Raw genomic sequence first — 57,671 nt, 5'->3', positions numbered from 1 at the left:
GGCTGATAATTAATTCTTGGATGACCATTGTCTTGCGCTATTTTATAAAAGTCTGATTGAGATTGGTTACCTTGCAATAAATACTCCCAGTCTTGGTTTTCGTATGGTTGTAATTTTAATGAACTTTTATCATAAATCCAATCATTATTCTCATAATCTTGATTATATCCACCAGCTAAAATTAACTTATGAAATAACATTCCATCTAATGATGGAGAAACGTTTTCAAAAAACAAATTTTTGTAAGCGCAATATGTTCCAACAGATAACGTCTTGCCTTTAATTTGAAAAATCCCTAAATTACCACCTACATTATCTCTACGAACAGCATTAATTTTAGTGAAATTAGTTGCGATAGATGGGTAAACAGCAGCTGAATTATGAATGTTTTTTAGCACATTTTTATCTCTAAACATTACATATGCTAATGATAGCCATATACCAAAATCATTTACTTCTAATTTTTCATTTGTAAGATTTATTAATTTTATTGTCCATTTCAATTTATCCTTGAGAGATAAGTCATACGTGATTTTAACCTCAATTACATCCTTAAAACTATAAATAATGGCTATTTTTTGCCCTGTTTGTACAATTTTAGGTTTATATTGACTACTCTCAAATTGTATTTTATCTACCATAATACTAAATTGACCAAATAATTTATTTGACTCCTCATACTTGGCATCTTTTAAATAATCTTCGTCAATAACCCAGTTCATCTTGAATGGATCATTTTTAAACATCAATTTTTTTATTGAACCATTATCATCAAAATCTAAATATATATCTTTACTTTCTAACATTTTTTACTCCAATCTTTATTTTAGATTTGCTTAGCCAGTGTTTGGTAACGCTTACAAATAATTATATCATCGTTCCTTAAAATCTTATACATACGATATACAACCATTTGTTATAGTATTTAACACAAATTACAATTTCCTATGTAAATAATTACATTTAATCCACCATAATTATAAGCTCATCATCCATACTTTTCATTCTATAAGTTCTTGAACAAAAATAGTTTTTGTACTTTCTTGAATTTAAAAGTGATTATCTATCTAATTTCTCTAACTAATTTACAAAAAAAGTGTACTGCTTTCAATAAGCAATACACTTTTCGTAACAACTAATTGTTATTTCTTTTTACTTTTATCCATAACCTTATCTATTTTTTCAGCAACATCATCTTTAACATCTTCTAATTTTTCTTTAGCTTTCCCAAATAAATCTTCCGTTTTACCTTTAACTTCTTCTTGCTTATCATGTGTTACTTTACCTTTAGTTTCTGTTACTTTACCTTTAATTTGATCTTTTTTCGCATCTAATCTATCTTCTTTTGTCATAATGTTTCCTCCTTATATGTGTTATATCTAATTTTAATTATTAATCTTGTTAAAAAAACTAACTGAATACAAAGCACTGATACCTACAAGAGTATAGACAACTCTAGAAATAACAGACGCGGCACCTCCGAATAGAAAAGCAACAAGATCAAATCCAAAGATGCCTACTAATAACCAGTTCAAGCCACCAACAATCAATAATCCAAGCAGAATATTATTAAGTATTTTCATCATTTTTCCCTCCTATCTATTATTTAGTACACTCTAACCATATCATATCCACAAATATAATCAAATTATATGATTATAATAACCATTATTTAATTCATATGGTTAATTTTAATAAATATCGTTACTTCATTTATATTAAAATAAGGTATAATTAAATCAAGATTATTATTTTATGTCTTACGACACAACTCATACAAATAAGAGACACCAACTAATTAAGGAGAACATTTCATGATACTACCTAAATATTTATATTTACCCTTCAAATGGATTACAGCTTTAGCCTTGCTTGATATTGCATTTTTATTTGGTTTTAACATTTGGGGCGCAGTAGGGTCAATTCCCCTAGTCTTATTATTAGTTGTATTATGTATTCTTTGTTTAATACAACTAATATTACTATTTTTCTTCACAAATCATATTAAAGTTCAGTTAATCATTAGTAGTTTAACCATTATTTTAGATGTTGTACTTGGTATAACGTTGATTTCTGATTTTTCAGCACTCTGGTCTCTACTATTAGTAGCTATTATCTGTTCACTCATTTCAATCACATTATCCCAAAAAATTTTCATTATAGCACCATAATAATAGATCGCAAAAAAAAGAAGCTTACTACCTAACAACTGATAGATTCCAAATAGTTAAATTATTATCTAACTTTTCTGGAAGTCTTCAAATTGGGTATTTAAGCTTCTTTTTATATCTTTTATAATAAAAATTAAAATCATTAATAATTGTTTTCTTGTCTTTCAATATTTTCTTGATTCTTTTTAATAAATTCTTCTTCAATATCGTCCCAAGATAACTTTAAATCAACCAATCCAAATTTAATAAAAAGATGCCAAGCATGCTTGAAATCATCTAATTTATGACTAAATAAACTTTTTGAAATCATTAATTTTAGTGATAAAAAGACCTTATTCAAAGACATTGTCATGGGCTTTTTAGAAAATCCAGTCATTTCTTCATCACTGACCAATAATAAATAAGTCCACTTATTTTGATTAGCAATATTAAAGAAAAAACTCATTGCATCAACGTATTCCGAAAGTACTGTCTCTTCATGTGTTTTACCTGCTTCAGTTTTCTGCCCTCGATTATCTTTCCAAACCTTGAACCATTCAACTGTATTAGCTAGCTCTGATAATTCAACATCTAAACTTACATAAGCGTTAAATAGTCTTTCTTCAGGACTCCATCTGATTTTTTTATCCTGAATAACATCTCGATCAAATTTGCGTTCCATCTGAATCATATCTGTTAAATTCACTAAATTATCCTCCAAAAAATCTGCCCACTAATAACTAACGGACAGATTTCATTTTATTATTTAAAAATTAAAGGGTCTGATTTGATACCTAGTTCATTAATATTGTTTAAGTACCAATTTCTGATAAAGGTTTCATTTAATAAAATATCAAACCATGAAATTTCTTGAGCTGTATCCATAACTGAAATAACCCATTTTTCGTTATCATTTTCACCCATTTGTTGTTGATCATAAATAGTCATTTCAGAATTAGCTAATTTTAGAACAGCACTATTATTTGCACCTGCTTCAACCATTAACTCATTTTCTGACGCAAGCACAAATAATTCATCAATAACATCTCGTTTGAGTACATCTTCAGTTAACTCATATCTTGCTGGATTTCCAGAATCCAAAAGATTAAGATCCACACTGAATCCATAATCTTCTTTTAAATAAGTTGCGAAATCAATTAGCATCATTTCAAGATGTTTAATTGATTTGGTATCTAATTTTTCCAAATAACTAACAATTAAAACATTTGTAATAGCTGTACTATTGATACGAATCATTCTTTTTCGTAAATTTAAATAGAATAACGATTCGCCAGATTCTTGCGCAACATAATAAGCACCATCATTATCATCAATTTTAAATGAAAAACTATCAACTGAATTAATCCCTGGAATTTCATGAATTAATGCTTTTCTAGGTTCTGAAAAATGTAGAATAGCGATTTCGTTATCATGTAAGTCCATCAAGCGATTAAAGAAAAGTAAACAATAATCGGCAGCACTATATTTTTGTGGGAATGTTAAATAATCAGTATCAAGTTGATACCCCATTAAACTCATGGCGGCATTGATTAATTCAACCTTATCTTGTGTGTTCATTAAAATATCTAAAGTTTCAGTAAATTTAATACCATTATTTAAACTTAATTTAATTTGTTCATTAAAATCTACTAAACGAGATTTTGTAGAAACTAATTTTTTTTCTGCTTCAACCATTATTCAGTCACCTGTCCTTTTTGAGTAATCAAGTGAGATAAATAATTGTAATATAAAGCATCATTATATTGAGTGAATTTTTCAAAGTCACCGAACACACTAATCACACTTTGTTTTTCATAACCAATTAATGTATCTTCCTTGGCTAAACTTAAAACATCAGTTTCACTTAATTTAATATCTTGATAAGCACTGCTAGCCTTTTCATCCATCTCAGTTAATTCTGTTAATCGCTCTTTTAAAACGCGACGTTCCTCTCGAATACGTCCAGCATCCCAAGGACGCCCTTTTTCTTGAGAATTACGTTTCATTTCTTCACGAATTTTATCTTTCTCAGCATCGCGTTCATCTTGGGTATCAACTAATTTTTGGCGTTCTTTATTTTGAACCGAAATTTGGTTAATTTTATCTGTATTAACTCGCTTATTGGTTGTCTCTAATTCAAACGATTTGGCTAATTTTGCTAGTTCCTCTTCATCAAATTTAAATTCAACATTTAAAACATCTAAATAACCAAATTCTTTTCTGTCCCACCAATTACCAAAATGAATTTTAAATTTACCAACTTCCATTTCTTCAAAATAGAAAAATGGATACGTATCACGTAAATATGAAATAAGTTTCAAACTTAAATATTGTTGAATTTGTGGATAATCTTTAATGACCAATTCTTCTTGAACAGCCATTTCTGAAACACTTCTTTTCTTTAATAAAAGTCGTGCGTAACGTGACTGATTAATCAATTGATAAACCAAGCGATCATCTTGCTGTTTGATTGCCTCTCTTAGTTGATTCAAGTATTCAACTTTTTTAGAAAGTGCGCGTTCAATATTATTCGTTGCTTCACCATGATCTGATAAGCTAAATTGGTTGTCTTTTATCATGTCTTACCCCTTTATTTCATATTTAATTGTTACTTTCTTATATGTATTATCATTAAACTTTGCATAATCAAAAAAAACTAAAACAATTTTAATTGCTCTAGTTTTATTATCAATCATTTACTTAATCATTTCAAACCTTTATTACATTTTTTTAATAAAGTTCTAAATATTGATCTCTTTCCCATTCAGAAACTTCCTGACGATAAGCAGACCATTCTAATTGTTTGGCTTCAATAAAACTTGGGTATAGATGAGGTCCCATTGCCTTTTCCATAACATCATCTTTTTCCAATGCTTTAATCGCATTGTGCAATGTTGATGGTAAATCACCAATTTGATTGTCTTGACGTTCTTGACGATTCATCACGTAAATATTTCTATCAACAGATGCAGGTGGTACAACTTTATTTCTAAGACCATCAAGTCCTGCTTCTAAAATAGCAGCAATTACAAGATAAGGGTTAGCCGTTGCATCGACACTTCTTAATTCTAATCGTGTTGATAACCCACGAGCAATTGGAACACGAACTAATGGTGAACGGTTACGTCCAGACCAAGCAACATAAACGGGTGCTTCAAATCCAGGAACCAAACGTTTATATGAGTTAACTGTTGGATTAGTAACTGCTGTATAACCACGTGCATGTTGTAATAAACCACCAAGGAATTGATAAGCTGATTCAGACAATTGCATCTTGTCTTTTTCATCAAAGAAAGCATTCCCGTCTTTATGGAATAATGACATATTGATATGCATCCCTGAACCATTAATACCATTCAATGGTTTTGGCATAAATGTTGCGTGAAGGCCATGCTTTCTAGCAACTGTCTTAACGACTAATTTGAATGTTTGGATGTTATCGCAGGCCTGTAAAGCATCTGCGTATTTAAAATCAATTTCATGTTGACCAGGTGCTACTTCATGATGAGAAGCTTCAACATCAAAGCCCATGTTTTCAAGTTCTAACACGATATCTCGACGACAGTTTTCACCTAAATCAACTGGTGCTAAATCAAAATAGCTCCCTTTATCATTTAATTGTGTGGTTGGTTTACCTGTTACAGGATCCAATTTAAATAAGAAAAATTCTGGTTCAGGTCCAATGTTAAATTCAGTAAATCCTAAATCATTCATTTCTTTTAACACACGGATAAGGTTATTTCTTGGATCACCTTGGAAGGGTGTGCGGTCAGCGTTATAAACTTCACAAATGACACGCGCAATCTTGCCATGTTCATGTTCCCATGGGAAAATCATCCAAGTTGATAAATCTGGGTATAAGTACATATCACTTTCTTCGATTCGAACGAATCCATCGATTGAAGAACCATCGAACATTAATTTGTTTTCTAATAATTTGTCTAGTTGGCTAATCGGAACTTCCACGTTCTTAATAATCCCGAATAAATCTGTAAACATAAGTCTTAAAAATTTAACGTTCTCTTTTTTTGCCATTGAAACAATGTCATCTTTAGTGTATGCAGCTTTTGCCATTTTATCTCTCCTCAGTATTTATAATTTATAGAGGCTTGTTTGTGTTAAAAGAAGGGTCATCTGGATTTTTGAGTCCACTAACTGAAAGAAATTCATTCTGAAAAATACGTCTAACGTCGTTGTCTGTTAAAGGTTGCTTTAACAGATCACGTTGCTTTTTAGCTTGTACTTCCTTTTCAAAATAGATTTCTTTAATGCCAACCATATTCACGCCTTCATCTAAATAATCTTTAATTTCAAATAACTTATCAATATCATTCAGTGAGTACATTCGACGGTTACCATCATTTCTTTGGGGCATAATTAATTCCTGCTCCTCGTAGTAACGAATTTGACGAGCCGTTAAGTCCGTTAATTTCATTACCGTTCCAATTGGTAGAACTGACAATGATCTTCTGAGTTCCTTCTCTTTCATAAACAAGCCTCCTTTTTAATTACAACCTTATAGTAACAAGGAAATAAATTACTGTCAACGAACAATGTTAGATTTTATAACATAACTTATAACTAACGGTTTAATAAAATGTTTTATTAACAGCCGATGTAACAGCCAATTTAACATGAGCGTATGTTAATCCACCTTGAACGTATAAGGTATAAGGTTCTCTCAATGGACCATCAGCTGACAACTCGACACTCGCCCCTTCAACAAAAGTTCCCGCAGCCATAATCACTTTGTCTTCATACCCAGACATCGCACTTGGTTTAGGATCAACATAAGCATCTACCGGTGATTCATGTTGGATAGCTTGTGCAAATTTAACCATTGGTTCCGGTTTACCAAAATTAACAGTCTGAATTAAATCTGTTCTAGGTGCATCCCATTTTGGCGAAACATCTAAGCCCATTTTTTCAAGCAAAGCACTTGTGTAAATAGCGCCTTTAATCGCTTCACCAGTCACATGGGGCGATAAAAAGAAGCCTTGAATGAAATCTCTCATAACATCTAAAGTAGCCCCTTCTTCATTACCAGTCCCAGGTGTTGTTAAACGATACCCTGCTTTTTCAATTAAATCAGCACGTCCAACAATATAACCACCCGTTTTAGCTAAGCCACCACCTGCATTCTTAATTAAAGAACCAGACATAATATCAGCGCCAACTTCTGTCGGTTCAATGGTTTCAGAAAATTCACCATAACAGTTATCAATAAAAATAATGACATCTTTTGATATTTTACGAACTTCTTTGATCATTTCAGCAATTTCAGACACAACAAAACTATCTCTAGTTGCGTATCCACGAGAACGTTGAATAGCGACAACTTTGACTTTATCCGTTAATTTTTCTTGTAACCCATTAACATCTAGGTGATCATCGTCCGTCAATGGCACATAATCAAACCCAATACCATATTCCTTCATCGAACCGATACCTGTACCGGAAACACCAATAACTTCTTGAATCGTATCATATGGCATTCCTGTGATATACAATAAATCGTCCCCTGGTCGTAACATACCAAAGAGAGCCGTTGAAATCGAATGTGTACCAGAGACAATTTGAGGTCTCACCATGGCTGCTTCTGTTTTAAAAACATCTGCATAAATACGATCAAGTCCATCGCGACCAATATCATCATAACCATAGCCTGTTGATCCAGCAAAATAGGTTTCAGAAACATTGTTCTTCTTAAATGCTTCTAAAACTTTTTGCTGATTAAATAAAACTTGTTCATCAATTTCTTTTAATTTAGGTTCAATTTGGGCATCCGTTTCCGCCACAATTTCCACTAATTTTTCTGGTAAATGATCTGTCCATTTTTGCATATATCTATCTCCTCATTTTTTATACAAGTAACCACTCTGTTACTTGCTCTTCTATAATCTTTATTTGTTCTGGATGTTCAATTAAATCAAACCAATTAACCGTCATTTTATTTCTGAACCAAGTCAATTGACGTTTCGCATAACGTCTTGAATTTCGTTTAATTAATTCCGTTGCTTCATCAAGTGATTGTACCTGTTCAAAATAAGGGTACAGTTCCTTATAACCAATCCCCTTACCAGCTGGTAAGTCAGCAATTTTTTGATCAAAAAGCCACTTTGCTTCATCAATTAATCCTGATTCAATCATTAAATCAACTCGACGATTAATGCGCTCATACAATACAGCTCTATCTGTTGATAAGCCAATAATAAAAGGATCAAATTCACTGGTTTTCTGATCAGCTTGTGCAGAAAATAAATGATTTGATTTCTGAATGACTTCCAGTGCTCGAATCACTCTGAGCGTATTATTAGCCGGAATCTTCAACGCAGCTTCTGAATCTAAAATATTTAATTCTTGCCAAATTGCCTCAGAACCAACTTTTTCAGCATGTTCTTGTAACTCTTTTCTGAGACTCAAATCATCATCATTATTCGTACCTAATTGAAAATTATCAAGTAGCGCCTGTAAATAAAATCCAGTCCCACCAACAATTATTGGCAACTTTCCTCTAGATGCAATATCACCAATTGCTAAGCGACTTTCTTTTATGAAATCTGCAACGGAATAACGTTCATCAACATTTTTATGATTTAATAAATGATGTGGAACATCAGCCATTTCAGCTTTCGTCACTTTGGCCGTTCCAATATCTAAATGACGATAAACTTGCATGGAATCACCTGAAATAATTTCACCGTTCATTTTTTTAGCTAGTTTAATTGACAAATCTGTTTTACCAACCGCAGTTGGACCAACAATTAAGACTACTTTTTGTGTCATTTTTAATCTCCTTGGATGTTCTCTCGCACTGCTATTGCTTTTGCCGGATAATCCGTAAAGATAGCATCATATTTCTTTTTAAAACAATAGGTCATATCTTTAGTTGAGTTAACCGTCCATGGCCGAATAAGCAGCTTAGGCCAAAACAATCCATGTCGTTCGCGCAACCAAGTCACATCAGGATGTAAACTAGTGATTAAATGATGCTTAGCCAAACGTCGTGACTCTTTAATTTTAAATTGAAAAAGACTCGCAAATTCTGCATCGGGATTAATTTTTTCCATTCTACGAATAGAATTTGGATTAAAGCTCGAATACAGAAGATGAATATCTGACGGTAATTCTTGCATTTGTCTATTCACAAGTTCTTCAATGCCTTGATATTCAATATGATTCGTTTTTAACTCCAAATTAAAAGTGCCTTTAAAATTGTTCATCTTCAACAAATCAATCACTTCTTTTAAAGTTGGAATTTGTTCACCCTGATAGTCTGAACTAAATTTAATACCGGCATCTGCCTTTTTCAATTCAGCTAGTGTTAAATCCTTCACTTTACCCGTTAAATTGGTTGTTCTATCAACCTTTTCATCATGCATAATAACTAACTCATTATCTTTAGATAACTGAACATCGGTTTCAATGCCATCAGCCCCAGCGTCTATTGCAGCCTGAAAACTAATTAATGTATTTTCTGGCCTATTTCCCTTACTACCACGATGTGCAAAAACTTTTGTCTTCATTCGCAACTCACCCCTAACTTTCAAGAATTATTATATCATTAATTATAAATTGACAGTGCTTTTAGTAGCAATTTTGAGGCGAATAAGTCATAATAAAGAGGTCAAATGAATAAGGAGGTCTACATAATGAAAAACTTTTCAAAAGGATTCTTTGTTGGAACTGCTGCAACTGTAGGCGCATTAATTGGTAGCGTCTTTGCCTTTAAAAAAACCGTCATTGCACCACTTGAAGAAAAAGAACAAATGATTGAAGAAAACCGTAAACGCGCAACACGTAAGAGTCGTTCATCACATCATTCATAAATAAGTTAAATAAAAGCACTGAAGAATAAAAATTCTTCAGTGCTTTTATTTAACGTTTTTTAGTTCTGCCATCCCATTTTGAAAAACCTGCTTTCAAAATAGTAATATCTGTATATCCTTTTTTATGCAATTTATAAGCAGCTCGCGTACTAATCGATTTGCCTTGATCATATAAATAAAGAGGTAGATCTTTTCTTAACCCACCAACTGCTGTTTTAAATTGAGAATATGGAATATTTCTAGCGCCCATAATATGAGAAGCATCAAATTCACTTTTTTCACGTAAATCAATAACTTGCGCCTTACGCATACCTTCATTAAACACTTCATTTGTAACTAATTTAGCTGAGCGACGGCCCATGTACCAAAGGTAAAATTGATTACCTGCAAGTCCAACTAAAATAATAATCAAAATAATATTAATGACTACACTAACATTTATTGCTCCTAAGATCATGATATTTCTCCCCTCAATTATTATTTAATAAACTGACGAGCAAGTGAAGCAGCACCAATAACGCCAGCTTCATTTCCTAATTGTGCTAATTTTAATGATGTTGATGATCGAACTGTTGGGAATGAGAATTGTTTAAAGTATTTTGCAACTTGATCTAATAAGAAAGTACCAGCAGCAGAAACACCACCACCAATAACAATGTAAGCAGGGTTCAATATATTGCCTAAGTTACCACAAGCTAAACCAAGGTAGTATGATACTTTATCAACAACCATTTTACCTAAAACATCGTTCTCTTTAGCTAAATCAAAAACCAATTTTGATGTGATTTCTTGACCATCATCTAACATTTCTTTTAATTTTGATTGACCAGCAAATTCTTCAGCCATATCACGTGCAACACGCACAACACCTGTAGCTGAAGCGTATTGTTCTAAACATCCGCGTTTACCACAAGTACACATGTAGCCATTTGGTTCAACCGTAATATGACCCACTTCACCACCGGCACCTGCAACACCATGTAATAATTCACCGTTAGCGATGATACCACCACCAACACCCGTTCCAAGTGTAATGAAAGCAACTTCATCATCATTTTCACCAGCACCCTTCCAACGTTCACCTAAAGCGGCAACATTGGCATCATTATCAATGGCAAATTGAATCTTTGTACCTTCTTCAATTTCTGCTTGAACATTTTGTAATGTTTTCCAATTTAAATTGTAAGCACCAATAACAGTTCCGTTTGCACGGTCAACTGTACCAGGTGAACCCATTCCAATACCACTGAATTGATCAGCAGTCATATCAAACAATTGAATATGATGATTAATTGAATCAATAATATCTGGCACAATATGTGCGCCCTCATCAAGGACATTTGTCTCAATACTCCATTTTTGTTGAATCTCGCCATTTTCTGTTAAAATTGCGAATTTAACCGTTGTGCCACCTAAATCAACACCGATTAATTTTTTTTCAATTGTCATAATTAATTCCTCCACTTGTTCTCAATTATTTTGTTCTTCAATTCTGTGCTCATGGGCCAGGACGATTTTAGCTCTGGCATAGATTTTATCATCAATCACACCTGATCGATGTAAATTATCTAACTCTAACGCCATTAATTCAATATCCCACATTCGTTTACCAACATAGACGTACACGCCGAATTGTTTCAATAGTTGTTGGACATCGTATAAATTTTTCAATCAATAGTCACCGCCTTAAACTAGATACTATTGGAAATACCAATTTTAATCAGAATAAAATTGATGACAATAAAGATAATGAACGCAGCTATCCGTTTAACACGACTAATTTTGGCTAATCCTGCAGTACCCAAGGTTGTCGCAATTAGGAATCCAGATAGAATCCCCCCAATATGGGCAGCATTATCTGTACTCGTCGACATAAAGCCAAAAACAAGATTTAACATAATAAATAGTAAAAATTGCTGTGACATTTGTCTGAAATAAGCACTTTCTCTAAAGTTATCACCTAGCATTAAGAAAGCCCCAAACAAACCAAAGATGGCCCCACTGGCACCAGCAGAAATAGTCCCCGGACTAAAGACAAAACTTGCAATATTCCCAGCGATTCCCGCTAATAGATAAATACCTGTAAAACGCCAGTGACCAAATAATTCTTCAATTTGGATGCCAATAAAATACAAGGTGAACATGTTAAGAACAATATGTTCAAATCCAATATGCAAAAAGATAGGATTAAATAATCGCCACCACTCACCGTTCATAATGAGTGGGTTATATTTAGCACCAAATTCGATTAATACATTTGTATCTTGGCTACCCCCAGCAATTGTCATTGCAATAAAAACAATCGCCGATATGCTAATAAAGAAGTATGTCATAAATGGTGTGTGTTTATATTTTGCCAAATTCATGAAATAGCTCCTCATTTGTTTCAAATTTCTTTAAAATAACGTTTACAAGATTTTATTTCAACTAGTATAAAAGTTATTTAAAACAAAAAAACAACAGGAAAACTCCCGTTGTTATTTTGTTTCGCGATGTAAAGTAACTTTACGATCACGTGGGCAAAATTTATTAAGCTCAACACGATCTGGATTATTACGTTTGTTTTTGCTTGATAGGTATGTCCGTTCATGACATTCCGTACATTCTAATGTAATGTGTACACGCATGGTTGCAACCCTCCATATATTTCTTCATAATTTCATAAGACAATTAGTCTTTAACGTCTTATATAATATCATTATTAATAAGTAAACGCTAGTGTTTTTTTTTATTTGTTAAGGAAATTTACTTTACAGCAATAAAATCAGGTATTAAGTACTTATTTTGTTCAGATTATTTACTTGATTCCACAGTTTTCCAAAATGCTGAGTAAATTTTAAGTGCTGCCTGTGAGTTAATTGCACTACCTGTATTATTGACCATACCAGGGAAAACCAATGCAACAACGACTTTAGGATCATTTGAAGGCGCATATGAAGCCAAACTAAGTGCTTCAGTTTCAGTTGTACCATAGAATGTTTGGGCAGTACCCGTTTTAGCTGAAATAGATGGTGTTGCCGTACTCATTGTGCCACCCGTTCTCAACGGATTGGTTCCATGAACAACTTTATAAAGACCTGATTTAACAACATCAAATTCTGGTTTTGTTGCATTAACTGTACTTAAGACATTAGGTGTCATTTCAGTTTGGACAGAACCCAAAGAGCCATCAGCATTCGTTGAACGAATTGCTTTTACAATTTGTGGTTGTAATCTTGTCCCACCATTAGCCATTGTTGACATATATTGTGCTAATTGAATAGTAGTATACGAATCATAATTTCCGAAAGATAAATCAAGTGCTTTACCAATATTAGTTTGGTTAGCGACCCCTTCAAAACCAGTCGACTCACCGGGTAAATCGACACCCGTTTTAACGCCCAGTCCAAATTGATTAAAGTAACCACGCATTTTTGAGAAGATTGAATTAGACATATCTAGTGAAGACCCACTTGAATAATTGAATCCTCCTTCTTTCATTGCTAATTGCATCATGTACGAGTTAGAAGAAACCATTAATGCATCAGATGCTGTCAATGCAACGTTAGCTGCTCCAGACGCATTAAACCATGATGATTTAGTAGCTGTTCCAGCAAGCTTGATTGGTTCATCAGTCAGTGTGTTGCTCGTTGGCGTAATCACACCGTCCATCATAGCGCCCATTACCGTAGCACCTTTTACAACAGATCCCATTGTAAATACTTGGTTAATTGAGCCTAATGCATCATCCGTAATCTTACCAGTCTTAATATTACGACTAACGCCGGACATTGCATAAACCGCACCAGTATGCGGATTCATAACAACTGCATAGGCCCCTGGGTTATAAGGATTACTCCCAGCAATTGATGTTACACTATCTTTCATAATTTTTTGAACTTGAGCTTGAAATTTAGCATTAATATTTAAAACAAGGTTATCCCCTTTTTTACCACTATATTCTTGCGCTTGTTTCACAATTTTACTATTAGCCACTTCCATCTTAGTTTGTGACTTCGTTCCCTTTAAAACATTTTCGTACTGTTTCTCCAAGTAACTTTGACCAACACTATCATTTCGTGAATAGCCTTCACTCATCAACGTCTCAATACTATCACTAGGTAAGCCAGTTGATTCACTGGTTACGTTCCCAATAATCGTGTTCATGCTCTTACCATTAGGGTAACTTCTTGACCAATTAGTCCCTATTTTAATGCCAGGCATTCCTGATAAATGTTCACCCACTTCAGCCATTTCCTTATCAGTCACATTAGACGTCTTCAAGTAAACAGTTGATAGCGAGTAAGCTCCTGACATTTTTGAAAAAATAACTGCAGCTTCTTTTTCTTGATCAGTCAATGCATTAATATTATGTTCAACGACATACGCCACTGCGAATGTATTAAAATCAACACTCGTTAACTTAGTCATTTGAGCAGACGTTAGTTTTTTTTCTTTCTTAACAGCAGCTGTAACCGTTGCTAAATGTTTTGTATTTGCTAAATAATAGTCAGCAGCATTGCGATCCGTCAATTTACTTGTATCAATACTGACATATGTTACTAAATGATTAGCAATTTTATACAAATCCGTTGAAAGAACACCTGATCCTTTGGTATAAGTAATTGCTCGTGAAGAGTTATTGCCAACCAACACTTTACCTGTTGAATCATAGACCATTCCCCGTTGCACATTCTTAGTTTCTGTTGTTGTATCCGTGCTATTAACGGTTGCTTCAAATGATGCCCCATTTAAAATTTGTAAATAGGCTAATTGCACCAATAATGCCGCAAATAGTAGGAAAACAATAAAGAATAAAAAATTCAATCTGAATGGAATATGTGATTTATTTTGTTTGCTTCGACCTTGTTTTGCTTTTGGAAGTTTCACGTTTAATTACCTCTCACTGTATCATTATTAGTCTTTCAATTCGTTTAAATATATCATTTATCATATTACCACATTTTTAAGCCCATTGTGGACATAAGTGAGTTAACAATTTAGATTGTAATAAAAACTTTAATTATCATTAAAACATAAATGCTATCTATCATTGAATCATGCGACAAGGGCTCAAATATGCTATTCTTATTACCATATATAAATAGTCTGAGAGGTTTTAAAATGATCCCGATAAAAAACAACATCAAAAAACATCAGGTACTCCTTCTAAGTTTCTTTATTCCATTGGTCATCATGCTTTGCTACTTTGTTGGTCGAAAAATGTATCCATTCGGAAACAGTTCCTTATTAACCGTTGATTTAGGTCAACAATATATCGATTTTTTCTCTTATTTTAGAGCAACGCTCCTTCATCACCCTACTAGTTTCTTTTATTCGTTCTCACAAGCAATTGGCGGTGACATGTTGGGTGAATGGGCTTATTACCTTATGAGTCCTTTTAATCTGATTTTTTTACTATTCCCAGGCAAATCAATTTTAGCAGGGGTTATGCTAGTTACCCTTTTAAAATATGCTCTATCAGGTCTCACATTTGGTCTATTATTGAAAAAAACAACGAGAATGAAATCATTTTATATACCATTATTTGCCACAGCCTATGCTTTAATGGGATGGACAATCGCAAATCAACTCAATTTACTATGGCTAGATGCAGTAATTCTATTGCCATTAGTCATTTTAGGCTTTGAAAAATTACAAAATAAGCCTAAAAGTTGGGCTTATACCTGGTGGCTTGCACTCCTTTTAATCGTTAATTATTACATGGGTTACATGGTCTGTCTTTTCATGATTTTATACTTCTTGTATACAACAAGTCGTGTTAAACTTACCTTTAGACAATTTTTAAAAAGCACCTGGACCTTTGCTTATAAATCATTAATTTCTGTCGCAATTTCAGCAATTATTTTATTTCCAACCCTATTTTCATTACTTTCAAGCAAAGGGCAATATACTGAAGATTCGATTAAAGCAAAATTTGAATATAATCCATTGGCTATGCTCTCAAAATTAATTATTGGTTCATTCAACTTTGATCAGATGCCTTCCGGATTTCCTAATATTTTCATTGGTAGCCTTGCTTTAATTGGCTTCATCTTATATTTCATGAATAAACGTTTTTCAATTAGAGAACGCATTGTCGCCTTCTTAATCACAAGTTTCTTAATTTTATCAATGTGCTTTGAACCCTTAGACTTACTATGGCATGGCATGCAATTTCCTGTTTGGTATCCTTATCGTTTTTCATTTGTCTTTTGCTTCTGGATTATCCTTTTAGCTGCACAACAATTCGAGTATTTTAACCCTGTTAAGCTCTGGAAACTAAGTGTTGTGGGGCTTTTATTCATTGGGATGTTCACGTACCTATTTTTAGCAAAAACAGCCTATAATTATTTGTCTAATGAAACTTTAATTTTATCGCTCCTATTTATTTTATTAACTTTAATTTTAATTCAGTTTCAAGATCATGCGTCACCTTCATTCAAATGGTTATTATTTCTAAGTGTCATCGCTGAAATGGCTTGTAACGCTGTCTACTCACTAGATAATATCAGTTATTTATCTACGAGCGAATACGACGTATCAACAACAGCCTTAGCAACTGAAAATAAAGCATTAAAGAAAATTGATCATTCTTTTTATCGTGTGGCACAAACATACAGTCGAACTAAAAATGATGCAATGTCAGCTGATTTCTTCAGTGGATCTCACTTCAGTTCCGCCTTTTCCAAATCAATCCCAACCTTTTACGGTAAAATGGGCCAACCTGATGGCGATAATTACGTCACTTATTCAAACGGTACATTGGTGACAGATTCTCTATTAGATATGAAATATGTCTTCATGCCAAAACAAATAAAGACATCTAAAGCACTCACAACACAGTTAGAAACATTGACACCGTTAACTGAAAAACCTGATACTGCTTACTATAAACCCGTTTCAAGTGAAGCACTAACTGAAACAGTCAAAAATCCCTACGCACTATCAATTGGTTACGCGGCCAATAAAACAATTTTAACAAAACAGAACAAAGCAACTAACCCACTAAGATACCAATCAAATTGGTTATCTTCTCTAACAGGTATTAATAATGACGCCTTATTTACACCTATTAATTTTGATACTGTTAATTTTGATAACGTCGGTACACAAACGAACTTGACGGATTCAATTCTAACCAAAACAAAATTAAATAAACCTGGAACAGTTACCTTTACCTATACTCCAGCAACAAATGATGCTTATTATTTAACCTTAGGTGCAGGATTAAGTACAGATAACGTCTTATTCAAATTAAATGGGCATGAATTAAAACAATATAAAACTTATCGAAATACCGTTGTTGTCAATATTGCTGCCAATAATAAAGGTAAAAAAATCATTTTAACAGCTAAATTAAAGAAAAGAACCCTTTTCTTAGAAAACTTTACACTTTACCACATGGACGTTAAATCGTTCAAATCTCAAATGAAACAATTAAAATCTGGCGAATTAAAAATTACGAAGTACAATCAACATGCTATTACTGGCTCAGTAATCGTCAAGAAAAATAATCAAGCTGTCTTCACAACGATTCCTTATAGCCAAGGTTGGCACGTCAAAGTAGACGGAAAATCTGTTTCAACTAAAAAAGCAATGGATACCTTTCTTAGTTTCAAAGTTGCCAAAGGAACCCATACCATTCAGTTCGTTTATTGGCCACCTTACATGAGAATTGGCCTACTAGTCTCAATCTTAGCCTTGCTTTTAACATTGCTTAACCCGATCATCAAACACATAAAAAGATTAATTAAATAGTTTTTGTGTAATACAAAAGGGAAAGATTGCAATATGCAATCTTTCCCTTTTATTTATCTTTAACGCTTATAAATTATCTGTAACAGCTGTAATTTTAACCTCAAAACTACCATTTGGTGTTTGGATTGTAACTGTTTCATTTAGTTTATGACCAATTAATCCTTTTGCAATTGGTGCTTCATTAGAAATTTTACCAGACATTGGATCAGCTTCTGCTGCCCCAACAATTGTATACGTTTCTGCTTCTTCACCAGGTTCCATGAATGAAACTGTCTTACCAACAGAAACTTCATCGTCATCAACGCCAGCATTATCAATGATTTCAGCATAATGAAGCATATGCTCAATCGTTTTAACACGGCCTTCAACAAAGCTTTGTTCATCTTTAGCTGATTCATATTCTGAATTTTCTGATAAATCACCATAACTACGCGCAATTTTAATTCGTTTAATAATTTCTGCACGCGTTTTTGTTTTTAATGTTTCAAGTTCTTCTTCAAGTTTACTTTTACCATCTAGGGTCATTGGATATACTTTATCTTCTGCCATTACTTGCTCCTTTTAAAATTGATAAGTTCAATATGCCTACCAGATTAACATTTAATATTGTGATTGTAAACCGGTTACGCAGATTATTGCGCATAACTGTTATCTGTTTGAGTTGTAGGTGAAAATGCTTGATAATACTCATACGTCTTAGAATACTCTATTTTTTTAGAATTTGAATTTAAAATGAAATAGATATTATGCTTTTTCATATCCAGTGGCTTCAAAACAGCCTGAATGGAATCCAAGCTAGCATTATTAAATGGCCCAGGTCCAAATCCCTTATAAACATACAAGTTATATGGTTTATCAACGTAATAATCAGCTGATGTCAAGTCTTTTTGAGGTGTATTTAAAGCGTAACTAACCGAAATATCAGATTGTAACGGTATTTCCGCTGCAATTCGGTTAAAATAAACACCTGCAATTTTTTGACGATCCGTATGATTTGCGGTCTCTTTCTCAACCAATGACGAAAGTGTTATCACCTTTTGAACTGTCAGTTTTTGCTTTTTAATCGTTGCATAATAAGGCGACAATTCATTATTTGACTTCACAACCATTTGCTCAACAAGATCCTTCAACGTTGTTTTTTTATAAACTGTATAGGTTGCCGGGAACAGATACCCTTCCAAATGATATTTTGCATTATTGGATGCCATAGAAGAATCTAGCAGCCCCGGATATTTTTTATCTAAATAAGTTAAAAATGTTTTATTTTTCATTAATTTCATAAAATCATCATATGAAAAGTTAGTCTTTTTAGCGATAGCCTTACCGATTTCATTAACCGTTGTTCCCTCACTAACTAAAACTTTTGCTAACGTATTTTGAATTGGCTCACTACTTCCACCTTGCTGAAGCGTCCAAGCAATTTTATCTAAACTCATGGATGCTTTAAGTTGATAATAGCCACCCTTAAATTTTGAAACTTTTTTTTGTTTTACATAATACGTATAAACGGTGCCACTCTTAATGATTTTATTTTTTTCTAAAATAGTCCCAATTTGTTTTGTATTTGAACCAATGGGAATATAAACTTGCTCAATTGTGTTATTATTTTTATCCAATGGATCTAAGGATGCTTTAATATAACGATACGTCACAAACATTATCGTCAGTAACAATACACACAATAATGTAATAACGCCAGCGATAATCCTATGAGCCTGATTTTTATTATTCTCTGGCGGTAATTCTGGAGATGTTTCTTCATTTTTCATTATTTGACCTCCTTACGCTAAATAACGACTACGTTATTGTGCGTCCTCGCTTATCGAATATCAGCTCTGAATGTTTCTTTTAAAGCTTCGATAACACGGTCAAAATCTTTTGTCACATCTTCTTCAATTAAAGTTTTTGTCACATCTTGATAAGTTAACGTATAAGCCAAAGATTTCATTCCTTTTTCAATATGAGAGCCTTGGTAAAGGTCAAATAGATGAATATCACTTAAAGACTTACCGCCCTTTTCTTTGATAAGTGTCTCGATATCACTGTTAGCGACGTCATTAGCAACGACTAGCGCTACATCACGAGTCACTGATGGGAATTTAGAAATAGCTGCAAATAAACGTTCTTCTTTGACTGCATCAACTAATTTTTGAAGATCCAATTCGAAAACATAAGTTTCCTTTAAATTAAATTCTTTAGCTGTATTAGGATGAACTTGTCCAACAAATCCAATTAATTCATCTTTCAAATAAACATCAGCTGTACGTCCTGGATGCATATCTTCATGACCTTCAGAAGCGACATAGCTAACATCATCTGCCAATTGTAATTGTGTTAATAACTGCTCAACAACCCCTTTAATCATGAAAAAATCAACGGGTTGTTTCTCACTTTGCCAATTAGCAAGTTTGAATAAGCCTGTCATTGCACCAGCAATATGTTCAATTTCAACAGGTCTGTCCTCACCCTCACTACGGAAAAAGACTCTGCCTTGTTCATAAAAGGCAATATTATCAGATTTACGTGCTTCATTGTAGCTTAAATCGTCTAATAGTCCACTAATTAAATTCATTCTTGTAGTTGTGCGTTCTGAACTCATTGGGAACATCAAATTAGTTGTAAAAACATCTTTTTCTTCAAAAACAAATTTAGCCGCTTTATCTTCTGTTGTTAACCCATAACTAATTGCCTCAGATAACCCAGCTGATTCCAAAATATGACGCGCTTGTCGAATCATTTTTTGTTTATACGTATATTTACCAGGTGTCATTTCACCTGTGGGCAATGTTGACGGAATATTGTCGTATCCATAAATACGTGCAATCTCTTCAACTAAATCTGCTTCAATACTAATATCCCAACGTCTTGCAGGAATTTCAACAGTTAAAGTGTTATCTCGATTTATCACAGTAAATCCTAATTGTTCAAATAATTTAACAATTTTTTCTTCTGATAATTCAGTTCCAAGTACATTATTAATATGTGCAACTGTCGTATCCACAAAAGTTGATTCTGCTTCTAATTTACTTGCACTAACTGTCCCAGTAAGAACCGTTCCATCACCTAACTCAGCAATTAAATCAGCCGCAGCATCTAGAGACTCTTGAACGGTCCCTACGTTAATACCACGTTCAAATCGCATTGAAGCTTCACTATGAATACCTTGTGAGCGTGCTGTTTTTCTAACCATTGAGTTATTGAATACTGCAGATTCAAGCGCAACGGTTACCGTTTCATTGGTGATTTGTGTTGATTCGCCACCCATTGTTCCAGCGATAGCGATGGGTGCTTTACCATTTGTGATAACGATATCTGAATCTTTCAATTCACGTTCTTCACTATCAAGTGTCGTTATTTTTTCACCGGCATTAGCTGTTCTTACTAAAATATCTTTACTACCTAATTTATTATAATCAAAGGCATGCAAAGGCTGACCGTAATCCATCAACATATAATTAGTAACATCAACAACGTTATTAATTGGTCTAACACCAGCATTCCAAAGGCGAATTTGTAACCACATTGGGCTTGGTTTAACAGTTAAATCTTTAATTATACGCATAGAATAAGTTGGCGCTAAGGTCTTATCAGGCAAAGCCAAAGAAATGTAGTCTTCTGCTTTTTCATCAGACGTTTCTTTCAAATCTGGATGCTTAAATATTGCTGGAACATCATAATCAGCTGATAATTCGTGAGCGACACCACGCATACTTAACATATCAGCACGATTTGGTGTTACATCAATATCAATAATATCGTCATTCATCCCTAAATAATCAAAAACAGGTTCGCCAGGAATAGCATCTTCTGGCATCACATAAATACCTTCAACAAATTCTTTAGGAACAACACTTTCAGAAAATCCGATTTCTTGTAAGGCACAAATCATTCCTTCTGAAGCTTGTCCACGCATCTTACCACGCTTAATTTTGACATTATCAGCAATTCTAGAATTTGGTAGTGCAACAATAACTTTTTGACCTGCAGCAATATTGGGTGCACCACAGACAATTTGACTGAGGTCATCTTCGCCAACATCGACTTGACAAACACTCAAGTGATCAGAATCTGGATGAGGAACTAAGCTATCAACATAGCCAACAACAATTTTTTTAAGTCCCTCAGAAGGACGTTTAACACTGTCAATTTCAACAGCCGTACGGGCAATTTTTTCAGCAATAACATCAGGCGCAATGTCTAATGTTAAATATTCGTTTAACCAATTTTTAGATACTTTCATTTTTCTCTAACCTCTCTTCGCGAATTGTGACAAGAAACGATTATCATTCAAGTAGAAATTACGGATATCGTCGATACTATATTTAAGCATTGCAAAACGATCAGGCCCTAAACCGAAGGCAAATCCACCATAAACTTCTGGATCAACACCGGCCATTCTTAGAACATTTGGATGTACCATTCCGGCACCTAAAACTTCTAACCAGCCTGTGTATTTGCAGATTGAACAACCCTTACCCTGACATTTGAAACAAGTCACATCAACTTCAACTGATGGTTCAGTAAATGGGAAGTAACTTGGTCGTAAACGGATTTCTTGTTCTTCTCCGAAAATTGTTTTAGCGATTAATTCAATTGTTCCTTTTAAATCAGCCATTGTGACATGTTTATCAATTACTAAACCTTCAAATTGATGGAATTGATGCGAATGCGTTGCATCATCTGTATCACGTCGATAAACTTTACCCGGTGAAACCATTTTTAAAGGCCCCTTTGAAAAATCATGTGTTTCCATTGTTCTTGCTTGAACAGGTGACGTCTGCGTTCTCATTAACAATTCTTTTGTAATGTAAAATGTATCTTGCATATCTCGAGCAGGATGATCAGCAGGTAGATTCAACATTTCAAAATTGTAATGGTCTTCTTCAACTTCTGGACCAGAAACAACTTGATAACCCATACCTAAAAAGAGGTCTTCCAATTCTTCAATAACTTGCATAATAACATGTGGTTGACCCAATTGGATTTGCGCACCCGGTAAGGTGACATCTAATTTTTCTTTTTCTAACTTTTTAGCCGTTTTTTTGATTTCTAATTCTTCATTTTTTGCACGAATTGCTTCAGCCAATTCATTTTTGATGGCATTAGAAAAGCTACCAATCTTTGGACGTTCTTCGGCAGATAAATCTTTCATCCCTCTTAAAACTTCCGTAATAGGTCCTTTTTTACCAAGTAAATTAACGCGAATGTCATTAATTTGTTTTAAATCTTCTGATTCACGAATTTGTTTTAAACCTTTTTCTTGCAGTTCAAGTAACTTCTCTTTTAAATCCATTAATATCGACTCCTTCGTTTAATTGTTTTTGATAGATTTTTGGACACAAAAAGACCCCATCCCTAAAAGGGACGAGGTCTCGCGGTACCACCCTTGTTTTTGAGGCTAAAATAACCCCAAACACTCAAAATGATAACGGCCATTAACCGGTTAATTATGTCGTTGTAAGTTAAATTAACAGCTCCAGAAGTGAATTCAATATTTTTATTTATTGATTAGTTTCAGTCTAGCTAACCATCCCTTTGGATCTTAAAAAAATATCTACTAGTTTCTATCTAAGCCTTTACTCTATATTCATAGTTTAAAGGTAACGAGGCTTACCGTCAAGTCTTACTCACAATCTTTCAATGTATACCATTTTTCTGACCATTCGTGAACACTAGTCATCATATTCTTCATGTCCTCACCTTGTTCAGTTAGTTCATAAAAACTACGGCTTGTTTCACCAATAGCAACTCTCCCGACAACGTTAGCATCTTCAAGTTCTTTTAAACGTTCAACCAATACACGGTCACTACATTTATCAACTTTTTGAGCTAATTCCTTAAAACGTTGTGGTCCTTCATCTAATAAAACATCAATAATTAAACCGTTCCATTTTTTGCCTAAGATCGAAAAAGTTTTTTCAAATCTTGGACACGTTTCGTAATTTGTTTTCTCTTGTATCACTTGCATGTTATCCCTCCTCCAATATATCACTGTTATTATTTTATCATTAACTAACAAAAAGTAAACAAACTTGGTTTACTTTTTTGATTAACCAAAAAAAATAGGCCCAAAGGTCCATTCTTTTTAGAAATTATTTTAAAACCGCAATCAACTTTCGAAAGCCAAGCTTTGACATACTTTTCAGTGGTGATGAAACTTCACTTGTTGCTTCATACTTATCAACCATTGTCACAATGTAACCTTCTGGATATTTAGGTGGTGCAACCGTTGCACCCCACATATGTTTAATAATAATATCTTTTTCTAAATCAGATAATGATGTTAATTTCTCTGCATTTCTGACAGCGATACGAGGATGAATCCAAGCATGCGTTCCGCGGTCAAATTTTGTTGTCCGCCAATCATAATAAAATAAATCATGTAGTAATCCGGCTCTTGCTGTTGCTTTTGCATTTAAATGTAATTTTTTAGCGATACGATAACTATCGTAAGAAACTGAGATTGAGTGTTCTAATCGCGTAGAAAAGTGATGTTGTGTATATTCACTTAACCTTTGAACTTCTGGTTTTGCCAAAAGATCGCCAACATAACTCATATATAATTCATCATCAAGATACGAATCTTTTTTCATATACCCTTGCGCCTCCAGAATCATTTTTAACTACCTTCATCATAACTGATTAAACAATCAATGCAAGCGTAATCAGTTATCTTTAGGAAATCGTAATACTCTTTCCTAATACAACATTAATTAAGCTTTGAGTTGGAACATCAATACACCAGCGGCAATAGCTACATTAAGTGATTCGGCACGACCCTTAATTGGAATATAAAGATTAGCATCCGTTGCATTCAATAAATCATTGCGCATCCCGTTACCCTCATTACCCATAATTAACCCAAAACTATCCACAGCAGTAATCTCGCGATAACTACGTGCTTCTTCATTTAATTCAGAGCCATAAATTGGCACATTATTTTCTTTAAATAATGTCGTAACTTCCATTAAGTCAGCAGTCACTAATTGAACATGAAATTGACTTCCTTGCATCGAACGCAAAACTTTAGGATGATGACTATCTGCACTACCTTCACCAAAAATAACACCCGTTAATCCAGCAGCATCTGCAGTTCTCACCATTGTCCCAATATTCCCAGGATCTTGGATACCGTCTAACATTAACCAACCACCAGCTAAATTATCAGCTGATAATTTTATATTTTCTTCCATTTCAGTTACTGCGTAAATACCTTGTGGGGTACTTGTATCAGCAAGATACAAACTGACTTCAGATGAAATTTCTACTTGTTCAATTGACATATCAGTAATCTCATCAAAATACCTGAAATCATCTGTAACAAGCAGATACTCAATTTTTGCGTGTGCCATCAAAGCTTCCTTAACAAGATGCCAGCCTTCCAAAAGATATTTATTTTCTTTTTTACGACCTTTTTTTGTTTGTAATTTTTTCCAGTATTTAATTTTAGCGTTCTGTGTTGAATTAATTTTTTCCATAACGATACCCCTCTTACTATTAAAAATAATTATATCATATTTAAAATGCCATTAGTTGGTCGTCCTTATATTTTCAAGTTATACTAGAAGTAATAACAATGACTTATTTCTATAAATATGGAGGGATTATCTTATGAGTGCCATTCAAATAACAGTTTTTGGCCGCGTACAAGGCGTTGGCTTCAGATATACAACAAAACGATTAGCTGATGATTTAGGTATCTATGGCTCCGTTCAAAATAATTTTGATGATAGTGTCACAATTAAAGCAAGTAGTCCAGATAATAATCAATTAGAAAAATTTATTCAAAAAGTTAAAAAATCACCTACACCAGCCGGTAAAGTCACTGATTACAAAGAAACCCCCTTAACTAATTATGCGCCGACAGAATTTAGTGTTCTTTACTAAACGCCATTTATCCATATCTGATTGAAATCCCCTTATATTTAAAGTATAGTAATCGATATAGTCACATATAAGAGGAGAAATAATTAATGAAAAAGCTTAAGCGTTTAACACTGCTCCCAATATTTATGACCATCGTCCTATTTTTATCAGGATGTGTGCGTCAGGACAAAAGCGGTAACCCTTACGGCATGGTTTACGACTACCTAGCAAAACCAACTCAAGGGTTACTTGAATGGTTATCATCTCATTTAGGCAATAATTATGGTCTTGCGATCATTGTCATCTCATTCGTCATTCGAATGGCCTTAATGCCAATGATGATTAACCAATCGAAAAAAGCGACCGTTCAACAAGAAAAAATGGGTTCCATTCAACCCCAACTAAAAGTGATTCAAGACCGTCAAAAGGCTGCTAAATCACCAGAAGAAAAAGCAGCAAGTAGTCAAGCAATGATGGCACTTTACAAAGATAACAACGTCAGCATGACTGGTGGGATTGGTTGTTTACCCTTATTAATCCAAATGCCAATCTTTGCTGCTTTATATGCTGCTATTCGCTATTCTGCAGAATTAAAAGGTGCTGTATTCTTTGGTATTAAATTAGGTACGCCTTCAATCGTCTTTACTATCTTGTGTTTCATTGTGTACTTAGGACAAGGGTTCATCTCAACAATTGGCCTACCGCCTGCACAAAAAAAGACCATGCAAACAATGTTAATTGCTAGTCCAGTAATGATGGTATTTGTTACATTGAGCGCTCCAGCAGGTATTGGTCTCTACTTCTTTATCGGTGGAATCTTTGCATGTGTCCAAACGTTTATTATTATGTTAATGCGTCCAAGAATTCGTCGTGAGATTCAAGCAGAACTTGCTAAAAACCCACCCGTCGTTAGAGAACATAAAACAATTGATGCTGTTGAAGAAACCGTTGAACGTACAATTGACAATGTTGAAGATGACTTGTCAAACGCTACAAAAAATAATCGTAATCGTAATGCCGGTAAACAAAATCGTAAATAAATAAAAAAGATTAAAACATGACGTTTTAATCTTTTTTTGTCTCTTCATTTATTTGTTCTGCAATTAAGGGTAATGAAATTCTGAAAATTGATCCACGTTTTGCAACACTCTCAACGACTAATGTCCCTTTATAACCCATAATTAATTTTTGTGCAATTGATAATCCAAGCCCATTTCCACCTTTATCACGGCTTCTTGCTTTATCAACACGATAAAAACGATTAAAGACATTCTTCAAATTATTTTTAGAAATGCCCTCACCGAAATCTTGAATAGCAATTCGAACCATTTTCATATCTTTTGAAGCTGAGATATGAATTTCTTTTCTTGTTTCTGAGTATTTAACCGCATTATCCATTAAGATAATTAAAACTTGTTCTAAATGATTTCGTGAAATTTTTACTAAGCTTTCTCCTCTGAAATCTTCATCCAAAATAAATGTAAAATCTGGATGAATCATTTTGAAATCATTAAATACCTGTAAAACAACTAAACGAACATCGGTAAGTTCATTCTTAAATGTCATTTCAACTTGTTCAGCTCGTGACAAGTCTAACATTTCTTGAACTAAACTCTTCATCCGATTAATTTCTTGGAGGGATGCTTCAATCGATTCGGCTAAAACAGCCGGATCGTCTTTCCCCCATCTGTTTAATAATTCCATATGCCCTTGAATAATCGCAACTGGTGTCCTTAATTCATGCGAAACATCTTCAACGAATTGTTGTTGTTGATCAATATAGCGTTCCATTCGATCCAGCATACTATTAAACAAGTCCGTTAAATCAGATAACTCATCATTTCGATGCATGTCTGGGACACGAACATGTCCAATCGGTGTATCACCCGCATTAATGCGATCAATAGTTTCATTCACTAAATCAATGGGACTAAGTAACCAAGACGCTAAGACATAGCCTAAAATGGCACTACCAAAAGTTGCCGTAATAATTAAAACAATAAAAATTAAAATTAATTTATTACTAATCTTATGATAGTTCTCTAACGCATTTGTCACTTGTGCATAGCCAATTTTTTTACCCGTTTTAGATGAATAAATGGCCTTTCTGGCAACATAACCACTTGCACCATTAATGGTTTGGCTAGTGAATGTCATTTTATTTATTTTAACGAATGGCACATTTAAATTTCTTGAAGCAAAAACCTCTTCTTGTTTCAAATTATAGACACCAACTGCAACATTTTCTCGTGATAAGTTAACAATTACCGCATTCGAATATAAATTATTTTCATCTTTAGAAGAACTGGCATTAGAATTTATTGGCTTCAAATGTTGCGCAGTACTCGAAATTGTTAACTCTTGGTTTTCACGACTTAATTGTTGTGTCACCGTTCTTAACGTATCTTGCACATCTTTTTTTTCTTTATCTAATAAAACACCGCTAAAACTCTGAAAAATAAGCGAAGAAAAAACGGCAAATATAAGTAAAACACCCATTGCCGTTCCTAATGCCCATTTCCATTTAAGCGACATACGTCTTGCTTCTTTTGGATGCTGGGTTATTTTTCTTCTCATGATCTCATTACGTATCCTGTTCCTCTAACGGTTTGAATGTAACTTTCTTCACCACTACGATCAATTTTGTTTCGTAAGTATCGAATATAGACATCTACAACGTTCGTTTCAACTTCTGATTCATAGCCCCAGACTTTAGCTAATAAAACATCCCTAGCTAAAACAACGTTGACACTTTCCATTAAAGCTAAAAGTAATTCATATTCACGTTTAGTTAATTCAATCACTTCTTCATCACGACGAACGACACGATTTTCTTTTTCAATTGTTAAATCACGGTAAGTAACGGTCGTTTGTTTCGCAATATTTTGTTCACCTTCAATATCAATACGGCGTAACAATGCACGTAAACGCGCCAATAATTCTTCAATCGCAAATGGTTTAACAATATAATCATCTGCACCATGATCTAACCCAGATACACGATCAATAACAGAATCACGAGCTGTCATCATAATGATTGGTGTATTTTTAACTTGTCGCACACGACGACAAACTTCAAGTCCATTTAATTCAGGCAACATTAAATCAAGTAAAATTGAATCCCAATCTTCATTTAGAGCTGCTTCCAATCCTGTACGTCCATCAAAATGGACTTCAGTTTCGAATCCTTCATGCTGTAATTCTAATTCAACAAAGCGCGCTAAATTTTTTTCATCTTCAATTATTAGAATACGACTCATATTTTCACGATCTCCTGTTAGTTTATTTTTATTTTCTCATTCGTATACACACGATTTTTAACCAATATCTTACTTTTCTTATTTTACCATTAAATGATATCCTTGCATACACTGTAACTCATATAGGTATTTATAGCCTTTTAAGAATTTTAAACTAGCACTTTTTAACCAAATTAAAAAGGCTCTATCACCAACAACCGTTGACAAAGAACCTATAAATAAACCTAAAATCGGCATACTATGAATTAATATATCACTATTTTTGTTTAACTACCTTAAGGCACTTCACTATCAAGACTCCCTCTTTTAATAATCAGTTACTGCTATATCCCCATCACTTGTCATTAACCGATACGTACTTTTAGCTGTCGCTTGATACGTATAATTAGAATCATCTATATTTCGACCAAATATAGATAGATCACCATCACGAGAAGTAGCATGGACACCGCTATTTTTATTAGCCCTAACGTCAATGTCACCATCATTAGTTTTAACGAAAAAATGGTCTTCAAGCTGGTTATTCAATAAAGAGATATCGCCATCACTAGTAATAATAGACCCACTTTTGAAATGATTTTCCCGCAACGTTAAATCTCCCTCTGATGAAACTAATGTCACTTGTGGTGCTGTCACATTAGTTAATTGACTATCTCCAATTGCATTTATTTCAATTAATTTTGACGTTTTTAAATGGTCTAAGTAAACGTCACCTCGGCTTTTAATTTGTACTTTTTTTATCTTTAAATGGGTTAATTGTAAATCACCCTGTTGTGACATAGCTTGAACTTGATCTAAAGTTCTATTTTCAGGCACCGTAATAATAATTTTATTACTCCTATCTGGTGAAATTCCCATCGTGTATTTACTACCAGCATGACGCGAGCTAATGGTTACATGACCTTGATGTATCGTTACCTTAGGTTGTTCGCGAGTTGCATTAACTTTAATACGGCTCTTTTCACCATTTCGTACTTCAACTGGTAAATCTGAACTTAAAGTTAATGATTTTATTTGCTTAGGATAATACGTCTTTGTTAATTTTTTAGTTGAATGAAACCCATGCTGCCAGTAAATTGGTTTAATGCCATCATTAACACTCCCAAAAGCAACTAGAATCAACCCAAAGATTAATAAAATAAGACCAATTTTAATGCTGCGTTTCATGATAATCTCCCCCTTTTTCAGCACGATTACGTTTAATAAATCGGTAATATAAACGTTGAACAGCATTAGTAGTTACTTGAATCATTAAAGTTATAACCCAAATAATTAATGGTATAACAATTAACCCTAGTCCTAACAATGTCATGCCGAATCCTATATAAAATAATCCAGTCCAAAGTGAATGACTGATAACCCAAATTCCAGCAATAATCATCACGACAGTTGTTCCAACTATAACAACTAACAGACATAAAGCAGTAATCACAAACGCAAAAATCATAACCCCGAATACCGCTAAAATCGCAAAAATGGCGAATATTACTGGAATCGTTGTCGGAGCAGCCAATAACGCTAACAAGACTAACCAAATAGTCTGAATGTTCGCTCGTGATTTTTGACGGTGAGTCGATTCAGCGTTTAAATTTTCATTAAAATGAATCGAATAATCCGCTAACGTTTTACGCGCTAATTGTTTCGGCATACCCAGTTCAGTAACACAGTCCTTATATTCATTTATGCCTGCATCTAGTAGGTATTCACGGTAAAATTCTATAACTGAATGACGCTCTTCTTCATCAAGTTGTACAAGCAGTGATGAAAATTCATCTAAGTAATCGTTCATGATGGTGTTTCCCCCTTTAATAATGTATTAATCGATTGAGAATACCGTTTCCAATCGTTTTGAACTACGATTAGTTGTTGCTTCCCTGTAGTCGTTAATTGATAATACCGTCGATTACGTCCTTGGTAAGCTTGATCGTACGTTGTCACCCAATCATTTTTTTTCAACCGACGTAATACTGGGTACAATGTCGATTCAGACACAGAAATAGTTTCTTGTAGTAGTTGCGTAAGCGCATATCCATAGTAATCTTGGTCACTTAACGCTGATAAAACACAACCATCAAGTAATTCTGAACTAATTTGAATTGCCATATTTATTCCTCCCACTATATTATACGTCATATAGTATTGTTCAATCAATATCATAGTATACGCATCTTCTTCTGTCAATAAATAGTTATTTTAAAATTAAACCAAAATAAAAAGCCCTTGCTCCGCAAGAACTTTAATCTTTTAAAAATAGACTAAATTTAATTATTTAATCACATGACCTTTTTTTGCAGAATAGCGATTATAGATATTATTACCAATCAATGCACTAATCGTTATTAAACAACCAACAATTTCAAACAATGAAACTTGGTATCCATTAATAATAGTTATCATAAATGATATAATTGGGACTAAATTCATAAACAAAATACCATTAATAGGTGTAACAATTCGATTTCCCATATTCCAAGCAAATACAGCAACAACGCCTGCCAACGTTACCATATACAATAGTGCATTTTGAACGTCATTAATTTGAGAAAAGGTTGGTATTTTTAACCACCCAATTAAAGTCGCTATTACTAATACAATAATGACTGATATTACACCTAAAATAGCCGTTAAAGTTGAATATCTCAAAATGGACCATTCGGGAAAATCGGCGCCACCCGCAGTATATATAACCCAGCATAGAGCGCCTAATAAAATTAAAATGACTGATAAAAGTGTATTATGTCCTGATACTAGAATGCTAATATGCCCCTTAGTAACGACCATAAAAACGCCTATTGCAGCAATAATCATTGCTATTAGAGAAATTTTTGTAGGCTTTACACCACGATATATCCACCCAACTAAAACGCCTAATAACGGTTGAACTGCCATCATAACAGATGCAATAATAGAACCTGAGGGGCCTGCGATTTGTTGACCCAAAAAAACCAGAAAACTGAATCCAGCAAATGCAGATGTCCCAAATAACCAAAGTTTAATGGTATGCCCCTCTGTCTTAAAAGCTTTAGGACCTTCTACAATAACTAAAATGATTGCAAAAATAAGTGCAACACTACCGTAACGTAACAGAGTAAAGTAAAATGGATCCATAATCTGGAGTGCTGGTGCCATGATTGGAAACATCCCACCCCAAGACAAAACAGAAATTAAACATAATATTAACCCATAAATATATTTTTTTGACATTATTTAATACCCCCTATTTTTAGTTTGAAAATTTACTAGACTTAATTTCTAACATAAATATCCCCCTTCAGCTTATCTAAAATCTAACATCCAATCTTGTATTTTTGAATAAACAATTTATAATACTTAGTTATAACTTATTTGCATAACCCCCAACTAGAACAGACTGGAGTGAAGACCCATGCCACATGAAAATTCGTTTAATATTGAACTTCTCTATATTCTGATAAAAGTTAGTGAACTTAAGAGTATTAATAAAAGTAGCACTGCCTTAATGATGACCCAACCAGCAATAAGTAAAAAAATTAAACAACTAGAGGATTATTATGATGAACAATTATTCATAAGAAGTTCTAAGGGTATGGAACTCACGTCAGTAGGTCAAAGATTATATGTAAGATCTAAAAAAATTATTAAAGAATTTGAAGATATTCATTATTCCATTTCCACAGAAGCAGTTCATTTAGATGAGATAAAACTAGGCTCACTTGATAGTATCTCGTCAACGATGTATCAAAAATTCTTTATTAAGTCATTTACTAGTTTTAAAGAAACCCTAATTACCAATAAAATTTTCGAACTAATCGCTCCATTTAATGACGGAAACCTTGATGTCATACTAATTGACTCAGCTTTTAGACATGATTTAATTGGTACTTTCGAAGAAATAGCATTATTTAAAGAACCCTATTACTTAATCTATTCAAAAAACAATAAAGAAGTTGAAAAATTAGATATAACCACTTTAAATGCTACTAATTTAAGTCACTTAAACCTTCTTATGTATCCAAAATATTGTCCAATTCATCAAAGAATTAGACAAATTTATCAAAAATTAGGTATCGTTCCACCAGCTATTGCTGAAATTGATTACAGTGAGTCAACAACTACACTAGTATCTCACTCAGATTATGTCACTATATTGCCAAAATCATTGGCTATTAATAAGGTTGCTCAAGGGATGACCAATCTATCAATGAAACAATTAGACAGTACTTTTACCCGAAGTGTGTCATTATTTGCACATGATCAAAAAACCATTCAGTTAATTAGCCAACTGCTATTTGACCCAGAATAAACTCAAAATTGAGTTTATTCTTTCTCTTGACACCTATGTTAAAATTAATTCAAATGATTCTTTAGTTTGTGTTAACGCAGAATTAATTCATCTTAATTACAAGTCTATAAATAATTTAATATTAGATTAAAATAAGCTTTAACCAGTTAGATCGACTGGTTAAAGCTTATTTTTTTTGAGGAGGAACCTTATTTTATGCATGAATCTAATTTATTAATGAACAACCTAAAGGTACTACAAGATTTAAAATTTTACATTTACACCCTAACTGATAATAGACTTGATTTCAAATACTTTAACATCTTAACTTTAAAAACAGATGTTCTTGAAATTGATCTCGTACAAGAATATAAAATCAGAAAATACAATGCCACCCTAGCAGAAATTGCACAAGCTATTATTGATAACTATGATTTATAATTTAATAATTTTTAAAATTGACTTAGAAAATTCTTTACGATTCTCTTCCGTTAACGAACCCATATACTGCATTAATTCTACAGTAGGAATATCTGAAAACTGAGGATAACTAAAAAAATCAATCAATTCTAAATCTAATGCCTGTGCAATATCAGCTAATTTATTAATACTAATATTAGCAACATCACCCCGTTCAATTCTAGATATCAAACTAATTGACACATTCGACTTTTCAGCGAGCTGCTCTATTGTTAAATTTAAATACTTTCGTTTGTTATGAATCAATTGACTTATTTTTTTAAACATCGATTTTTCTCCAATCGTAACCTTATATTTTACAATAAGTGAAAAGTCAATCAGCTTAAAGATTTTATATTAACTAAAATAACGATAAAAGAAGATTATAATAGATATTTTTGCTATAATAATACTTATTAAGTATGTAAAAAGGTTTTATAAGCCTTTTCAACAGAAAATTAGGAGTGATTTTATGAAATAAAATTAATACAGTACTTTTATATTTATACTATTGTACCTATTTTAAAATGAGGAAGAAAGTGATCGTTCTTAAACCATTCTGTTACTCACAGTACTATTCAAAAATTAATAACTCTAAAATAACTTAAAAAAAGGCGGAAAAATAATGTCAGAAAATAAGAATAAACAACCTACAGAAAACAACGTACCACAACACAGAGAAGCTATCGTTATCAATAATCAATCAACAAACCAAACGAACCCACTAGGAACAGCAGGTTTTGTTATTGCTTTAATCACACTTTTTCTTGGCTGGATTCCTGTAATCGGCTGGATTATGTGGATTTTAGGGGCATTGTTCTCTGTTATTGGTCTATTTAAAACGCCAAAAGGATTTGCTATAGCCGGGACTATCATTTCTTTTATTGATGTTTTTGTTATTTTAGCAATTGCAAGTGGGATTGCTGCTGCAGGGGCAATGTTTTAAATTAAATCATTATTAAAAAAATTGGGAGTGGTATAGCTTATTAAGCTTCATGCCATAAAAGGGAGAAATATGAACGATTTGCTTAAAAAGAATGAATCCAAAATAACTAACGGGAAAAAATTTGTAAAAGGTCATAAAAAATCACTATCTATTGGTGCGTCAATTCTTATCATATTAATTATTATTTTTAGTTTTATCGCAACACGACCTACTAATTTAGTTTCTACTGCTGATGTTACTTTTTCAGGATACGACGGTGACGGCACGTTAAATTATAAAAGTGACGCATTAGATAAAAAAATCAAAGAAATTTCCTACAAAGCAGCAAAAATATCAGAAAAGGACACAAAGATCCTTCTCTCAGATAATACAAGTGCAATAGATATTTTAGAAACAGATCCTGCCTTTGAACAAAAGGAAGATCTTGCAGACTCTTACGATTCAGCAGTAGATGTTGACTTTAACAAAGAATCAAATCTTTCTAACGGGGATAAAGTCACAATGACAGTAACCGTTGATTCAACGGATATTCCCATAAAATCAACTAAAAAAACATTTACTGTCAAAGGACTTAAAAAATCATCTAAAATAACAATATCTGATATCCTAAAAAACGTTTCATTTAATTTTTCTGGATACAATGGTTCCGGATCTATTCATGAAAAATCAGCTAAATATGGTTCAGACATATTGTCAATACCAGTTAATAAGTACAATCTTTCTAACGGAGATACCGTTAAAGTCAAAATAAATCCTGATTATATTGATTCTTTAGGAGAAAAAGGTAAAATATTTACTGGATCTCATTCAAAAAAAGTGACTGTTACAGGGCTTAAATCACTTTCAAATATCGAAAATCTTGCCGCTGCACTTACGCAAGTAGATGCCCTTGCGAGAACAGATAACAAAGATGACAAGGATAGTCCAGATATAGGTACGGATACTTTTATCATTAAACGTTTAACTAGTTATATTACAAATATTCGTTCTACTAGTTTTGTTACTTCCGTGACTCATTCAAGTTACAGATTAGCTGTCATTTATAAGATTAATGAAAATAATACTTTCACTGATGACAATCAAAAAACAACATCATATAAAATTTATGGTTATGATTCCATAGATATTTCAAATAATAAATTAGATTTAAAAAATGTATCTTCTAATGATACATTATCCTTATCAAATCAAGCTTATACATCCTTGGATGAGGCTACCTCCGCTCTAAAAGCAGCTAATAGTGGCTATACAAAAGTAACCGTAGAAAAATAAGTTTATCTCTATCCCCTACTAAATGAAGGGGTATAACCAATTAGTAAACAAAGGACAGTGAAAATATGAATAAAAACAATAATTCTCTCTTAGCTAAAGTAACTAAAACGCAACTAATTATTGGTACCATCAGTCTTGTTGTTTTAATCACCATTATTTATTTAGTAATAGCTTCTGGAAATGTTAAAAATAATATTGTTGGAACTTGGAAAGTTAGTCCAGATACCGATTCATCTAGCTATTTTGAATTCGATAAAAAAGGTGAATTTTATCTGTACGATTCTTATGGTTCTGAACAAGCAGAAGGCACCTATACCGTTAATTCTAAAAATATTAAAATTAACGCAGACAATTTAGAAAGTAGCACAATTAGAGGAAAGGCATCTGAGGGAGAAAATACCGGTAATATGAAACTCGTCAGAAGCAAGTTACCTTAATGATTGAAAGTTTTAGACAATAGAGCCTTACTAATTAATTTTAGTAAGGTTTTTTTATGTCACTATCCGAATTCACTTCATCCATTTTTGTCACACTATATTTGCTTGAATTAGCTATTTCAGGTACGATAATTGTAAACAAGTGAGGTAAATACTATGTATATTCTTTTTATTGTAATTGCTATTTTAGGATTATTACTACTGATAGATCGGCGCAACTTTTTTATTGGCGCCTTATTTGCAATTAGCATTGTCACTTTAATCATGACTTTGCTCGCAATTGGCTTAAAGGTTCTCATTAATCATATGGATGATATTCCGTTATTATACTGGCAGATTATTTTATCTGGTATCTTCATTGCCATTTTCCTAGTCATCCTCGTCGTTATTCCCGGGATGGTCTTTAACACCTTTTTTATAGCGCATAAGGAAGGTAAAGGATTCACTGGGAAATTATCATCAATCTTAGGCGTGAATAATTTTCTAATTATTTTTGTGACTTTAATCTTAATTACATCTAACCTACCAATATTTGCCCGCGCGCTCCTATCAACTTTCCTATTAATTGATATTTTTTTCAGTACTTTATTCATTGGCTATCTAATTTACTCGCTCATTTACCAAATGATTCCTAAGAGTTTTAAAGTTGATTATATTGTTGTCTTAGGCGCTTGGGTTAAAGACGGTAAAGTAACCCCATTACTAAAAAGTCGCGTTGACAAAGCCGTCGGTTATTATAACAAACAACAAGGTCACTTAAAATTTATCGTTAGTGGTGGTAAAGGCTCTGACGAACTCATCTCAGAGGGTGCAGCTATGAAAAATTACTTATTAAGTATCAACATTCCCGAAAAAGATATTATTGTAGAAGATAAATCTACGACTACGTTAGAAAATATGAAATTTTCAAAACAAAAAATAAATGAAGATTGGACTTCAACCACTGCTCCTAAAATTCTATTCTCAACTAGTAACTACCACGTCTTTAGAGCGAGTCTTTATGCAAAAAAAGCTGGTTTGAACGCTGATGGCATTGGCGCACCAACTTCATTCTATTTTCTACCAAGTGCCCTTATTCGTGAATATATTGCCATTTTAGTGTACTACAAGTATTTCACACTGTTATCACTAATTGTCGGTATTGCCATAGAATTTCTTGCCTTTTGGGCTCATTAATAAAAATTATTAGCTGAAAAATAAAAAAAAGGCTATCTAACAACATTAACAATGCTGTTAGATAGCCTTTTTCAATTTAATGATTTATTGTTCTTTATACCATGTGTAATGGAATGAACCTGGTTTGTCAGTACGTTCATACGTATGAGCACCAAAGTAATCACGTTGTGCTTGGATTAAGTTAGCAGGTAAGACTTCTGAACGATATTGATCATAGTAAGTAATTGCTGCGCTAAATCCAGGAACTGGAATACCAGCTTTAACGGCGATACCAACGATATCACGAACTGATTCTTGATATTTTTTAACAATATCTTTGAAATAATCATCTAATAAGATATTATTTAAATCAGCTTTTTCATCAAATGCATCAGTAATATTTTGTAAGAAACGAGCACGGATAATACATCCAGCACGCCAAATCTTAGCCATATCACCAAAGTTCAAGTCCCATTCGTAATGTTCTGAAGCCACACGTAATTGTTCAAATCCTTGAGCATAACTCATGATTTTACTAAAGTATAAGGCTTCACGAATTTTTTCAACTAATTCTTTTTTGTCTAATTCGCCTAATTTAACTTCAGGTTTAGGTAAGACTTTGCTTGCTTCAACACGTTCTTCTTTCATTGCTGAAATATAACGTGCGTAAACTGATTCAGAAATAACAGATTGAGGAACACCTAATTCAAGGGCACTTTGTGATGACCATTTACCAGTACCTTTATTGCCAGCACGGTCTAAGATAACATCAACAATTGGTTTATCAGTCCCTAAATCATCTTTACGTGTTAAGATATCTGCTGTAATTTCGATTAAGTAACTGTCTAATTCGCCTTTGTTCCAGTCAGAGAAAATATCAGCAACTTCTTCCACTGAAAGTCCTAATAATTCTCTTAATAAATGATATGATTCTGAAATTAATTCCATATCACCATATTCGATTCCGTTATGAACCATCTTAACGTAATGTCCAGCACCATTAGGACCGATGTAAGTCACACATGGAGCCCCATCTTTAGCTTTAGCTGACATCTCTTCAAGAATTGGCGCAACGAGGTCATAGGCCTCTTTTTGGCCACCTGGCATCATTGATGGGCCTTCAAGGGCACCAATTTCACCACCAGAAACACCCATTCCAATAAAGTTAATCCCAGAATTATCTAATTCTGCGTTACGACGCACTGTATCTTCGAAGTAAGTATTTCCACCATCGATTAAAACATCACCCTTATCTAAGAATGGTAATAATTCTGCAATAACTGCATCAGTTGGTTTCCCAGCTTTTACCATGATGATAATTCTTCTAGGTTTTTCTAATGAATCCGCAAAATCTTTAATTGAATAGCTAGGTACTAATTTTTTCTCTGAGTGATCTTTCATAACCTGCTCAGTTTTAGATCCCGTTCTATTATAAATTGCTACCGTACGGCCACGACTCTCAGCATTCAAGGCAAGATTCTTACCCATGACAGCCATTCCAATAACACCAATTTGTGCTTTATCCATCATAATACCTCCTACATTTCTTTCATTTTTTGTGAATCAAAATCCATGTAATCTAAGAAAGTATCAGCTACCGACTTTGTCAATAAACCCATTTTAACTTTCAACATCAATTATACACCAGACACCAAAAATTCCTATCTATTTTGCCTTTTTTTGTTATACTGATTTCAGGAGGTCATTCAAATATGAAATTAGTTGAAGTTCAAGAATTATACTATGCTATTGATACTTTTTTATACAGTCGCGCAAAAGCAGAATTTTCTAATAACATCCCTACTTTTGACTTAATTGTTCAGGTTAACGGGAAATTATTGACGGCCGATTTTTTAGATTTAAAAGACAGCCGTATTCAAATCTACAGTACAACTAGCCAACACACTATTGCATCTCAATCTATTCCTTACGAAGATGACAGTAGTAATGCATTCATTAGTCCCATTAGAAAAGCAATCTTTAAAAATTATCGTTCTGAATTTTCTGGTTGGTCTAATCTTAGTAACAAGCCTGAACTATTACTAATAGATTTAATTGAACTAATTAAATCTATTAGTTCATCAACTTTTAAGGCAGTTAAAACACCAGCTAAAAATGTGACTTACATTGAAAGCCAAGCTAAACTCCCTTTCCAATTTTTTGACCCAGAGACAGATTTTGAAATTATGAGTTTAACAATTAACGAAAAAAGATAAAATCCATTTGGATTTTATCTTTTTTTATGTACAGAAAAAGCCTTAACACCATGGTTGTTAAGGCTTTTTACTTAATGTAGCTTTAGTTGTTTACTTTTACGACTTCTTTTCCGTCATAAAAACCACAGCTAGGACATACATAATGTGATTTTCTTAATTCGCCACAGTTAGGGCAAGCGCTCATACCTGGGACTGTCAACTTGTAATGCGTACGACGCATTCTCTTACGTGTTTTTGATGTTTTACGTGCTGGTACTGCCATTATCAAACACCTCCTTTAAAATTATCCAAAACTTTTAATAAAAGTATTGTTATGTTTATTCCTCTTCAGAACCATCGTTATCAAAGAAATTTTGTAACGAGGCAAATCGAGGATCAACTTTTTCTTTTCTAACCTGTACGAGTTTATCTTCAGTAAGAACTTCCCAATCGTCTCCAGTTGGTAATTCTTCTGCTTTTCTCTCATCGTCAGTCAGTATCTGCATCGGAATCTGTAATAAAACATTATCCTCTATCACAGAATTCAAATTGAGCATATCTTCTTCCAAAACAATTACGACATCATTTTTATCAAATCGTTCAAGTGCTTTATCGCGATAACCCACATAAAATTCATCTACTGAAAAATTCAATGGAACATCGACACTCTCTAATGAACGCGTTGATGGCATTTCAACTGTTAAACTAACATTAAAATGTCCAATAACATCTTGCTGGTCTGCTGATAGAATGCCCGTAACGTGGACTTCTGAAACCGACGTAATCGTTTTGTTGCGCGACATTAAGCCTTCTGAAAGGTTTAACATTTCGTCAACTTGAAGTGGTTCATCACTTTGTTTTTTTAACTCAACTAAGGACCATTTCATGCAAATATGCCTCCTAATGCAACGCTTATGATTATACCTGTGATTAAAAACATTGTCAATGGTATTCCCTTGACAGGATGTTATTTAATTTGTACGGGCTTTCTAAAAAGATCGGATTTTTTATGACTAACTAATCCATAAATAATGCCTGCTCGATAATCCAAATGATAAAGGCCTTCTTTTTCCTTCTTACCAATTTTAGTTAGTAAGGGATATGGTACCTCTTTTTTTAGATAATTAAGCAAAAATTGACCTTTTTTTGAGAACCCTAAGACATGATAATAAGGCTGCTTGTATTGTTTGTCAATTTCATTTTGCTTTATTTGCAACAAAATATAAGTTGCAAGTCTTGAAATTTTTGTATAAGTCACTCGTTTTGATTTCACTGCTTGGACCCAATCATCAAAATTAGCGTCATCAGGCAGTTGTTCATATTGCTGTAGCAATCGGTACTCAATACCCTCAGACATGCCATAAATCATCGCTAATTGTTCTGGCGTTGACAACCTCAACTGATATTTAAGATAAGGCCAAAAATCTGACCAATCAACCCACTTTTCATTTTCTGAATCAAGATTCGTTTGCTCTGGGACAACTTTGGCAATCGATATGTTCTTTTTAATAGCTAGCCTAATTGCAGTAGCACTTGTAATCTCTTGAGTTGCATCAAAATTAACTTCATGGTAATCAGCCTTAACTCGTTGAATCGGACACAACTGGATAGCTGTTTTTTCTGCTAAACAAGCCTCAGCATAAGCCAAACCTAATAAGTCATTTGGCTGATTAATAGTGATACCTGTTTTTTCAAAAACAGCTCGTTGGTATTGCATCGCATAAGTTTCATTAAATTGATCAAATCCATTATCCAATGTTTTAATTTCAGTCGCAATAAACTTAAAATCCAGTTTAGGATGTTCAGCACCAAAGACAAGCCTCGTTACCTGCATCCCTGCCAACAACTTAATTGCCCCTTTAGCAAACAAATCAGCTGGTTGAACAGAAAATGCAACGGGTAACTCAATTATTAAATCGACACCAGACCGCAATGCTTCCCTTGTACGGTTCTCTTTATCAATTGCTGCTGGAACACCCCGCTGTAAGAATTGACCGCTCATAATGGCAATAATCGTCGTATCAGGATATTGCGCTCTTATCTGATTAATTTGATATAAATGTCCATTATGAAATGGATTATACTCAACAATAATCCCAGTCGTGTCCAAGTGCCTCACTCCTATTTATCGCAGACAAAAAATAATCTTGTCGTTTTTTCATCAACTTCACTAGTCCCAAAGTCAGCAGATATTTTAATAGTCTTAAACCCAGCATTTTTTAATAAGTCAGTATATGTTTCAACTGAGTATGTTCGTTCATGATGATCTTCAGTTAATCTTTCAAATTGGTCATTACTCTCATTTTTAGTAAAAAATGTTAATTCATGAACCACACTGTGTGGTTGGTCATCTTTAAAAGTTGACCATAAGAAAGCTTGATTATCATCTTGATAGTTATACATATATCCAGGATAAACATCGTCCGTTTGATAAGTCGATATCACATCAAAAATAAACCGCCCATTTTCTTGTAATAATCCATGAATTGATTTAAAAACATTACCTACAGATTCAGAATCTGGTAAATAACAAAATGAGTCAGCAAAACAAGTAACCGCATCAAATTGAGGTAATTCTAAATCTTCCAAGTCCATCATATCGCCCTGTAACAATGGTAAAGACACGTTCGCATCTTGCGCATGTTGATCAGCAATTGATAACATTTCTTCAGATAAATCCAAACCAATAACTGAATACCCAGATTGCGTTAATGCAATAGCCAATTGACCTGCACCACAAGCCAATTCAAGTATCTCAGTTTTTTTATCAGGAACTTGTGCTTCGACAAAGGTTTGCCAAGAATCATATAGATCAGGATCCATTAATTGATCATATAATTTTGAAAAAGTGGTATAAATCATTATTCTTCAATCCATGCTGATAAATCTACAGATGCGCCTTCAGACCAGAATTTTTCTAAATCATAAAATTCACGTGATTCAGTTTTGAAGACATGCACAATTAAATCACCAAAATCTAATAAGACCCAGCTAGTTGAGTTACGGCCTTCAATACGGCGCACTTCAACGCCTGCAAGTTCTTCTTGATCTTGAATTTCTTTAACAATAGCTTTGACCTGACGAGCTGAATCAGCTTGTGTCACCATGAAATAATCTGCTAATAAGCTAATTTCATGAACATCAATAGCGACTGTATTTTCGCCACGTTTACCATCAGCAGCCTTAACTGCAATTTCTAATTTTTCTATACTATTCATTATTACTCCTCTATTCTGCGACCCATTTATTAAAGGTCAAAATTGTTTTAGGATACACTTTTTTATTGGTATCAATTAAATAACTTAAGGTATGTTTTGTTTCAAAACCAACTGCCTTATCTAAGTTGACAGCGGCAATTTTTCTCGCTTCAATAGCACCAGGAAAAGTTCGAGTTTCTTCAATAAAATCAGCCACATAGACAATTTTATCCAATAAAGTCATCTCGACAGCCCCTGTTGTATGCTTCACAATCGACGTCAAGATTTCAGAATCTGAAATACCTAATTCATCATGAATTAATTCTGCACCAACAATACCATGCCAGATAGCATTCCCCCAATTTAATAAATCAGGATCCAAGTGTTTTTGCTTAATTGTTGTGATGAATGTTTCGTCTGACCGTTCCTTAGCATAGTCATGGATTAATCCCGCAATACTAGCTTTTTCGATATCACCATGATTGTGCTGAGCAAGTCCAATTGCCGCTTTTTCAACATTTAATACATGTTGAAATCTTTTTTCGCTCAAGGTATCTTTCAATATTTGCACTAGTTCTTCCCTAGTTCCATTGAAAAGATTTTTAGAATAAATTAAATTACTCACGATACAAACCCTCTTTCTCAATGTAATCAGAAACTAACTTAGGTACTAAATAATTAATTGAACACCCTTGTTTAACCTTATTTCGAATTTGAGTTGAACTAATATCAATTGTAGGCACGTCAACCCAGAGAATCGGGTACCGACTTTTTTGTTCAAATCCCGTTCGTTTAACACCAACGAAATGAACTAATTTTACCAACTCATCAATACGAGACCACTTAGGTAAGTAATCAACCATATCACCACCGATAATAAAATAATAATCATTTTCTGGATGAACTGCCTTTAAAGCAACAATGGTGTCATAGGTATAACTAATCCCGCCACGTTTGATTTCAGCATCTTCCAGCTTAAACTTGGCATTATCAGCGATACTCTGATTAACCATATTAAGCCGATACGTCTCATCAATCGCTTCTTTTTTATCCACATGTGGTGGCGTTGCATCCGGCATAAACCGAACTTCGTCTAACCCTAATTGCTGACAAACTTGATCAGCAATTATTAAATGCCCCATGTGAGGTGGATTAAACGTACCTCCAAGAATGCCCACACGTTTTTTACCATTATCAGGAATGGGTTCTGTTTTAAATTCTGTGACTAAATTAATTTCTTTTAATTTTTGTACTTGAATAGTCAAGTCAAAAACCTCCTCATAATTTTAAATTAAGCGAGTAAATTAACTTTATCAGAAATATCACGATTTTCAACATCTGTTGCAGCTTGGTAAACGACCAAAGTATGACCAATCACTTGAACAACTTGAATTGAACTATTAGATTCAATAAAAATGCGAACTTCATTTGCATCAACTGTTGCATTTTGTAACATGTTAATTTTAATTAATTCACGTTTTTCGATTGCTTCACGAATTTGATTCAACCAATTAGTCGAAACGCCTTCTTTTCCAACTTGGAAAAGTGGACGTAAATGATGTGCCTGACTGCGTAAATATCTTTTTTGTTTGCCTCTTAATGTCATATTGTAATTAACTCCTCTTATATCATTGCTTTACGTAAAAGAACTGAAACACCTTTTGGTGCCCAGCCAGCGACTTTAGCACCCTCGTTGATGGTAACCCATCCAAGACCGGCGAATACTAAATCACTTTTTTGTGTCGCTTTAAATTCAAAACGAACTAATTCTGGGAAATCAGTCATTTCATCATCTGTTGGTGGATTTAATAAACCACCCGCATGTTTTTCATAAAATTCACTTGCTGTCTCAGTTTTTGTGCGATGAATCATTAAATCATTATCAAGATAAACAACAACCCCAGGAGTCCCACCAGAAATGTAATCAAATCTAGCAACAGCCCCGAAGAATAATGTTTGGTCTTCATTTAATTGGTAAACACGTTGTTTAATTTCTTTTTGAGGAGAAACTAATTTGAGTGCCTTACCTGATAAATAATGAGCCATCTGATCCTGATGAATAATTCCTGGTGTGTCAATCAAGGCGCGATCATCATCCAATGGAATTTCAATCTTATCAAGCGTTGTTCCTGGGAATCTTGACGTTGTAATCAAGTCTTGGACACCTGTTCTTTGTTTGATAATTTGATTAATTAATGTTGATTTACCAACATTAGTTACCCCAACAACGTACACATCACGACCTTCACGATATTTTTCGATTAATTCCAACAATTCATCAATCGCAAAATTCTTCGTTGCACTTGTCAATGCAACATCAATTGGTCGTAACCCTTGTGCGTTAGCTTGTTGTCTCATCCAATCCTTTAACTTCGTACGTCTTAGTGATTTAGGTAATAAATCAGCTTTATTCCCAACCATTAAAACGGGATTGTCACCAACAAATCGGTGTAATCCAGGGATTAAACTACCATTGAAATCGAAAATATCAATAACATTAACAATTAATGCATCAGCATTACCAATTTGGTTTAATAATTTCAAGAAATCATCATCAGTTAACTTAACGTCAGCAATTTCATTGTAATGTCTTAATCTAAAGCATCTTTGACAATATAATTCATTTGTTTCAAGGCCTTTTTTTACCGCAGACTTAGGTGTATAACCTAACTCGTCTACATTTTCACTTTGAATTTTTGAGCCACAGCCAATACAAAAAAGATCTTCGTCAACTTCTGGTACTTCAATTATGTCAGTCATCCAATGAATTCCCCCATTTAGTTTTAAAGTCATGTTTTTTAATTAAATGATTCTTAATTCTTTTTTCAACGAAACGATTAGGTTTTGTGTTCCAAGCATCTGATTTAACAAGTGGTTTAACCAAGATACTTTTAATGCCCGCGTTATTTGCCGCAGCAATATCCGTCATTAATTGATCACCTATTAAAACTAATTCTTGATTACTCATCTTAAATTCATTCTTAACTTGGTTAATGCCCTTTGTGAACGGTTTTAAGGCTCTCGAAACAAAAGGTAATCCAATGTGTTCCAACGCCTTTTCAACACGTTCATGGCTATTATTAGACACAACAACCACAGGAATTGAAGCTGCCGCAATAAGTTCCAACCAGTTCTTCAATTCAGGTGTTCCATTTGGATTATCCCATGCAATTAACGTGTTGTCTAAATCAGTCATAACCACTTTAATTCCATGATTTTGTAAATCTTCTGGTGTTAAATCATAAATAGATTCAATCATCCAGGTTGGTTTATATCTCTCAAGCATTTTAGCTACCTCAATTTTAGAATAATAATCTAAGTATAATGTACTTTCAACTAAATTGCATGTTTTACATGAAAACAATCAAATTTAATTTCATTTTAAAAAAGATATCCTCTTAAATTAAGAAAATTTTACTTATTTTTAAAAATAAAATTATCCCATGTTTGATGCTCAAGTGCCATTCCCCAAAAATTATATTCTTCTATACTACTTATTTTAAATGCATTTTCCATTGCTGCAACTGTTTCTCCATCTGATTCATTCGCAACTCTATCTAATATATGCCGTTGATCAACAACAGATTTTTTAAGTTCCTCAGTTGCATATGTTTCAATCCATCGTTGATACATAGGGTTAGGAGAACCTTTATCGATTAATTTATAGCCAATTTCTAAATAGAGCCAAGCACACGGTAGGAGTCCAGCAAAAGCTGTTTCTGGATTAAATTCCACTAATTGTCGATACATATGTGAGACGTAATGGTAAGCAGTTGGGGCAATTTCAGTTTGACTGATTTCTTCATCTGTTATATTTAATTCTTCGAAAAATTCTTTTCTAATCGCCAACTCACTTTGTGCTAAACCTTCAGCAGAAGCAAACATTAATTGCTTAATCGCCACATTATTCGTCTGTTCACCAACTAATTGATGGATCCTGCTAAAGTGCATTAAGTAATAATGATCTTGAATTAAATAATACCTAAAAGCTTCTATTGGTAATAATCCAGTAGTCAATTGTTTGATAAATGGATGTTCAAAACTGAGTTCCCACCAATTATTCGAAGCTTGTTGAACTTTTTCCGAAAATGACATGCTTAACTCCTTTACAGAAATTTTATTAAAAAAAGAGCACTTGACGCTTGGTCAAGTACCCTCTTAAATTTATTATTTGCTTAATGCTTTTTTAGCTTCTTCTGCAACAGCAGCAAATGCTGCTGAATCTTTAACAGCTAATTCAGCTAACATTTTACGGTTAACTTCAATTTCTGCTAATTTCAAGCCATGCATCATCTTACTGTAACTTAAACCGTTCATACGTGCTGCAGCGTTAATACGTGCAATCCATAGACGACGGAAGTTACGTTTTGTTTGATGACGATCACGGAATGAATATTGGTAAGATTTCATTACTTGTTGTTTAGCTACCTTAAATTGGATATGTTTTGATCCGCGGTAACCTTTTGCTAATTTAAGCATTCTTTTACGACGTTGACGTGTAACAGTTCCACCTTTAACTCGTGGCATGAAAATTCCTCCTTATTGAGCCATTTAAAAACGGCATCAATTGTCTAATTTATATTTATTATTTCATTTGTGAAAGCATTTGTTTGATACGCTTGTTATCTGATGCTGACACTGTAGTTGATTTGCTTAATTGACGACGTTGTTTCTTAGTTTTACCATGCATACGATGACTTGTATAAGCTTTAGAGCGTTTCAAGCCACCATTCCCTGTACGTTTAAAACGTTTTGCTGATGCACGATGAGTCTTTTGTTTTGGCATAATCTAATATCCTCCTAATATAGCTTTACTTTTCAGCCTTAGGTGCAAGCATCATGAACATACTACGTCCATCCATCTTCGCTCTTGATTCAACTGATGCAACTTCTTTAGCTGCGTCAGCGAAGCGATTCAAGACATCACGTCCGATTTCTTTATGCGTAATTGCACGGCCTTTAAATCTAATTGATACTTTAACCTTATCCCCTTTTGCAAGGAATTTTGAGGCATTTTTCAATTTTGTGTTGAAATCATTAATATCAATTGTTGGACTAAGTCTAACTTCTTTAACATTAACAATTTTTTGGTTTTTACGGGCTTCTCTTTGTTTCTTTTGTAATTCAAAACGATATTTCCCGTAATCCATGATCTTAGCAACTGGTGGTTTTGAATTAGCAGCAACTACGACAACATCTAAATTGGCAACTTCTGCCATATCTAATGCTTCTTGTTTGGTTTTAACACCAAGTTGTTCGCCATCATCACCAATCAAACGAAGTTCCGACGCACGGATACCTTCATTGACCATTTTGTCTACTTTATCAACTGCTATGGCAATGCACCTCCAAATTTTTTTGAGAAAAAACACAGAAAAACGGGCAACAATAATAAATTATCGCAGCCCGCTTGAAATCCATTTTAATTGGAATTTAATTTCAATATTATTCTGCCCAGAGACTCTTTTGTCTCTTCAGGCGAGAAGCGGGAGCCTCTGCTTTTTTCTTAACTTTTAAATCATACCAACTCATTCCCCTTTTGTCAAGACGATTGAATTATTTTTTATGCTTTACGACTATAGTTAGCAATTTCTTTTGTAATATTGTTAATAAAGTCTTCTTTTGTAAAGACATTAGAATCATCTTCACCATGACGACGAACAGAAACTGTATTTTCAGCCACTTCATTATCACCAACCACAAGAATATAAGGCACTTTATTCACTTGGGCTTGACGCATCTTGTAACCCATTTTTTCATTACGTTCATCAACTGTAACGCGAACACCACGCGCAACTAAATTAGCACGTAAATCATGTGCATAATCAGCATGAAGGTCATTTTTAACTGGAATGATTGTCACTTGTTTAGGAGCTAACCATGTTGGAAAGGCACCTTTATACATTTCTGTTAAGTAAGCTGTGAAACGTTCCATTGTTGACACAAGTCCACGATGAATCATAACTGGACGATGTTCTTCACCATCATCACCAATATATGACAATTCAAATTTTTCAGGCATCATGAAATCTAATTGGATTGTTGATAAAGTTTCATCATTTCCTAATGCTGTTTTTGTTTGAACATCTAATTTAGGACCATAAAAGGCTGCTTCACCTTCGGCTTCGTAATAATCCAAGCCTAAGTCATCCATAGCACCTTTTAACATATTTTGTGATTTAGTCCACATTTCGTTATCATCAAAATATTTTGCTGTGTTAGCTGGATCACGGTAACTTAAACGGAATGTATAATCAGCGATACCGAAATCAGCATATACTTCCATCATTAAACGAAGAACACTTTTGAATTCTTCTTGAATTTGATCAGGAGCAACGAATGTATGACCATCATTTAGTGTCATTTCACGAACACGTTGTAGACCAGAAAGTGCACCTGATTTTTCATAACGATGCATCATCCCTAATTCAGCAATTCTGATAGGAAGATCACGGTATGAACGGATATGATGTTTGTAAACTTGAATATGTGAAGGACAATTCATTGGACGTAATTCCAATTCTTCACCATCACCCATATCCATTGGTGGGAACATATCTTCACGATAATGATCCCAATGACCAGAAGTCTTGTATAAATCTAAGTTAGCCAAGATTGGTGTGTAAACATGATCATAACCATTTGCAACTTCTTTATCCACAATATAACGTTCAATTGTACGACGGATTGTCGCACCATTTGGCAACCAGTAAGGTAATCCAGCACCAACTTTAGGATCAACAAAGAATAAGTCTAAATCGTTACCAATTACACGGTGATCACGTTCACGCGCTTCTTGACGACGAACTAATTCAGCATCCAAGTCTTTTTGTTTAAAGAACGCTGTTCCGTAAACACGTTGTAACATTGAGTTACTTGATTTACCTTGCCAATATGCACCAGCAACTGATAATAATTGGAAAATTTTAACATCAGCAGTTGAACGTAATTGAACACCATCACTCAAATTAACAAATTCACCTTGTTTGTAAACTTCAACTTGACCATTTTCATCAGTAGCTTCTTTAACTAATTCAGCACGGTATGGATCCCCCGCAACTAATTCAAGCGCTTCAGCCTTTGAAATTAATTGACGTTCAATTTTTAAATTTTCTTTAACAATGGCTTTCATCTTGTCTTGAATTTTTTTCAAATCATCAACACTAACTTGTGCTTCACCATTATCTGTATCGAAATAGAACCCATTTTCAATATCAGAACTCATACCAAATTTCATACCTGGGTATAATTGTTGCAAAGCATTGGCCAAAATTTGAGCAGCCGTATGCCATAAAACAACTAAGCCATCTGCAGATTCTTTAGTCACGATTTCAATGGCCCCATCAGCTTCTAATGGACGAAGATAATCAACCAAGACACCGTTAAATTTACCGGCAATCGATTTTTTAGCTAAACTAGGACTAATTGATTTGGCAACATCTTCTGTTGTAATGCCCGCATCAAATTCTTTGATGACACCATCTGGAAATGTAATATTTATTTTTGACATGTTAACTTCCTCCATCATTTTTAATTTTTTGATACAAAAAAAGCCCCTAATACACAATAAGCTTGTGTATTAGGGACGTTGATTAACGTGGTTCCACCCAAATTCAAAGTTTTACCAAAGCAAAACTTTCTCCATAGATTTTAACGGATTCAATCCGACCTAACAAAAGTTAGGCAACATTATGGAAGTGGTCATCACTTATTCTCTGCCAAGAAAGCTTCCAGCTATGCTCTCTCTCCCTGTAGACATAAAAAAAGAATGTAATCTTCCGTATCAATTTAATAACTATTTAACCATTTTTATCACATTTTAGCAACCATTAATCTTATTTAGGGCGACGATTTTTACCAACAATTTTAACTTCTTTTGCTAAAAAATGGATTCGTTCCATAATTCGCTTAGCTTTAAGAGGCTCATCTTCGCCTCTTTGGCTAATGCGTAGATGTTCCTCTTCCAATTGTTTCATCGAAAAATTAGAACTAAAAAATGTTGGTAACTCTTCTTGCATACGATATTGTAAAATAACCCCTAAAATATCATCACGAACCCAACTAGACATTGCGTCAGCACCAATATCATCAATCATTAAAATTTCAGATTTTTTAACAGCATTCAACATATCATAAACTCGATTATCGCTAATGGCATTCTTAATTTCAACTGCAAAACTAGGAAAATGCATTAACGTTGTTTGGTATCCGCGATTTGCTAGCTCATTAGCCATTGCACCTAATAGGTAAGTTTTACCAACGCCAAAACTGCCATAAAAATACATTGCTTGATGATAAGACTTAGGATCCGCAACAAATTCTGTAATAAACTTCAAGCTTTTACTAAGTGCATCCCCACGTTCATCCATATCAAAACTGTTCATAGTCGCATTTTTGATATCCTTAGACATGCTCATTGATTTAACCCGCTTGGATACTGCTCTACTCTTTTGTGCTTCAATAAAAGAATCCGTTGGAACATAGGAAACATCAATCATATGATTATTCATGACTAATTGAGGCTTATATCCAGGTGCTATCATCCCCTTACCAAGAATAACTTTATTCTTTTCAGATAAAAATTCATATAGCTTTGCATCAGCACGTTGAATGTTTTCTTCGGTTAATTCAGCTTTATTTGCTTCTAAAAATCCAATGACATCAGAATCTTCATAGACCTTACTCATCAGATCACGATAATTCACATTAGGATATCTGTCGCTCAGATTATCCTTTGCAAGAAATTTTTTAAGTTCTGTTCCTAAATCTTCCATTATTATCCTCCTTTGGGAGCCGTTTTATTAAATTCTGCTAGCTGTCTTTGTAGTTCGGCTTTATCAATTTTGACATCTACTTCTGGTGCTTGATAATCATCTTTAGCCCAGTCAGGTAGAGTTTCTTTTTTAATTATTTTTCTTTGGCGCTGATTAGATACTTTAGTTTCTGTTTTTTTAGTATTGAATTGACGAACCTGATTAATGGCATCTTCAGGCGTCTTCACTTTTTGTTGTGACCAATCATTGGCCATTGTATCAACAAAAGATTTATTCAATGTCGCTAAATCTCGATCAATTAAAATATAGTGACTCAAAATATTAATAACTGCATTCGAAAATATTTGTCGTTGAACAAGTTGTTGCAGCAAATAGGATTCACTATCAGTCACATAGCCACCCTTACTCTCCTTTAACGATTTCAAGAAATCGAAAGGATTATAAGCTTCACTAGCGAGAATTAATTGTGAATCTTCTTTAGAAAAACCCGCTTTTTTTAGTGTCTCAACGGACTTTGTCTTAATTTTTTTACTGTCCTCATTTTTTGATTCAGCTTGCTTTTTCAATTTAATCTGTTGATTATATTTATGCGCAATATGCTGTTTAAATATATTATAATCGACTTCATTTGTTGATAGGTCAGCTGAATCGCCAATAAACTGGGCCATTTCAATCTCATCAATCCCATATAAAAGATGTTCTGAAATAATTAAATCGCGTTGTTCATTAATTTTATCCAATGACACAAAACTTTTTTCCAACAGTTCAATAAAAAATTTAAAATCAAATGATTCAATAGCACTTGTTTCAACCAATTTCTGTGGTGCTTTTTTATTCGTTGAAAAAGCCTTTTTACTTTCAGCAATAATATCAGGTTTATCTGATAAATGTGCCTGGTTAACTTGAAAAACATCTAAAAAACTTTTTGACGTTTCTTTAAACCCATCTAATTTTAAAACGGGTAATGCAAAACGGGCGGTAATTGCTTGATACCTACTATCACCAATTGATTCCCAAAGTAAAATACTGAGCAAATCATCCGTGAAAAAATCTGCTGCCTGTAAAGGCCGACGCAATTGGTAAACAACAACTTTACCCAAAGCATCTTCTTTTTCGAAGCTCTTTAGAAGGCCCAGTGCTTCAAGGGCACTTCTTGCCTCATAAAACATTGGCAAATCAATATTCAATAATGCCAGTAACTCACTGTGCATTTTTCGGTTAGACAATTGTGGATTCTGACTTGCTTCACCTTTTAATAGTGAAAATAGGCCACTCGCAATCACGCCCATAACAGGTTGATACAAGTAGTCTAGTCGTTCAATATCATCATTTGTAACCTTTTCATCCATTAAGACAATGTAGCCATCTTTCGGACTCATATTTTCCCATGTATTAATCATTTGATCATCATTCCTTCAAATCTTGTTTATCCGTGGGTGCTTTATCCCGATCCATCATTTCGTTCAATTCCTTCAAGAAAACACTCATATCTTTAAATTGACGGTAAACACTAGCAAATCTAATGTACGCAATTTCATCTACATCAGCAAGTAATCCCATGACATATTCACCAATCAATTGACTTGAAATTTCATTTTCACCTAATGCTCTAACACTATTTTCTACTTGATCCACAAGATGTGTAATATCTTTCATTGAAACAGGTCGCTTTTCTGCTGACCTAATAATCCCCTTAAGAATTTTTTCACGATTGAATTCTTCCCGCGTGCCATTTTTCTTAATAACAAGTAACGGCGTGGCTTCAACTCGCTCAAATGTTGTGAATCTAAATTCACAATTTTCACATTCACGACGTCGTCTGATAACGCGACCTTCATCTGTTGGTCGACTGTCAACGACTCGAGAGCCATTATGTTGGCAATGTGGACATTTCATAGTGACACCCCATCATTTTTATTTACCTATTAGTTAGACATTATTTTGAGTACTAAGCCAGTTTAGCACTTGACCCCTTGTAACGGCAACCGTTGTTGAATTATCTATTACAAAATCAGCTAACTCTTTTTTCTTCTGAATTGACCACTGTGCCTTAATACGAGACTGCGCCTCATCAAAAGTCAGACTATCTCGGTTGATTAATCGCTTGATTTGTACATTTTCAGGTACGAAGGCAACCATGACTGCATCACATAGTAATTGATAATTTTGTTCAAACAGCAAGGGCATATCTAAGACGACTAACTTACTGTCCGATTTCTTTTGTATTTGGATTTGTGCTAAAATTTCTTTTCTAATAATCGGATGCATAATATTATTTAATTTTTCTAACGCCTTTTTATTACTGAAAACTAACTTACCTAACTTTTTACGATTTAGCCTTCCATCTACTGTGACGTATTCTTCACCAAATGTCTGACTTATCCTTTTTATCGTTTTTGATCCTGGCTCAACAACTTGCCTTGCAATTACGTCTGCATCAATAACTGGCACATTTTCTTCTTTAAAAATGTGACTAACCGTCGATTTACCTGTTGCAATTCCGCCAGTTAACCCAAGTATATAAGTCATTTTTAAACTTCCTTTAACGGTTGGCAATGCGGACAATAATGCGTCCCACGTTGTGCCACTTTTATTTTAACAATAGGTGTGCCACATCTAGGACAGGGCTTACCCGTCTGACCATAGACATTTAAATCAAATTGAAACAGACCTGTCTCACCAAACGCACCCGTATACGACCTAATTGTCGTTCCACCTGCCTGAACTGCAGTCGCTAATTCAAGAATAATATTTTTACGTAATTTAGCTAATTTACCATCAGAAATCGAATTTGCTGGTTGTTCCGGATTAATTTTACTCATCCACAATACTTCATCAACATAAATATTTCCCAACCCAGCAACTGCCTCTTGGTTTAATAAAACAGGTTTAATCGCCATATGCTTACGCGACAAGTACTTTTTAAAATAACCAAGCTTAAATTCTTCATCCGTCGGTTCAGGACCCAATTTCTTAAGACCTGGTAATGTTCGTTCCTGACCAGTCGGAATTAACTGCATTCGACCAAATTTACGAACATCATTGTATCTTAAATCTTGCCCATCAGTGAGATGAAAAATAACATGAGAATGTTTTTCAATGGGTTCATCTGAAGTCCGAACAAAATATTTACCTTCCATTCTCAAATGAGATACCATTGTCATTTGATTATTAAAACGAAAAAGTAAGTATTTACCTAATCGATCAATCGATTCAATTTTACTACCTTCTAATTCACGTTTAAAATCTAGTAAATCCCCATTTACAATCTTAGGCCATAAGACATCAATTGATTTAATCGTCTTACCAATAACTAATTGACTCAGACCTCTTCGAACCGTTTCAACTTCTGGTAACTCTGGCATTTAATCACCCCTAAATAATTTTATTTAGTATCAAACCATGTCTCTCCAAATGCACTTTCAACCTTTAAAGGAACTTCTAAAGAAACAGCCGCATCCATAACTTCAGGGACTTTCTTTTGCAAAATAGCAATCTCTTCTTCTGGTGCCTCAAAAATTAATTCATCATGCACTTGCAATAGCATTTTGGCTTGTAAATGTTCTTTTTCTAACATTTTATCCATATTAATCATAGCAACTTTAATAATATCAGCCGCACTTCCTTGAATAGGCGTATTCATTGCTGTTCTTTCAGCAAATGAACGTAAATTAAAGTTTCGACTATTAATTTCTGGTAAGTAACGACGACGATGAAATAACGTTTCGACATAACCTTTATCTTTAGCTTCACGTACAACATTTTCCATATAGTTCTTAACACCTGTAAATTCATTTAAATACGTATCAATAAACGTTTGTGCTTGTTTTCTAGTAATCCCAATATTTTGTGATAGCCCATAATCACTAATGCCATACACAATTCCAAAGTTAACTGCTTTAGCCGTACGACGCATATTCGATGTCACATCATCAGGTGACTCTAAATTAAAGATTCTCATTGCAGTATTGGCATGTATATCAATGCCTTCTTTAAAAGCTTCTTGCATATTTGTATCATGCGCAATATGCGCCAAAACGCGTAATTCAATTTGAGAATAATCAGATGAGAAAATTTTCCAGCCTTCATGTTCAGGAACAAATGCTTGTCTAATTTTTTTACCTGCAGGAACTCGAACTGGAATATTTTGCAGATTAGGATCTACAGATGACAAACGACCAGTTGCCGTTAATGTTTGCAGGTATCTCGTATGAACTTTCTTATCTGCATGTCTCACTTTCAATAATCCTTCAACATAAGTCGATTGAATTTTAGCAATCTGTCGATATTTTAAAATTAAATCGGCAATTGGAGCCACAGTACTAAGTTGTTCTAAAACATCAACAGCAGTTGAATAACCCGTTTTCGTTTTCTTAACAACTGGTAATTTTAATTTCTCAAATAAAATCACACCCAATTGTTTAGGCGAATTAATATTAAATTCTTCACCTGCTTCTGCATAAATTTTAGTTTCCATATCTTTTAAAATAATTGAAAACTCACCTTGCATAACATTTAATCGATCTGCATCTACCGTAATTCCGCGAATTTCCATCTTGGCTAATACAAGTGACAATGGTAATTCCATATTTGTATACAAATCTAATTGTTCATGTTTAACTAATCCCGCCATCAAAGGCTCTTTTAAAAGGTGTAATGCCTCAGCTTTCGATGCCATATGATTGAAAAAGACAGCATCATCTTCCGGAATTCCGCGTTTAACACCCTTACCATAGACTTCCTCATCAGTCTTAACATCGTAATAATCATGTTTTTGAGCTACCTTACTAAGATCATCACTATTATCACTTGTATCTAACAAATATGAGGCTAATAAAAGATCAAATCCTGTTCCATCAAGCTGAATCCCCAGTCGATTTAACGCAACATAATTACGTTTGAAATTAAATACATTCTTTTGCACTGAATCACTTGAAAGAATATCAACTAAGATTTGTGATTTTAATAACTCAACATCGCGTGTAACAAAAAATTGATTGCCATCACCAATCGTAAATCCATCAAAATCTGCAGTATGATAATTATCATCTAACATCTCTAAATAAAATGATATTGGCTTTTTTAATTGAGCGATTTCAGTTAAATTATCCTGAGTTAAAACTGTATAATCCGTTTTTTTAGGCTCTGAAAATAAATCTATTTCAGCATTGTCTGACGTTGGATTTAAATTCAGTTGACTCAAAAACTTTTTAAAATCCATTTCTTCATAGAATGCAACTAATTTGTCTAAATCTTGTCCATTCCATTTTGTCTCTGGAAAATCAATCGTAATAGGTGCATCTTGGCGAATTCTTGCCAAGTCTTTACTCATAAAGGCTTGATCTTTATCTTCAATTAAATGTTCTTTCATTTTACTTTTCTTTAATTGATCAATATTTTCGTAAAGATTTTCCATTGACTCATATTCTGTCAATAACTTAATCGCTGTTTTTTCACCGACTTTAGCAACACCAGGATAATTATCAGAAGTATCACCAACTAATCCTTTCATATCGATGATCTGCAACGGTGTTAATCCAAATTTATCCATCACATGTGCTGGTGTAAATTTTTCTATTTCACTAACTCCTTTTTTAGTAACAGAAACAGTCACTTTATCAGTTGTTAACTGAGTAAGGTCCCGGTCTCCGGTTACAATAGTCACATCATACCCAGCTTCTTCACCCTTTTTAGCCATTGTGCCAATAATATCATCCGCTTCAAAATCAGCTAATTCGTAAGTTTTAATCCCATATCCTGCCAATAACTCTCTAAAATAAGGCATTTGCTCTTTTAATTCTGGGGGTGTTTTTGATCTACCCGCTTTATAATTATCATATTTTTTAGTTCTAAAAGTTGTTTTCCCTGCATCAAACGCAACTAATACATGTGTTGGTTTTTCAGTTTCTAATATGACATTCAACATATTATTGAAGCCATATAATGCATTTGTATGCAGACCTGCTTGGTTCGTAAATCGGTCTACCGATTGATAAAGTGCAAAAAATGCACGATAGGCAATGCTATTTCCATCAATTAGTAGTAATTTTCCATTAGTATTAGTCATCTGATATCCGTCTCCTTTAAAAATCTCTATCTCTATTTTACCAAACATCAGCCGTGATTAATA

65 protein-coding genes and 2 other annotated features (1 of these 67 running past the window's edge) are annotated in these 57,671 nt (G+C 33.7%); of the genes, 12 read left to right on the top strand and 53 right to left on the bottom strand.

Annotated features, from left to right (window positions below):
• The 3 genes from ACVPPR_RS03835 to ACVPPR_RS03825 form a co-directional block, all read right to left on the bottom strand.
• Positions 1-806: the 5' end (the start) of a hypothetical protein gene (locus ACVPPR_RS03835; RefSeq protein WP_462304686.1), read on the bottom strand. It extends 1,552 nt beyond the left edge of the window; only the first 806 of its 2,358 coding nucleotides appear in the window; its start codon is at positions 804-806; its stop codon lies off the left edge, out of view.
• A 336-nt stretch (positions 807-1,142) separates the two neighbouring features.
• Entirely contained in the window at positions 1,143-1,352 is a 210-nt protein-coding gene (locus ACVPPR_RS03830) for a CsbD family protein (RefSeq protein WP_462304685.1), read from the bottom strand.
• Positions 1,353-1,385: 33 nt separating this feature from the next.
• Positions 1,386-1,583 (bottom strand): DUF378 domain-containing protein, encoded by a 198-nt coding sequence (locus tag ACVPPR_RS03825; RefSeq protein ID WP_462297750.1) that lies wholly within the window; start codon positions 1,581-1,583, stop codon positions 1,386-1,388.
• 231 nt (positions 1,584-1,814) lie between these two features.
• Between ACVPPR_RS03825 and ACVPPR_RS03820 the strand changes: the two genes are divergently transcribed.
• Positions 1,815-2,171 (top strand): hypothetical protein, encoded by a 357-nt coding sequence (locus ACVPPR_RS03820; RefSeq protein ID WP_462304684.1) that lies wholly within the window; start codon positions 1,815-1,817, stop codon positions 2,169-2,171.
• Positions 2,172-2,313: 142 nt separating this feature from the next.
• Here ACVPPR_RS03820 and ACVPPR_RS03815 read toward each other — a convergent pair whose 3' ends face one another.
• From ACVPPR_RS03815 to ACVPPR_RS03780, 8 genes are all read right to left on the bottom strand, one after another.
• Entirely contained in the window at positions 2,314-2,856 is a 543-nt protein-coding gene (locus ACVPPR_RS03815; protein WP_462297595.1) for a dUTP diphosphatase, read from the bottom strand.
• A 56-nt stretch (positions 2,857-2,912) separates the two neighbouring features.
• Entirely contained in the window at positions 2,913-3,845 is a 933-nt protein-coding gene (locus tag ACVPPR_RS03810; RefSeq protein ID WP_462304683.1) for a hypothetical protein, read from the bottom strand.
• Positions 3,845-4,729: an exonuclease SbcC gene (locus ACVPPR_RS03805; protein ID WP_462297598.1), complete on the bottom strand. Its 885-nt coding sequence runs from the start codon at positions 4,727-4,729 to the stop codon at positions 3,845-3,847. The genes ACVPPR_RS03810 and ACVPPR_RS03805 overlap by 1 nt, the downstream gene beginning before the upstream one ends.
• A 151-nt stretch (positions 4,730-4,880) precedes the next feature.
• Complete coding sequence (gene glnA / locus ACVPPR_RS03800; protein WP_462297600.1) at positions 4,881-6,224, bottom strand: type I glutamate--ammonia ligase; 1,344 nt, start codon at positions 6,222-6,224, stop codon at positions 4,881-4,883.
• Positions 6,225-6,249: 25 nt separating this feature from the next.
• The gene (locus ACVPPR_RS03795; protein ID WP_462297602.1) at positions 6,250-6,639 is read right to left on the bottom strand and encodes a MerR family transcriptional regulator; all 390 of its coding nucleotides are present in this window, start codon (positions 6,637-6,639) and stop codon (positions 6,250-6,252) included.
• Between the two features lie 100 nt (positions 6,640-6,739).
• Entirely contained in the window at positions 6,740-7,993 is a 1,254-nt protein-coding gene (locus tag ACVPPR_RS03790) for a methionine gamma-lyase family protein (protein WP_462297603.1), read from the bottom strand.
• A 19-nt stretch (positions 7,994-8,012) separates the two neighbouring features.
• Positions 8,013-8,936 (bottom strand): tRNA (adenosine(37)-N6)-dimethylallyltransferase MiaA, encoded by a 924-nt coding sequence (miaA, locus tag ACVPPR_RS03785; protein WP_462304682.1) that lies wholly within the window; start codon positions 8,934-8,936, stop codon positions 8,013-8,015.
• Positions 8,937-8,938: 2 nt separating this feature from the next.
• Positions 8,939-9,676, bottom strand: a complete 738-nt coding sequence (locus tag ACVPPR_RS03780; protein WP_462297607.1) for a glycerophosphodiester phosphodiesterase — start codon at positions 9,674-9,676, stop codon at positions 8,939-8,941.
• Positions 9,677-9,802: 126 nt separating this feature from the next.
• On the opposite strand from ACVPPR_RS03780, the gene ACVPPR_RS03775 reads away from it, so the two are divergent.
• Positions 9,803-9,979 (top strand): DUF3042 family protein, encoded by a 177-nt coding sequence (locus ACVPPR_RS03775; RefSeq protein WP_462297609.1) that lies wholly within the window; start codon positions 9,803-9,805, stop codon positions 9,977-9,979.
• Between the two features lie 49 nt (positions 9,980-10,028).
• On the opposite strand, the gene ACVPPR_RS03770 is transcribed toward ACVPPR_RS03775, so the two are convergent.
• The 6 genes from ACVPPR_RS03770 to ACVPPR_RS03745 form a co-directional block, all read right to left on the bottom strand.
• Entirely contained in the window at positions 10,029-10,436 is a 408-nt protein-coding gene (locus ACVPPR_RS03770; protein ID WP_462304681.1) for a rhodanese-like domain-containing protein, read from the bottom strand.
• A gap of 20 nt (positions 10,437-10,456) precedes the next feature.
• Complete coding sequence (locus ACVPPR_RS03765) at positions 10,457-11,422, bottom strand: ROK family glucokinase (protein WP_462297751.1); 966 nt, start codon at positions 11,420-11,422, stop codon at positions 10,457-10,459.
• A 27-nt stretch (positions 11,423-11,449) separates the two neighbouring features.
• Positions 11,450-11,650 (bottom strand): YqgQ family protein, encoded by a 201-nt coding sequence (locus tag ACVPPR_RS03760; RefSeq protein WP_462297614.1) that lies wholly within the window; start codon positions 11,648-11,650, stop codon positions 11,450-11,452.
• Between the two features lie 20 nt (positions 11,651-11,670).
• The gene (locus ACVPPR_RS03755; protein ID WP_462297616.1) at positions 11,671-12,345 is read right to left on the bottom strand and encodes a rhomboid family intramembrane serine protease; all 675 of its coding nucleotides are present in this window, start codon (positions 12,343-12,345) and stop codon (positions 11,671-11,673) included.
• 111 nt (positions 12,346-12,456) lie between these two features.
• Complete coding sequence (rpmG, locus tag ACVPPR_RS03750; RefSeq protein WP_057973409.1) at positions 12,457-12,606, bottom strand: 50S ribosomal protein L33; 150 nt, start codon at positions 12,604-12,606, stop codon at positions 12,457-12,459.
• Between the two features lie 166 nt (positions 12,607-12,772).
• Positions 12,773-14,848: a peptidoglycan D,D-transpeptidase FtsI family protein gene (locus ACVPPR_RS03745; RefSeq protein ID WP_462304680.1), complete on the bottom strand. Its 2,076-nt coding sequence runs from the start codon at positions 14,846-14,848 to the stop codon at positions 12,773-12,775.
• 234 nt (positions 14,849-15,082) lie between these two features.
• Between ACVPPR_RS03745 and ACVPPR_RS03740 the strand changes: the two genes are divergently transcribed.
• Positions 15,083-17,719, top strand: coding sequence for a YfhO family protein (locus tag ACVPPR_RS03740; RefSeq protein ID WP_462304679.1), 2,637 nt, complete (start codon positions 15,083-15,085; stop codon positions 17,717-17,719).
• 66 nt (positions 17,720-17,785) lie between these two features.
• Here the strand turns inward: ACVPPR_RS03740 and greA are convergent, their stop codons facing one another.
• From greA to ACVPPR_RS03705, 7 genes are all read right to left on the bottom strand, one after another.
• Positions 17,786-18,268 carry a transcription elongation factor GreA gene (gene greA, locus ACVPPR_RS03735; protein WP_462297621.1) on the bottom strand — a complete coding sequence of 161 codons (483 nt, stop codon included), beginning with the start codon at positions 18,266-18,268 and terminating at the stop codon, positions 17,786-17,788.
• A gap of 83 nt (positions 18,269-18,351) precedes the next feature.
• Positions 18,352-19,488, bottom strand: coding sequence for an endolytic transglycosylase MltG (gene mltG, locus ACVPPR_RS03730; RefSeq protein WP_462304678.1), 1,137 nt, complete (start codon positions 19,486-19,488; stop codon positions 18,352-18,354).
• 50 nt (positions 19,489-19,538) lie between these two features.
• Positions 19,539-21,959, bottom strand: coding sequence for a phenylalanine--tRNA ligase subunit beta (pheT, locus tag ACVPPR_RS03725; protein ID WP_462304677.1), 2,421 nt, complete (start codon positions 21,957-21,959; stop codon positions 19,539-19,541).
• A gap of 6 nt (positions 21,960-21,965) precedes the next feature.
• Complete coding sequence (gene pheS, locus ACVPPR_RS03720; RefSeq protein WP_462304676.1) at positions 21,966-23,012, bottom strand: phenylalanine--tRNA ligase subunit alpha; 1,047 nt, start codon at positions 23,010-23,012, stop codon at positions 21,966-21,968.
• A 64-nt stretch (positions 23,013-23,076) separates the two neighbouring features.
• Positions 23,077-23,299: a binding site (T-box leader), on the bottom strand.
• A gap of 43 nt (positions 23,300-23,342) precedes the next feature.
• Positions 23,343-23,687 (bottom strand): winged helix-turn-helix transcriptional regulator, encoded by a 345-nt coding sequence (locus ACVPPR_RS03715; RefSeq protein WP_462297627.1) that lies wholly within the window; start codon positions 23,685-23,687, stop codon positions 23,343-23,345.
• A 124-nt stretch (positions 23,688-23,811) separates the two neighbouring features.
• Complete coding sequence (locus ACVPPR_RS03710) at positions 23,812-24,312, bottom strand: HD domain-containing protein (protein WP_462304675.1); 501 nt, start codon at positions 24,310-24,312, stop codon at positions 23,812-23,814.
• 120 nt (positions 24,313-24,432) lie between these two features.
• Positions 24,433-25,197 carry a TrmH family RNA methyltransferase gene (locus ACVPPR_RS03705; protein ID WP_462297630.1) on the bottom strand — a complete coding sequence of 255 codons (765 nt, stop codon included), beginning with the start codon at positions 25,195-25,197 and terminating at the stop codon, positions 24,433-24,435.
• Between the two features lie 133 nt (positions 25,198-25,330).
• Between ACVPPR_RS03705 and ACVPPR_RS03700 the strand changes: the two genes are divergently transcribed.
• On the top strand, positions 25,331-25,606 hold the full coding sequence (locus tag ACVPPR_RS03700; protein ID WP_462297632.1) for an acylphosphatase: 276 nt from the start codon (positions 25,331-25,333) through the stop codon (positions 25,604-25,606).
• 86 nt (positions 25,607-25,692) lie between these two features.
• Entirely contained in the window at positions 25,693-26,625 is a 933-nt protein-coding gene (gene yidC / locus ACVPPR_RS03695; protein WP_462297633.1) for a membrane protein insertase YidC, read from the top strand.
• 25 nt (positions 26,626-26,650) lie between these two features.
• Here the strand turns inward: yidC and ACVPPR_RS03690 are convergent, their stop codons facing one another.
• The 6 genes from ACVPPR_RS03690 to ACVPPR_RS03665 form a co-directional block, all read right to left on the bottom strand.
• Positions 26,651-28,120 carry a HAMP domain-containing sensor histidine kinase gene (locus ACVPPR_RS03690; RefSeq protein ID WP_462304674.1) on the bottom strand — a complete coding sequence of 490 codons (1,470 nt, stop codon included), beginning with the start codon at positions 28,118-28,120 and terminating at the stop codon, positions 26,651-26,653.
• A 38-nt stretch (positions 28,121-28,158) separates the two neighbouring features.
• Complete coding sequence (locus tag ACVPPR_RS03685; RefSeq protein ID WP_462297636.1) at positions 28,159-28,845, bottom strand: response regulator transcription factor; 687 nt, start codon at positions 28,843-28,845, stop codon at positions 28,159-28,161.
• A 306-nt stretch (positions 28,846-29,151) separates the two neighbouring features.
• Positions 29,152-30,012 (bottom strand): DUF4097 family beta strand repeat-containing protein, encoded by an 861-nt coding sequence (locus ACVPPR_RS03680; RefSeq protein WP_462304673.1) that lies wholly within the window; start codon positions 30,010-30,012, stop codon positions 29,152-29,154.
• Complete coding sequence (locus tag ACVPPR_RS03675) at positions 29,996-30,634, bottom strand: DUF1700 domain-containing protein (RefSeq protein WP_462304672.1); 639 nt, start codon at positions 30,632-30,634, stop codon at positions 29,996-29,998. Before ACVPPR_RS03675 ends, ACVPPR_RS03680 begins: the two co-directional genes overlap by 17 nt.
• The gene (locus tag ACVPPR_RS03670; protein ID WP_462297646.1) at positions 30,631-30,948 is read right to left on the bottom strand and encodes a PadR family transcriptional regulator; all 318 of its coding nucleotides are present in this window, start codon (positions 30,946-30,948) and stop codon (positions 30,631-30,633) included. Before ACVPPR_RS03670 ends, ACVPPR_RS03675 begins: the two co-directional genes overlap by 4 nt.
• A gap of 162 nt (positions 30,949-31,110) precedes the next feature.
• A complete protein-coding gene (locus ACVPPR_RS03665; protein ID WP_462304671.1) occupies positions 31,111-32,049 on the bottom strand; it encodes a DMT family transporter in 939 nt (312 codons plus the stop codon).
• 181 nt (positions 32,050-32,230) lie between these two features.
• Between ACVPPR_RS03665 and ACVPPR_RS03660 the strand changes: the two genes are divergently transcribed.
• Together ACVPPR_RS03660 and ACVPPR_RS03655 are read left to right on the top strand one after the other, a co-directional pair.
• Entirely contained in the window at positions 32,231-33,127 is an 897-nt protein-coding gene (locus tag ACVPPR_RS03660) for a LysR family transcriptional regulator (protein ID WP_462304670.1), read from the top strand.
• 195 nt (positions 33,128-33,322) lie between these two features.
• Positions 33,323-33,547: a hypothetical protein gene (locus ACVPPR_RS03655; RefSeq protein WP_462297650.1), complete on the top strand. Its 225-nt coding sequence runs from the start codon at positions 33,323-33,325 to the stop codon at positions 33,545-33,547.
• On the opposite strand, the gene ACVPPR_RS03650 is transcribed toward ACVPPR_RS03655, so the two are convergent.
• Positions 33,542-33,853 (bottom strand): helix-turn-helix domain-containing protein, encoded by a 312-nt coding sequence (locus ACVPPR_RS03650; protein ID WP_462297652.1) that lies wholly within the window; start codon positions 33,851-33,853, stop codon positions 33,542-33,544. The genes ACVPPR_RS03655 and ACVPPR_RS03650 overlap by 6 nt on opposite strands.
• Before the next feature lie 337 nt (positions 33,854-34,190).
• On the opposite strand from ACVPPR_RS03650, the gene ACVPPR_RS03645 reads away from it, so the two are divergent.
• The 4 genes from ACVPPR_RS03645 to ACVPPR_RS03630 all read left to right on the top strand — a co-directional run bounded on the left by ACVPPR_RS03645 (position 34,191) and on the right by ACVPPR_RS03630 (position 37,396).
• A complete protein-coding gene (locus tag ACVPPR_RS03645) occupies positions 34,191-34,511 on the top strand; it encodes a hypothetical protein (protein WP_462304669.1) in 321 nt (106 codons plus the stop codon).
• Positions 34,512-34,589: 78 nt separating this feature from the next.
• Positions 34,590-35,783 (top strand): hypothetical protein, encoded by a 1,194-nt coding sequence (locus ACVPPR_RS03640; RefSeq protein ID WP_462304668.1) that lies wholly within the window; start codon positions 34,590-34,592, stop codon positions 35,781-35,783.
• 65 nt (positions 35,784-35,848) lie between these two features.
• Positions 35,849-36,220, top strand: a complete 372-nt coding sequence (locus tag ACVPPR_RS03635) for a hypothetical protein (RefSeq protein ID WP_462304667.1) — start codon at positions 35,849-35,851, stop codon at positions 36,218-36,220.
• A gap of 156 nt (positions 36,221-36,376) precedes the next feature.
• Complete coding sequence (locus ACVPPR_RS03630; protein WP_462304666.1) at positions 36,377-37,396, top strand: YdcF family protein; 1,020 nt, start codon at positions 36,377-36,379, stop codon at positions 37,394-37,396.
• Positions 37,397-37,480: 84 nt separating this feature from the next.
• Here ACVPPR_RS03630 and gndA read toward each other — a convergent pair whose 3' ends face one another.
• Positions 37,481-38,902, bottom strand: a complete 1,422-nt coding sequence (gene gndA, locus ACVPPR_RS03625; protein ID WP_462297659.1) for an NADP-dependent phosphogluconate dehydrogenase — start codon at positions 38,900-38,902, stop codon at positions 37,481-37,483.
• Between the two features lie 185 nt (positions 38,903-39,087).
• On the opposite strand from gndA, the gene ACVPPR_RS03620 reads away from it, so the two are divergent.
• A complete protein-coding gene (locus ACVPPR_RS03620; protein ID WP_462297660.1) occupies positions 39,088-39,591 on the top strand; it encodes a hypothetical protein in 504 nt (167 codons plus the stop codon).
• Positions 39,592-39,673: 82 nt separating this feature from the next.
• Here the strand turns inward: ACVPPR_RS03620 and rpmF are convergent, their stop codons facing one another.
• The 21 genes from rpmF to polA all read right to left on the bottom strand — a co-directional run bounded on the left by rpmF (position 39,674) and on the right by polA (position 57,608).
• Positions 39,674-39,853 (bottom strand): 50S ribosomal protein L32, encoded by a 180-nt coding sequence (gene rpmF / locus ACVPPR_RS03615; RefSeq protein ID WP_057973392.1) that lies wholly within the window; start codon positions 39,851-39,853, stop codon positions 39,674-39,676.
• A 55-nt stretch (positions 39,854-39,908) separates the two neighbouring features.
• The gene (locus ACVPPR_RS03610) at positions 39,909-40,457 is read right to left on the bottom strand and encodes a YceD family protein (RefSeq protein WP_462304665.1); all 549 of its coding nucleotides are present in this window, start codon (positions 40,455-40,457) and stop codon (positions 39,909-39,911) included.
• Between the two features lie 80 nt (positions 40,458-40,537).
• Positions 40,538-41,680, bottom strand: coding sequence for a nucleotidyltransferase (locus tag ACVPPR_RS03605; RefSeq protein WP_462304664.1), 1,143 nt, complete (start codon positions 41,678-41,680; stop codon positions 40,538-40,540).
• An 11-nt stretch (positions 41,681-41,691) separates the two neighbouring features.
• Entirely contained in the window at positions 41,692-42,432 is a 741-nt protein-coding gene (locus tag ACVPPR_RS03600; RefSeq protein WP_462297665.1) for a class I SAM-dependent methyltransferase, read from the bottom strand.
• Positions 42,432-42,788 (bottom strand): ribosome silencing factor, encoded by a 357-nt coding sequence (rsfS, locus tag ACVPPR_RS03595; protein ID WP_462297666.1) that lies wholly within the window; start codon positions 42,786-42,788, stop codon positions 42,432-42,434. The genes ACVPPR_RS03600 and rsfS overlap by 1 nt, the downstream gene beginning before the upstream one ends.
• Before the next feature lie 10 nt (positions 42,789-42,798).
• The gene (gene yqeK, locus ACVPPR_RS03590) at positions 42,799-43,392 is read right to left on the bottom strand and encodes a bis(5'-nucleosyl)-tetraphosphatase (symmetrical) YqeK (protein WP_462297668.1); all 594 of its coding nucleotides are present in this window, start codon (positions 43,390-43,392) and stop codon (positions 42,799-42,801) included.
• Positions 43,385-44,032, bottom strand: coding sequence for a nicotinate-nucleotide adenylyltransferase (locus ACVPPR_RS03585; RefSeq protein ID WP_462304663.1), 648 nt, complete (start codon positions 44,030-44,032; stop codon positions 43,385-43,387). Before ACVPPR_RS03585 ends, yqeK begins: the two co-directional genes overlap by 8 nt.
• A 26-nt stretch (positions 44,033-44,058) precedes the next feature.
• On the bottom strand, positions 44,059-44,373 hold the full coding sequence (yhbY, locus tag ACVPPR_RS03580) for a ribosome assembly RNA-binding protein YhbY (protein ID WP_462297672.1): 315 nt from the start codon (positions 44,371-44,373) through the stop codon (positions 44,059-44,061).
• Between the two features lie 17 nt (positions 44,374-44,390).
• Positions 44,391-45,527 (bottom strand): ribosome biogenesis GTPase YqeH, encoded by a 1,137-nt coding sequence (yqeH, locus tag ACVPPR_RS03575; protein ID WP_462297673.1) that lies wholly within the window; start codon positions 45,525-45,527, stop codon positions 44,391-44,393.
• Positions 45,520-46,053 carry a YqeG family HAD IIIA-type phosphatase gene (locus tag ACVPPR_RS03570; RefSeq protein ID WP_462297674.1) on the bottom strand — a complete coding sequence of 178 codons (534 nt, stop codon included), beginning with the start codon at positions 46,051-46,053 and terminating at the stop codon, positions 45,520-45,522. Before ACVPPR_RS03570 ends, yqeH begins: the two co-directional genes overlap by 8 nt.
• Before the next feature lie 128 nt (positions 46,054-46,181).
• Positions 46,182-46,862, bottom strand: coding sequence for a thiaminase II (gene tenA, locus ACVPPR_RS03565; protein ID WP_462304662.1), 681 nt, complete (start codon positions 46,860-46,862; stop codon positions 46,182-46,184).
• Between the two features lie 72 nt (positions 46,863-46,934).
• A complete protein-coding gene (rplT, locus tag ACVPPR_RS03560; protein WP_409022688.1) occupies positions 46,935-47,294 on the bottom strand; it encodes a 50S ribosomal protein L20 in 360 nt (119 codons plus the stop codon).
• Positions 47,295-47,352: 58 nt separating this feature from the next.
• Positions 47,353-47,553, bottom strand: coding sequence for a 50S ribosomal protein L35 (gene rpmI / locus ACVPPR_RS03555; RefSeq protein WP_057973380.1), 201 nt, complete (start codon positions 47,551-47,553; stop codon positions 47,353-47,355).
• A gap of 25 nt (positions 47,554-47,578) precedes the next feature.
• Entirely contained in the window at positions 47,579-48,079 is a 501-nt protein-coding gene (infC, locus tag ACVPPR_RS03550; protein WP_462297678.1) for a translation initiation factor IF-3, read from the bottom strand.
• A 56-nt stretch (positions 48,080-48,135) separates the two neighbouring features.
• Positions 48,136-48,274: a sequence feature (ribosomal protein L20 leader region), on the bottom strand.
• A 56-nt stretch (positions 48,275-48,330) separates the two neighbouring features.
• Positions 48,331-50,277: a threonine--tRNA ligase gene (thrS, locus tag ACVPPR_RS03545; RefSeq protein WP_462304661.1), complete on the bottom strand. Its 1,947-nt coding sequence runs from the start codon at positions 50,275-50,277 to the stop codon at positions 48,331-48,333.
• A gap of 325 nt (positions 50,278-50,602) precedes the next feature.
• Entirely contained in the window at positions 50,603-51,541 is a 939-nt protein-coding gene (gene dnaI, locus ACVPPR_RS03540; RefSeq protein ID WP_462304660.1) for a primosomal protein DnaI, read from the bottom strand.
• A 2-nt stretch (positions 51,542-51,543) separates the two neighbouring features.
• Entirely contained in the window at positions 51,544-52,941 is a 1,398-nt protein-coding gene (locus ACVPPR_RS03535) for a replication initiation and membrane attachment family protein (protein ID WP_462304659.1), read from the bottom strand.
• A 7-nt stretch (positions 52,942-52,948) separates the two neighbouring features.
• Positions 52,949-53,437, bottom strand: a complete 489-nt coding sequence (gene nrdR / locus ACVPPR_RS03530) for a transcriptional regulator NrdR (RefSeq protein ID WP_462297683.1) — start codon at positions 53,435-53,437, stop codon at positions 52,949-52,951.
• Between the two features lie 33 nt (positions 53,438-53,470).
• Positions 53,471-54,070 (bottom strand): dephospho-CoA kinase, encoded by a 600-nt coding sequence (gene coaE, locus ACVPPR_RS03525; protein WP_462304658.1) that lies wholly within the window; start codon positions 54,068-54,070, stop codon positions 53,471-53,473.
• 2 nt (positions 54,071-54,072) lie between these two features.
• Complete coding sequence (gene mutM / locus ACVPPR_RS03520; protein WP_462297685.1) at positions 54,073-54,906, bottom strand: DNA-formamidopyrimidine glycosylase; 834 nt, start codon at positions 54,904-54,906, stop codon at positions 54,073-54,075.
• A gap of 20 nt (positions 54,907-54,926) precedes the next feature.
• The gene (polA, locus tag ACVPPR_RS03515) at positions 54,927-57,608 is read right to left on the bottom strand and encodes a DNA polymerase I (protein ID WP_462304657.1); all 2,682 of its coding nucleotides are present in this window, start codon (positions 57,606-57,608) and stop codon (positions 54,927-54,929) included.
• Positions 57,609-57,671 lie beyond the last annotated feature (63 nt).

Source organism: Dellaglioa sp. L3N (assembly GCF_054941095.1).
The sequence above is the reverse complement of the archived record's forward strand: the minus strand, read 5'-3'. Positions and strand labels throughout refer to the sequence as shown.

Bases quoted from the DNA above. Each gene is read 5' to 3' on its own strand.
- dnaI (WP_462304660.1), bottom strand. From the start codon at position 51,541: ATGGAAGATTTAGGAACAGAACTTAAAAAATTTCTTGCAAAGGATAAT.
- ACVPPR_RS03675 (WP_462304672.1), bottom strand. From the start codon at position 30,634: ATGAACGATTACTTAGATGAATTTTCATCACTGCTTGTACAACTTGAT.
- rpmG (WP_057973409.1), bottom strand. From the start codon at position 12,606: ATGCGTGTACACATTACATTAGAATGTACGGAATGTCATGAACGGACA.
- rplT (WP_409022688.1), bottom strand. From the start codon at position 47,294: ATGCCACGAGTTAAAGGTGGAACTGTTACACGTCAACGTCGTAAAAGA.
- ACVPPR_RS03710 (WP_462304675.1), bottom strand. From the start codon at position 24,312: ATGAAAAAAGATTCGTATCTTGATGATGAATTATATATGAGTTATGTT.
- ACVPPR_RS03775 (WP_462297609.1), top strand. From the start codon at position 9,803: ATGAAAAACTTTTCAAAAGGATTCTTTGTTGGAACTGCTGCAACTGTA.
- gndA (WP_462297659.1), bottom strand. From the start codon at position 38,902: ATGGATAAAGCACAAATTGGTGTTATTGGAATGGCTGTCATGGGTAAG.
- ACVPPR_RS03790 (WP_462297603.1), bottom strand. From the start codon at position 7,993: ATGCAAAAATGGACAGATCATTTACCAGAAAAATTAGTGGAAATTGTG.
- mltG (WP_462304678.1), bottom strand. From the start codon at position 19,488: ATGAAAAATGAAGAAACATCTCCAGAATTACCGCCAGAGAATAATAAA.
- ACVPPR_RS03740 (WP_462304679.1), top strand. From the start codon at position 15,083: ATGATCCCGATAAAAAACAACATCAAAAAACATCAGGTACTCCTTCTA.
- ACVPPR_RS03650 (WP_462297652.1), bottom strand. From the start codon at position 33,853: ATGTTTAAAAAAATAAGTCAATTGATTCATAACAAACGAAAGTATTTA.
- ACVPPR_RS03715 (WP_462297627.1), bottom strand. From the start codon at position 23,687: ATGCAAGTGATACAAGAGAAAACAAATTACGAAACGTGTCCAAGATTT.
- ACVPPR_RS03630 (WP_462304666.1), top strand. From the start codon at position 36,377: ATGTATATTCTTTTTATTGTAATTGCTATTTTAGGATTATTACTACTG.
- ACVPPR_RS03570 (WP_462297674.1), bottom strand. From the start codon at position 46,053: ATGCTTGAGAGATATAAACCAACCTGGATGATTGAATCTATTTATGAT.
- thrS (WP_462304661.1), bottom strand. From the start codon at position 50,277: ATGTCAAAAATAAATATTACATTTCCAGATGGTGTCATCAAAGAATTT.
- mutM (WP_462297685.1), bottom strand. From the start codon at position 54,906: ATGCCAGAGTTACCAGAAGTTGAAACGGTTCGAAGAGGTCTGAGTCAA.
- ACVPPR_RS03830 (WP_462304685.1), bottom strand. From the start codon at position 1,352: ATGACAAAAGAAGATAGATTAGATGCGAAAAAAGATCAAATTAAAGGT.
- ACVPPR_RS03670 (WP_462297646.1), bottom strand. From the start codon at position 30,948: ATGGCAATTCAAATTAGTTCAGAATTACTTGATGGTTGTGTTTTATCA.
- ACVPPR_RS03770 (WP_462304681.1), bottom strand. From the start codon at position 10,436: ATGATCTTAGGAGCAATAAATGTTAGTGTAGTCATTAATATTATTTTG.
- ACVPPR_RS03810 (WP_462304683.1), bottom strand. From the start codon at position 3,845: ATGGTTGAAGCAGAAAAAAAATTAGTTTCTACAAAATCTCGTTTAGTA.
- yhbY (WP_462297672.1), bottom strand. From the start codon at position 44,373: ATGACATTAAGAGGCAAACAAAAAAGATATTTACGCAGTCAGGCACAT.
- ACVPPR_RS03805 (WP_462297598.1), bottom strand. From the start codon at position 4,729: ATGATAAAAGACAACCAATTTAGCTTATCAGATCATGGTGAAGCAACG.
- yqeH (WP_462297673.1), bottom strand. From the start codon at position 45,527: ATGACTGACATAATTGAAGTACCAGAAGTTGACGAAGATCTTTTTTGT.
- miaA (WP_462304682.1), bottom strand. From the start codon at position 8,936: ATGACACAAAAAGTAGTCTTAATTGTTGGTCCAACTGCGGTTGGTAAA.
- pheS (WP_462304676.1), bottom strand. From the start codon at position 23,012: ATGGATTTAAAAGAGAAGTTACTTGAACTGCAAGAAAAAGGTTTAAAA.
- glnA (WP_462297600.1), bottom strand. From the start codon at position 6,224: ATGGCAAAAGCTGCATACACTAAAGATGACATTGTTTCAATGGCAAAA.
- ACVPPR_RS03610 (WP_462304665.1), bottom strand. From the start codon at position 40,457: ATGAAATGGTCCTTAGTTGAGTTAAAAAAACAAAGTGATGAACCACTT.
- ACVPPR_RS03700 (WP_462297632.1), top strand. From the start codon at position 25,331: ATGAGTGCCATTCAAATAACAGTTTTTGGCCGCGTACAAGGCGTTGGC.
- nrdR (WP_462297683.1), bottom strand. From the start codon at position 53,437: ATGAAATGTCCACATTGCCAACATAATGGCTCTCGAGTCGTTGACAGT.
- ACVPPR_RS03655 (WP_462297650.1), top strand. From the start codon at position 33,323: ATGCATGAATCTAATTTATTAATGAACAACCTAAAGGTACTACAAGAT.
- pheT (WP_462304677.1), bottom strand. From the start codon at position 21,959: ATGAAAGTATCTAAAAATTGGTTAAACGAATATTTAACATTAGACATT.
- greA (WP_462297621.1), bottom strand. From the start codon at position 18,268: ATGGCAGAAGATAAAGTATATCCAATGACCCTAGATGGTAAAAGTAAA.
- ACVPPR_RS03795 (WP_462297602.1), bottom strand. From the start codon at position 6,639: ATGAAAGAGAAGGAACTCAGAAGATCATTGTCAGTTCTACCAATTGGA.
- polA (WP_462304657.1), bottom strand. From the start codon at position 57,608: ATGACTAATACTAATGGAAAATTACTACTAATTGATGGAAATAGCATT.
- infC (WP_462297678.1), bottom strand. From the start codon at position 48,079: ATGGTCAATGAAGGTATCCGTGCGTCGGAACTTCGTTTGATTGGTGAT.
- ACVPPR_RS03705 (WP_462297630.1), bottom strand. From the start codon at position 25,197: ATGGAAAAAATTAATTCAACACAGAACGCTAAAATTAAATACTGGAAA.
- coaE (WP_462304658.1), bottom strand. From the start codon at position 54,070: ATGACTTATATACTTGGGTTAACTGGCGGAATTGCAACAGGTAAATCG.
- ACVPPR_RS03645 (WP_462304669.1), top strand. From the start codon at position 34,191: ATGTCAGAAAATAAGAATAAACAACCTACAGAAAACAACGTACCACAA.
- ACVPPR_RS03820 (WP_462304684.1), top strand. From the start codon at position 1,815: ATGATACTACCTAAATATTTATATTTACCCTTCAAATGGATTACAGCT.
- ACVPPR_RS03600 (WP_462297665.1), bottom strand. From the start codon at position 42,432: ATGATTTATACCACTTTTTCAAAATTATATGATCAATTAATGGATCCT.
- ACVPPR_RS03660 (WP_462304670.1), top strand. From the start codon at position 32,231: ATGCCACATGAAAATTCGTTTAATATTGAACTTCTCTATATTCTGATA.
- rpmF (WP_057973392.1), bottom strand. From the start codon at position 39,853: ATGGCAGTACCAGCACGTAAAACATCAAAAACACGTAAGAGAATGCGT.
- ACVPPR_RS03755 (WP_462297616.1), bottom strand. From the start codon at position 12,345: ATGAATTTGGCAAAATATAAACACACACCATTTATGACATACTTCTTT.
- tenA (WP_462304662.1), bottom strand. From the start codon at position 46,862: ATGTCATTTTCGGAAAAAGTTCAACAAGCTTCGAATAATTGGTGGGAA.
- ACVPPR_RS03620 (WP_462297660.1), top strand. From the start codon at position 39,088: ATGAAATTAGTTGAAGTTCAAGAATTATACTATGCTATTGATACTTTT.
- rpmI (WP_057973380.1), bottom strand. From the start codon at position 47,553: ATGCCAAAACAAAAGACTCATCGTGCATCAGCAAAACGTTTTAAACGT.
- ACVPPR_RS03780 (WP_462297607.1), bottom strand. From the start codon at position 9,676: ATGAAGACAAAAGTTTTTGCACATCGTGGTAGTAAGGGAAATAGGCCA.
- ACVPPR_RS03665 (WP_462304671.1), bottom strand. From the start codon at position 32,049: ATGTCAAAAAAATATATTTATGGGTTAATATTATGTTTAATTTCTGTT.
- rsfS (WP_462297666.1), bottom strand. From the start codon at position 42,788: ATGAATAGTATAGAAAAATTAGAAATTGCAGTTAAGGCTGCTGATGGT.
- ACVPPR_RS03635 (WP_462304667.1), top strand. From the start codon at position 35,849: ATGAATAAAAACAATAATTCTCTCTTAGCTAAAGTAACTAAAACGCAA.
- ACVPPR_RS03825 (WP_462297750.1), bottom strand. From the start codon at position 1,583: ATGAAAATACTTAATAATATTCTGCTTGGATTATTGATTGTTGGTGGC.
- ACVPPR_RS03685 (WP_462297636.1), bottom strand. From the start codon at position 28,845: ATGAGTCGTATTCTAATAATTGAAGATGAAAAAAATTTAGCGCGCTTT.
- ACVPPR_RS03535 (WP_462304659.1), bottom strand. From the start codon at position 52,941: ATGATTAATACATGGGAAAATATGAGTCCGAAAGATGGCTACATTGTC.
- yidC (WP_462297633.1), top strand. From the start codon at position 25,693: ATGAAAAAGCTTAAGCGTTTAACACTGCTCCCAATATTTATGACCATC.
- ACVPPR_RS03680 (WP_462304673.1), bottom strand. From the start codon at position 30,012: ATGAAACGCAGCATTAAAATTGGTCTTATTTTATTAATCTTTGGGTTG.
- ACVPPR_RS03690 (WP_462304674.1), bottom strand. From the start codon at position 28,120: ATGTCGCTTAAATGGAAATGGGCATTAGGAACGGCAATGGGTGTTTTA.